The organism is Bradyrhizobium sp. SZCCHNR1098, assembly GCF_032489375.1.
Taxonomy (GTDB): Bacteria; Pseudomonadota; Alphaproteobacteria; order Rhizobiales; family Xanthobacteraceae; genus Bradyrhizobium.
The window spans coordinates 285,437-342,455 of sequence record NZ_JAUEXY010000001.1; the positions used below are offsets into that span (position 1 = coordinate 285,437).

A 57,019-nucleotide genomic window follows, 5' to 3' on the forward strand; every position below is an offset into this window, starting at 1 on the left:
TCCGACATGCGCCACGCGGTCGAGAAGCGCGAAGAGATGCGCTACGACGGCGGCGTGGAGGAGTTCGTCAAATATCTCGACCGCAACAAGAAAGCGATCGTCCCGGCACCGATCATGGTGCGCTCGGAGGTCAACGGCATCACGGTGGAAGCTGCGCTGTGGTGGAACGACAGCTATCATGAGAACGTGCTGTGCTTCACCAACAACATTCCGCAGCGCGACGGCGGCACGCATCTCGCCGGTTTCCGCGGCGCGCTGACGCGCCAGGTCAACGGCTACGCCGAGGCCAATGCGAAGAAGGAAAAGATCGCGCTGACCGGCGACGACTGTCGCGAGGGTCTCACCGCCGTTCTTTCCGTGAAGGTGCCGGATCCGAAATTCTCGTCGCAGACCAAGGACAAGCTGGTGTCCTCGGAAGTGCGGCCCGTGGTGGAGAACGTTCTGAACGAGGCGCTCGCCGCCTGGTTCGAGGAGCATCCGGGCGAGGCCAAGACGATCGTCGGTAAGGTGATCCAGGCCGCGGCGGCACGCGAAGCCGCGCGCAAGGCGCGCGAGCTGACCCGCAAGAGCCCGCTCAGCGTCTCCTCGCTGCCCGGCAAGCTCGCCGACTGCCAGGAGAAGGATCCGGCCAAGTCGGAGCTGTTCATCGTCGAGGGCGACTCGGCCGGCGGCAGCGCCAAGCAGGGCCGCAACCGCGAGTTCCAGGCGGTGCTGCCGCTGCGCGGCAAGATCCTCAATGTCGAGCGCGTGCGCCCGGACAAGATGCTGTCGAGCGAGCAGATCGGCACCCTGATCACCGCGCTCGGCACCGGCATCAGCGACGAGTTCTCGATCGACAAGCTGCGCTATCACAAGATCATCGTGATGACGGACGCCGACGTCGACGGCGCCCACATCCGCACGCTGCTGCTGACCTTCTTCTACCGCCAGATGCGCGAGATCATCGATCGCGGCCACCTCTACATCGCCCAGCCGCCGCTCTACAAAGTGACGCGCGGCAAGTCCGAGCAGTACCTGAAGGACGAGCGCGCGCTGGAAGACTATTTGATCGGTACCGGCCTTGACGATTGCGTGTTCAAGACGGCGGAAGGCGAGGAGCGCAAGGGCCGCGACCTCCTGGCGCTGGTCGAGGAAGCGCGTCTCGTCCGCAACATCCTGCGCAACCTGCACACGCGCTACGACCGCAAGGTCGTCGAGCAGGCCGCGATCGCCGGCGTCCTGCGCCCCGACATCACCCGCGATATCCCGACGGCGGACGCCGCGGCCGCCTACATCGCAAAACGGCTCGACGTGCTGGCCGACGAGGTCGAGCGCGGCTGGATCGGCCACTTCGTCGAGGGCCAGGGCTTCACCTTCGAGCGCACCGTGCGGGGCGTTAAGGACGTCGCAGTCATCGACGACGCATTGCTCGCGTCCGTCGATGCCCGCAAGCTGGACGAATATGCGGCCCGCCTGCAGGAGGCCTATGCGAAGCCCGGCGCCTTGCGCCGTGGCGACGTCCAGACCGTGATCCATGGCCCGGTCGATTTGTTCGAGGCGGTCACCGATGCCGGCCGCAAGGGCATCAACATGCAGCGTTACAAAGGCCTCGGCGAGATGAACCCGCAACAGCTCTGGGAGACCACGCTCGACACCGACGCGCGCACCCTGCTGCAGGTGAAGGTCAAGGAGGTCGACGAGGCCGACGACATCTTCACCAAGCTGATGGGCGACGTGGTCGAGCCGCGCCGCGAGTTCATCCAGGACAACTCGCTTTCGGCGAACGTGGACGTGTAGTCGCGACGTCCAGCCCGAGGATACCGCGCACTGGCGCGATAGACGACCAGGCGTACCCTGAGTCTGCGGAGCAGTGGCCTGCCCGTCCCTTCCGTGTTAATTCCGTTGAAGATCGATGTTCCGCTTTCGCCGGTCCCCGGGCGAATCACCATCTCAGAACGGACTTTTCGCGCATGGCGCCCATTCAATACATCGTCGAGGGGGGTCACCGGCTCAAGGGCGCGATCGAGCCGTCCGGCAACAAGAACGCCGCCCTGCCTATCATCGCCGCCGCGCTGCTGACCGAGCATCCGGTCACGCTCGACAACGTGCCGCGCATCCGCGACACCGAGACGCTGGTCGAGCTGGTGCGCTCGGTCGGCGCCTCCGCCGAATGGCGCGGCCGGAACAGGCTCACGATCCATGCCAAGGAGATCCGCGCCGCGGACCTCGATCCGGACCTCTGTGCGCGCATCCGCGCCTCGATCCTGCTGGCAGGGCCCCTGCTCGCCCGCTGCGGCGAAGTGGCGCTGCCGCCGCCAGGCGGCGACGTCATCGGCCGGCGCCGCCTCGACACCCATTTCCTCGCCTTCGAGCAGCTCGGCGCCACCGTCACCGCGACCGACAAGATCGAGCTGCGCGCCGCCGGCCTGAAGGGCGCCGACGTCTTCCTCGACGAGCCCAGTGTCACCGCGACCGAGAACGCGCTGGTGGCCGCGGTGGCCGCCCACGGCACGACTTACTTGCGCAACGCCGCCTCCGAGCCGCACGTGCAGGACCTTGCGCATTTTTTGGTGACGCTCGGGGCCAACATCGAGGGCATCGGCACCAACACGATGGTGATTCATGGCGCCAGCACGCTCGGCCAGGCGAGCTACTCGATCCAGCCCGATCACATCGAGGTCGGCTCGCTGATCGGCCTTGCCGCCGTGACGCGCTCTCCCTTACGCATCGTGCGCGCCGGCACCGAGCATCTGCGCTCGATCCGCATGGGTTTCGAACGGCTCGGCATCGTCTGCGAGGTTGCCGGCGACGATCTCATCGTGCCCTCGGAGCAGACGCTGCGGATCAAGGACGATTTCGGCGGCCACGTGCCGAAGCTGGAGGACCAGCCCTGGCCGGCCTTTCCCGCCGACCTGATGTCGATCGCACTCGTCACCGCCACGCAATGCGAGGGCGTGATCCTGATGTTCGAGAAGATGTTCGAGTCGCGGATGTTCTTCGTCGACAAGCTGATCTCGATGGGCGCGCGCATCGTGCTGTGCGACCCGCACCGCGCCATCGTCGCCGGCCCGAGCCGCCTGCGCGGCGCCCGCGTCGTCTCCCCCGACATCCGCGCCGGCATGGCCATGCTGCTGGCCGCGCTGTGCGCCGAGGGGACCTCGTATATCGACAATGCCGACCAGATCGAGCGCGGCTACGAGCGCATCGACGAGCGGCTGAACGCGCTCGGCGCCAAGATCACGCGCGTGCCGGAACGCGGGCGGTAGCGCCATTCACGCAGCATTTCTCCGACGTCGTTGCGAGCGAGGCGCGAAGCGAAGCAATGACGAATGACCGGCCGTAGCGCTATGCCATTCGCGCGCTGGCTTCGCGAACATGAGCGTGCGATGATGCTCCGCATCGCGCACAGCGCGGGCACAACCGTGACATGTGAGGCTCACTGCACATGGCCATCAGCGAGATCACTCCCAACATCGACCGTACCAGATGGCTCGCGGGCGCGGAGTTCGCCGATGCCTTTCGCATCACGATTGACGAGCCGGACATCGATGCCCGCACGGCGGCCGAGCGCATGCTCGGCCACGCGCCCTGGTGGATGGCGGCGCTCCTGAAGCTCCGCAACCTGCTGGTCAGGCCCTTCGGTCTGAAGACCTCGGGCGCGGACCCAGACAACCCACGTCCTCTGATCGGGATGTTTCCGGTCGTCGCCGAAACGCCGGCACGGCTCGTGCTCGGCTTCGACGACAAGCATCTGGACTTTCGCGTCCTGGTCGACGTCTCCTCTCATCGCGCAACGTCGCAGGTGACAGCGACCACTTTGGTGCAGACCCACAACGTTCTCGGCCGCGTCTATCTCACCGTCATCAAGCCGTTTCACCGCCTCGTCGTGAAAGCGATGCTCCGGCAGGTCGCAACGGCCGCCTGATTCCGCGCAAGCGTTTCACTCACTTCCCGCCGCCATTGCGAGGGCACAGCGAAGCAATCCGGAGCTCCGCGGAGGCAATCTGACTGGCCTCGCTGCGCTCGCAATGACGGTGAACACATCGAACTGCGGAGCTATCAGCCAAGCCGCGATTTCACTATTCACGCCTTTCCGAATTTTACGCTTGCTTTTATTCCGAAAGTCAGAAATACTGCGGCCATCCCGTCCTCATGAGAGGGGCGCTTCGCGATCGTCACGGACGTTGAGGGTGGGACGCGATGGATGCGGCGGCTCACAGCGCGCACTTGAGGTTTCCTCGAGGCTGGCGCGTGGACGAAGGAGCGGCCGTGTACGGCGAAATCGTATGGTCCTGGCCTCCCGATGCTGAGGTCAAGCCGGCGGGCGATCCGCAAGGTGACGGGGGCAAACAAGCTCGGTCCCCGGGGAGAGTACGTATAAGCCGTTCCAACCATGGCGCAGGGAAGGCCGGATGTGCGGCCCACCTGTGGTGACTGCCGCCTGCTACTTCTTTTGCAGGCGGGCCATGGGTGTGGTCAAGCACCCGGCCTTCCCTGCCCCTCTTCCTGTTCGAGGGGAGCAAATCGAGCATCACCCGGGCATGCCGTGCCGCGGGAACGTGTGTGGCCGTCCGATCCGATCTGGTTCGGCACGAGAGCAGTCCGCGATGGCCGACGTCGCGAACCCAAGCTCTAACGATGATGTTGCCGCGACGCTCGCATCTCGCACCGCCCATGACGACGACGGCGTGATGTGCACGATACTGCGGGGACTGCTATAGCCTCGATCATGACCTCCACAGCCGGAACCGACCACGCGCCGCCGCCGGCGGCGCCGACACCTTCTCTCGCGCTCGAACTCTGGGAGACGGTCCGCCTCGCCGCGCCGATGGCGCTGACGCAGCTGTCGCAGATCGCGATGATGTCGACCGACCTCGCCTTCATCGGCCGTCTCGGCGGCGATGCCGTTGCAGCGGCCGCGTTAGCGGGCACCGTCTACTTCGTCGGCTCCACCTTCGGCATGGGTCTGATGTCCGCGGTGGCGCCGCTCGCCGCGCAGGCGTTCGGCGCGGCCGATGCCGGGCTGGTCCGGCGGGCGCTGCGCGTCGGGCTGTGGGCCGGGCTGTTCATCGCGTTGCCGATCATGCTGATCGCGCTGAACGGCGAGGTCATCCTGCTCGCACTCGGACAGGCGCCGGTCGTGGCGCATCTCGCGCAGGACTATCTGGCCGGTCTCGCCTGGGGCATTGCGCCGATGCTGTGGTTCCTGGCGCTGCGCAGCTTCATGGGCGCCGTCAACCGCCCTGAGCCCGTGCTTTGGATCACCTTGGCCGCGATCCCGCTCAACGCGCTGCTGGTCTATCCGCTGCTCTACGGCCACTGGGGTTTTCCGCAGCTCGGCCTGACCGGCGTCGGCCTCGCCACCTCGACCGTCAACCTGGGAACGTTTCTTGCCGGTCTGTGGTTCGCCGCGTTGCGCCCGCCGTTCCGCGACTATCATGTCCTGGCCCGGCTCGGGCGCATCGACTGGCGGCTGATGCGGCAGCTCCTGATCATCGGCGCTCCGATCTCGCTGTCGTTCCTGCTCGAATATGGCTTGTTCTCGGCGGCGGCGATCCTGATGGGACTGATCAGCACGGCCGCTCTCGCCGCGCATCAGATTGCACTGCAGATCACGGCGATCCTGTTCATGGTGCCGTTCGGCATCAGCATGGCCGCGACGGTGCGCGTCGGTCATGCGGCCGGCCGCAACGATGCGCACGGTGTGCGCCGCGCCGGCCTGATGGCGATGCTGCTCGGCCTCGTCCTTGCCATGCTGTTCACGCTCGGCATCATCCTTGCGCGGTTCGAGATCGTGCAGCTGTTTCTTGGCGCCGGCCTCGCCGATGCCGCGGCGACTGCGGCACTCGCCGCCACGCTGCTCCTGGTCGGCACGACCTTCTTCATCACCGATGCGCTGCAAACCATCGCGGTCGGCGCGCTGCGCGGCATCAAGGATACGCGCGTGCCGCTGCTGCTCGCCGTGCTCGGCTATTGGCTGATCGGCTTTCCTGCATCCTACGTGCTTGGCCTGCACACCAAGCTCGGCGCGATCGGAATCTGGATCGGGCTGTCGATCGGCACCGCCATCTATGCGGCCCTGCTGGTGCTGCGCTTCCTGCGGTTGTCGCGATGAGGAGATCAGGCCCCCGCTGTATCCGGCGTCTCGTCGCGCTCCGGTCGATGCGGCTTCCCGGTCGACGCGCCCGCCCATTCGGCAACGACGCGCTCGAGGTCGATCAGGTTCTGACGCATCTGCTCCAGCGAGAAGCCGAGCGCGAAGAAGCGCTCGGCGGCGTCACCCGGCAGGCCCCGCGTGAGACCGTCGCTGCGGACGGTGGCGACCTCTTCCGCATAGGCCTTCACCGCGACGTGGATCGGCCAGATCGCCGGCGGACCGGAGCCGTTGCGGATTGCCGCGGCACAGCCGCGCAGATAGCTCGCGATAGCATCGCTGACGCGCGCCACTGGTCCCGACAAGCGCGCCTGCAGCTCGGATGGCAGCGGCACCACGCTGGCACGGCCGATCATCACGACGTCGTGGCGCAGGCGCAGGATCGTCCGCAGCAGCGGGCCGGTATCGGCGCCGGAGGACAGCCGCGCCGAGCGCTCGCGCTCGGCCTCGGCGCCGGTCGCGTTCAACTCGGTCAGGGCGGTGCCGATGCCGTCCTGAATCCGATGCAGCGCGTCGTTGTCGCGGCCGCGCGACAGGCCGGCCAGCAGCTCGGTGAAGGCGGCTGCAATCAGTTCGAGCAGACGCCCCGCCGCGGCACGTATCTGCACATGCGCGCGCGACGGCAACACGATGAACGATACGGCGAGGCCGGTCAGCGCGCCGACCGCGACCTCGAACACGCGGTCGATCGCGGAGCCGAGCGGATCGAGATGGCCCATCGTCGGCACCAGCAGCACGATGACCGCCGTCACGGTGGCGGCGTTGAGGCTGGGATTGATCGCGGCGACGAAAGCGAGCGGCGTCACCGCCAGGATCAGCATGCCGAGCAGTTGCAGCTCGCCCGAATGCGGGATGAAGACCGTGATGGCGCCGCCATAGATGGCACCGCCGATGGTACCGAACATGTAGTCGCGCGTTGCCTTCAGCGAGCGCCCCACGCTGCCTTGCGTCACGATCAGCGACGTCAGCACCGCCCACAGCGGCAGCTTCAATTGAAAAGCCGTGGCGATGGCGAAGGCAAGCGTCGCCGCCACCGTGCCGCGGACCGCCAGCGACATCGGCGCCTTGCGGGCGCGCAACCGGCCAAACAGCCGCTTCAAGGACATCATCAGTCGCTCACCTCGAACAGCACCAGCGCGATCCCGGCATGGCAGCTCCCCACCCGGCCGAACCGGCTTGAAAGGCGGAATCGGCTTGCCTACGGTCATTGCAACGATGCGAGGAAACACGATGGCCCAGGAAACCGCAACGCTCGCCGCCTATGTCGCGGAGCTGAAATATGACGATATCCCGCCTGAGGTGCTCGACCGCGCCAAGGTGCTGACGCTCGACTTCCTCGGCAGCGCCATCCGGGCCCGGCGCGAGGCGGAATCGACGCCGTCCATCGTCAAGATGCTGGCGGCGCTGAAGCTCGATGCGGCGGGCGAGGCGACCGTATTCGGCGACGACAGAACCTGGACGCCGGCGGTGGCGGCGCTGCTCAACGGAACGATGGGCCATTCGCTCGATTTCGACGATACCCACGCCGATTCCTCGCTGCATCCGAGCGCGCCGGTGGTGCCGGCCGCGTTCGCCGTCGGCGAGCTGGTCGGCGCGTCCGGCCGCGAGGTGCTGACCGCCATCGTCGCCGGCTACGAGGTGTGCTGCCGGCTCGGCAACGCGCTCGATCCGACCTCGCATTATGCCCGCGGCTTCCACCCGACGGCGACCGCCGGCACCTATGGCGCGGCCGCCGCGGCCGGCAAGCTGTTCGGCCTGTCGGAGCAGCAGTTGATCTACGCCTTCGGCGTGTCCGGCAGCCAGGCCGCGGGCTCGCTGCAGTTTCTCGTCAACGGCGCCTGGAACAAGCGCTATCAGGTCGGCGCGTCGGCGATGAACGGCGTGATCGCGGCGACGCTCGCCAAGAACGACTTCGTCGGCGCGATCGAATCCGTCGAGGGCAAGCACGGTCTTCTGGTCGGCTACACCGACGCGCCGCATCACGACAAGGCCGTCGCCGGGCTCGGCTCCACCTATGAGACGATGAAGATCGGCGTGAAGCCGTATCCGAGCTGCCGCTATACTCATGCAGCGATCGACGCCATCATCGCGCTGCGCCGCGAGCACAATCTGACGCCGGACCAGGTCAAGCGCATCGAGATCGGCCTGCATCGCAACGGCATCACGCTGACGGGCGATGCCGCGACCAAACGTCATCCGACCTCGATCGTCGGCGGCCAGTTCTCGATGTTCTTCACCGGCGCGCTGGCGCTCGACCAGGGCCGCTTCGGCTGGGACGACTACGTCAGGCTGGGTGACACCGCGATCAATGCGCTCGCCGACAAGTTCGATGTCGTGCAGGACGACAGGCTGGAGGTCGGCCGCAGCCATCCGTTCGGCGCGCGCGTCACCATCACCACGGAAGACGGCGTGCACGAGCGGCTGCACGACGATCCCTCGGGCGAGCCGACCTCGTTCCCCTCCGCGCAAGCGATGAGCGACAAGTTTCTGACGCTCGCGCGGCCAGTGCTGAGCAGCCGCGCGCAGAGCTTCGCCGATGCGATCCTGTCGCTGGAGCGGTTCGACCGTGTCGCGCAGGCCACCGCGCTGGGGAGAGCGTAGCGCATGCGTCATTCCCCATGGGTCGCCGCGATCACGTCGCTCACGAGCTGCGCCACGCCGTCGGCCTCCGGCGGCCAGTTCACGGTGCGCCCGAAGCGCGCAATGACGAGACGCTCGGAGGGGATGACGATGACATATTGGCCAAGCGTGCCCTTGGCGAAGACCGCGTCGCGCGGCCAGGCGTGGGAGATGCGGTAGTTGGCACCAAAGCTGTCGTCGCGATTGGTCCAGAAGCCGGCGCCGATGCCGACGAAGGCGTTCGGTGTGGGCGTGCCGACATAGTCGACCCAGCCCGCAGGCAGGATACGGCGGCCGGCGACGACGCCGTCGTCGAGATAGAGCTGGCCGAGCCGCGCCCAGTCGCGCGCCGACGCCAGCATCTGGCTCGATCCGTCCGGCGTGCCGGCGGCGTCGAACTCGAGCGTGACGCTGGTCATGCCGAGCGGATCGAGCAGCTCGCGATGCGCAAAACCCAGCACATCCGCAGCGCTGCCGCCGACGGCGTCGCGGATGAGATGAGAGAGGATGACGGTGTTGCCGTCGTGATAATTGCTGACCGCGCCCGGCGTGGCTTCGAGCGGCATGGTTTCGGCGAAGGCGGCGCGGTCCGTTTCGACGAACTTCATGCGGTTGACCGGCTCGAGCGCCGAGAACAGCGAGGCCTGCAGCGAGCTGCCGAGCGCGAGGCCTGCGGTGTGGCGCAAGAGGTGATCGACGGTGATGGCGTGGCGCGGATCTTTGTCGTCGCGCCACGCCGCGATGGGCGCGGGCGCATGCAGCGCGAGCTTGCCCTGGCGGACGAGAATGCCGATCAAGGTCGCGGTCATCGACTTGGTCGCGGAGAAGCCGAGCAGCGGCGTGTCGACCGCAAAGCCCGGCGCGTAGCGTTCGGCGATGACCTTGCCGTCCTTCATCACCACGACGGCATGGGTATGCCGGAACGGCGGCGAGTCCGGCTCGGCAAAGGCGCGATCGAGCGCCGCGGTCAGCGCTGGTGTCGCCGGCGCCACGCCGTGCGGCGGAGCGGTGCCGGGCAGCAAGGCCGGCTGGGACGGCCGGATGGCCGGCCAGTCCGGGCTCTCGCCATGATCCATATGGCAGCCGAGCCCGTCGCGAAACACCGCATGGCTGCGGCCGAACCCGAGCAGCGTCACGGTGACGTCCTTGGCGGCGCGATCGACGCGGACATCCATCGCCCAGCTCAGCAGGCCGGCGCCGGGCATCGCGGCCCGTGTCTCGGAGAGCGTGCGGTCCGGGTCGAGACCGGAGACGAAGGTCTCCGAGCACAGCACGCTGGCGATGAAGCCTGTCGCCACCTGGGGCACGTCGCGCGCCCGGGCGGCGCCCAAAGCGAGGGCGGTCAGGGCGACGGTCGAAACGAGGACGGGCAGCAGGCGGCGGCGGGTCATGGAAAGCTCCGGCAAGTGGACCGGCGGGACGACACCGCAAGCGCAGCCCCGCCGCTCGCCGATTTCGAAACGCCCACTTGCCGAAACCCACAACAACCTCGCCGATTTCGGAATTCCTCCGCGATTTCAATGCCGAAAACATCACGCTGCGGCCAGCCTCATGCGCCGGTATTCGGTCGGCGTCACCCCGGTCACCGCCTTGAAGGCGCGGTTGAATGGCCCAAGCGACTGGAACCCGGCGTCCATCGCGATGGTGATCACGGGCACCTCGGCCTGGGCGGGATCGGCCAGCGCGGCCTTGGCCTCCTCGATGCGGTGGGCGTTGAGGAAGGTATTGAAATTGCGGTAGCCGAGCTCGCCATTGATCAGCCGCCGCAGCCGGTATTCAGGAATGGAGAGCCGCGTCGCCAGCATGCCGATGGTGACGTTCTCCTGGCGGTAGATCCGCTCGTTCGCCATCAGCCGCATCAGTGCGTCGACCAGCTTGCGGTTGGCCGCCGTCTCCGCCCCTGGGACGACCACGGTAGCCGCTGCCACGCTCGGCGTCTCGACCTGCGGGGTCTCCGGCGCGAGCACGTCGCCGGCACCGACCTTGAGCAGCATCAACGCAACGGCGCCGACCACGCCCAAGAACATCGCCGCATTGATGACATTGGCGAGCTCCGACGGCCCGCTGCCGGCGGACGCGATCTGCAGCAGCGCGTTGACGCCGCCGTAGGCCATCGCCGCGATGACGACGAAGGCGCGGATGCGCCGCCGCCCCTCGACGAGATCCGCCGCCCAGGAACGGATGGTCTGCGCCAAGGTCAGGCCAAGGAAGCCGAGAGCCAGCACATTATTGGCGACGATCACGAGCCGTCCATGTCCGGCAGGCCCCAGCACGAGACAGCTCAGCAGGCTGAAGCCGAACACCGCGAGCCAGATCAGGCCGTGCAGCCAACGCAACGCAAAGCCGTCGTCGAACAGCGCGCGGCAGAACAGCCAGAGCACGACGATATCGGCGGTCGCCAGCGCAATCAGCGGCGCGGAAGCGAGCGATGGCGCAGCCGTGCCGCCGATGTTGAAGGTCGCGGCATGCGCGGCCGAGCCCAGCGCCAGCGCGATCGCGAGCCGGCCGCGCCATTGCCTGCCGAGATCGCGTCCCAGCGAGACGGCGAGCACGGCCAGCAGCGCGATGGCGGCGGCGCGAAGCGCGAGATCGAGGCTTTCGAGCGTCATCGTCACAAGTCCATTGTCAGCGGCGGAACTCTAGGCCGCAGCTTCGCTCCGTTCAAATCAAGCAAACGCGGCGACCTCCTGCCCTGCCGTCGCCTCAGCAAAGCTGCTAAGCTGGCGCGACCACATTGCAGGAGCGCCCCATGAGCTGGCAGCCATCGATCGATCCCGAGTTCGGCGATCCCACCTCGTGCGATGCGCTGGAGCACGTCATCGTGCCGCGCACCCGCGATCTCGGCGACGGCTTTGCGGTGCGTCGCGCGCTGCCGCATGGCCGCCGGCAGATGGTCGGGCCGTTCATCTTCTTCGATCATTTCGGCCCGGTGCAGTTCATGTCCGGTAAGGGCATGGACGTGCGGCCGCATCCGCATATCGGGCTTGCCACCGTCACCTATCTGTTCGACGGCGCCATCATGCATCGCGACAGCGAGGGCAACGTGCGGGAGATCCAGCCCGGCGCGATGAACCTGATGACGGCGGGCCGCGGCATCGCGCATTCCGAGCGCACGCCCGACCTGCAGCGGCAGAACGGGCAGAAGATGCTGGGCCTGCAGAGCTGGATCGCGCTGCCGGTCGAATCCGAAGAGATCGCGCCGAGCTTCCAGCATTATGCGGCCGACGCGCTGCCGACGGTCAGCGACACCGGCTTCTCCGCGCGCATCATCGCCGGCCGCGCGTTCGGCGCGGTCTCGCCGGTGACGATGGTCTCGCCCTGGTTCTATGTCGAGGTCACCGCGCAGGCCGGCACGGTCGTGCCGCTCGATCCCGACCACGAGGAGCGCGCGATCTATATCGTCGACGGCGAGGTCGAGATCGCGCGCGAACGCCACGAAGGACCGCGGCTGCTGGTCTTCCGCCCTGGAGACGCCATCAGCGTGCGCACGGTCAAGCCGACCCGGATGATGTTCCTCGGCGGCGACGCGCTGGAAGGGCCGCGCCACGTGTGGTGGAATTTCGTCTCCTCCAGCAAGGAGCGCATCGAGCAGGCCAAGCAGGACTGGAAAACCGGCCGCTTCGCCGCCGTTCCCCAGGAGCACGAGTTCATTCCGCTGCCGGAATAGGCTATTGAGAGCGCAACGCTCCCGTTTCGAAAGCCCCGCACGATGACCACGCTCCTCACCAGCAATCTGCCGCTCCCGAAAATCGGCCGCGGCAAGGTCCGCGACATCTATGCCGTCGGTGACGACCGCGTGCTGCTGCTCACCACCGACCGCATCTCCGCCTTCGACGTGGTGATGAACGAAACCATCCCGATGAAGGGCGCGGTGCTGACGCAGATCTCGGCGTACTGGTTCAATGCGCTCGAAGGCGTCGTGCATCACCACATGATCTCGGCCGATACCGATGAGATCATCGACCAAGTGCCTGAGCTCAAGCCGCACCGGCAGGAGATTCTCGGGCGGGCGATGCTGTGCAAGCGCACCAATGTGTTCCCGATCGAATGCGTGATCCGCGGCTATCTCTCCGGCTCGGCGTGGAAGGAATACGCGGCGAGCGGCACGCTCGCCGGCGAGCAGCTGCCTGCGGGCCTGGTCGAGAGTCAGAAGCTGGAGCCCGCGATCTTCAGCCCGGCGACCAAGGCCGAGACCGGCCATGACGAGAACATCACGATCGCGCGGATGCGCGAGGCGGTCGGCGACGAGACGGCCTACACGCTGGAGAGCATGACGCGCGCGGTCTATACGCTCGGCGAGGCGCTGGCCCGCGAACAGGGCATCATCATCGCCGACACAAAATTCGAGTTCGGCCGCGACAAGGACGGCCACATCATCCTGATCGACGAGGTGATGACGCCTGATAGTTCGCGCTTCTGGGCGGTCGATGCCTATCAGCCGGGCCGGCCGCAGCCGAGCTTCGACAAGCAGCCGCTGCGCGACTATCTCGACGGCGAACGCAAGGCCGGCCGCTGGAATGGCGAGGCTCCGCCGCCGCCTTTGCCGCAGAGCGTGGTGGATGCCACCAGCCAGCGCTATCTCGAAGCGTTCCGTCGGGTGACGGGAAGCGAGCTGAAGATCTGAGGATCGCAGGTTCACGCGTCGACGTTCGCGCTTGGGTTTGAGCTATCTCGTAGGAGCTCAGAACTAACAGAGTGCTTCGGGGACCCCCGACCCCTCCCCGCAAGGGGGAGGGGCCAATCCGCGGCCGCGTTCTTCGCTGACACGATACTTCTCCGCTCTTCTGCGAGTGAATTTGGCGAGAGGCTCGCTCTCCTTCTCCCCTCCCCCTTGCGGGGAGGGGTCGGGGGTGGGGGGATCACTCGACGAGACCATCATGATGCGCACAGACGCATCAACACGTCCCGCGGCGCCATCGCGCCCGAGGTGATCGCATCAAGACCCTCGAAAATGCCGAGGGCGCAGGGAAGGCCGGGAGCTGGCTGCTCGCATGGCCCGCCTGCTCAAAAAAATGCAGGCGGCAGGTACCACAGGTTCAGCCGAGACATCCCGGCCCTCCCTGCGCGATGGGTTTAACGGCTGCTCCGCGCTCTCCCCGGGGACCGGCTTGTTTGCCCCCGTCGCCCGCCACGACGCACGAACGTCATCGCGAGCTTGGCGCCAGCATCGGGGCGCCAGGACCACACGGCTTGACCGTCCGCGCGCTGCCATTCGTCAGCGCAAGAGCACCTGACAGGCACGCGGCCACCGCTCCCGCCTCTACGTATCGTGACGACGCGTACGTCCCTCTGCATGAGGACGGGATGCGCGGATAAGAGCACGACTTCGGAAAAATAGCAACAACAAAATCCTGCAAGAGGAATTCGACGTCAAATTTTCGATAGCTGACGCAAGACGTGTGCTCCTCGCCTCGATCGGCAGCGCCGAATGACGCCCTGACTAGGTTCGTTTTTTGGCCGGAGTTTCTTCTGCTAGATCTCTTTGACGCGGAGCGGCACGACCATATCGGCCGAATGACCTCGTCCGGGCCAGTTTCCCCAGACGACTTCCGCGCGGAACGTCCGCCCGCGACAGTGCACGGTCAGAACCTCTCCGACGATCGGCGCGATACCTTCGCAATAATTTTCATCGCGGCGGAGCTCCTTCTCGGTAACGAGCTCTCCAGACTTGAGAAGTATCCGTCTGATCCAATAAGGCATCTGTGATTTTTCGAGCTATCGAAGCCACGGCGTCTGTTGTCCCCTGCGGTCCCCGAAATGCCCGTCTAGTCCTCGAACCCTACGAACACCGTCGCGTCCTTCACCGACTTCCGCTCCGACACGACGGCATTGGCCGGGAAATCATGATCGGGCCAGCCGAGCGCGACGCTCTTCATGATGACCTGATCGTCGGCGATGCCGGCGTGCTCGCGGACCACGGGCGATTGCATGATGCCCTGGCTGTTGATGACGGCGCCGAGGCCGCGCGACCAGGCGGCGTTGACCAGCGCATTGGTGACGGCGCCGCAGTCGAACGGCGTGTCGTCGCTGCCATCGAGCGCACGATCATAGGTGACGATGATGCAGACCGGTGCGTCGAACTGGCGGAAGCCGCGCAGCACCCAGTCCTGTCGCTTGTCCTTGTCGTCGCGCGCGATGCCCATGGCGGAGAACAACTGCTTGGCGACCTGCACCTGGCGCTCGCGATGCGCGCCCGCGAAGGGTTGGCCGATACGGAATTCACGCGACTGCGGCACGCCGGCGACCATCCGCTCGGTGTTGCCGGCGCGGATGCGGTTCAGCGGCTCGCCGGTGATGACGTAGAAATTCCACGGCTGGCTGTTCATCGACGACGGCGCGCGCATCGCCAGCCCGATGATCTCCTCGATCAGCGCCCGCGGCACCGGATCGGGCTTGTAGCCGCGGATGCTGCGGCGGCCGAGGATGACGTCGTCGAACTGCATGTGTGTGATAGTCCCGTGATGACAACTGATCTGCCGCGAATATTCGCGGCTTTCCGGTTCCGGTGCAAGGTTGACGCGCGAACCGATCGGGGTGTCGCGAACACAGGAGGTTGTGATCGAACTATCCCTTCAGTATCGCCAGAACCACGCGCGCGAGATCGGCGGGACTTTCCACGAGGCGGTCGGCGCCGGCCGTCTCGAGCTCGTCGCGACTGCCATAGCCCCAGAGCACACCCAGGCTGCGCATCCTGACAGCGTGGGCGCCAGCAATGTCATGGCGGCGGTCGCCGACCATGATCCCCTGGGACGGCGCGATATTCCGCTCAGTGAGAATATGCGTGAGCAGCTCCGGCTTGTGGTCCAGCATGCCTGACGGCACCGAGCCGTGGATGGCGTCGAACAGCGACGCAAGATCGAGATGCTCGAGGATGCGGCGCGCAAACACCTCCCGTTTGGATGTCGCGAGATAGAGCCGCAAGCCCGCGCCATGCATCTCGTGCAGCGCGTCGCGAATGCCGGGATAGAGTTCGCTGCCGAACAGCCCGCTCTCGCCGTAATGCTGGCGATAGGCGGTCACCGCTTCGTCGACCCGGTTGTCGTCATAGGCCAGCAGCAGCGTCCGCAACATGTCCTGCAGCGGCGGCCCGATGACACTGCGGATATCGAGCGTCTCGTCCGGCGCATGCCCGAGCGTGCGCAACGCGGCCAGGGTGCTCGCGGCGATGCCGGGCTGGGAGTCGATGAGGGTGCCGTCGAGGTCGAGCAGGACAGAGTGAACCGAAGACATGTCCAATCATAGCGGCGGCCGCGAGAAGCGTAAACGACCGCTCCGCCCCGCGCTCACGCAGGCATCGGCTCCGCCGCTCGAACGGATGCATCAGGCCGATGGCATGAACAACTGCCCGCGGTCCGCCGCAGGCCTACCCTGTCAGGTAACTCCAGGGAAGGACCCACGCCGATGGCGCAGATCGCGACGATCGAAACCGGGCTCTAACGCATTCCGCTCGGCGTGACGCTGTCCGACAGCACGCATGGCGAGATGACGGAATTCGAGCTGAACACCTGCCGTGTGCGCGATGCCGACGGCGCGGAGGGCGTGGGCTACACCTACACGGTCGGCCGCAATGGCGGCGCCGTCGCCGATATCCTCGGACGGGAGATTCCCGAATCTGATCACGCGTCACGAGGCCGACGACACCGAGGCGATCTGGCACCGGGTGTGGTGGGGCCTGCATTTTGGCGGACGCGGCGGACCGACCGTGCTGGCGCTGTCGGCGCTCGACATCGCGCTGTGGAACCTCAAGGCCCGGCGCGCGAACCTGCCGCTGCGGTCTCGCGCGCCGCACAGCCGGCCTAAGCCTTTGCGCTCGGACGGCTCGACACCTCGCCGTACCATCGCTTGAGATGGCGGAGATGATCCGGCGGGTCGAGCTTAGCGCGGGCCGCGAAATCGACCGTCACCATGGCGCTGATGTCGGCAATGGTGAAGTCCGGCCCGCAGACGAAGGCGTGATCGGCCAGCCGCGCGTCGAGCCAGGCGAAGTAGTGCGCGACGCGCAGACGCCCCCGCTCGGCGAGCGCCGGGATCTGCTCGAGCGGCAGCGCGCCGGGCAGTGCGCGGCTCTCCAGCCCCGGCGCACTGTTTCGGAACGCTTCCTGAATGGCATAGATGCCGTCCCACTCGATCCGCCGGACCCAGCATTCGATCACGGCGCGCTCCTCCGCATTGCGTCCCATCAGAGCCGGCTTGGGATGCTGCTCCTCGATGTAGCGGCAAATCGCGATGATGTCGGTGATCGCAGCGCCGCTGTCGAGCTTCAAGACCGGAACCGTGCATTGCGGGTTCAGCGCGCGAAATTCCGGCCGAAACTGCTCCCCGGCGCGCAGGTCGAGCTGGACGGTGGGAATCGTGAGGCCCTTCTCCGCAAGGAAGATGCGCACGCGGCGCGGGCTTGGCGCGGTGGCGGAATCGTAGAGCCTCATGAGCGTCCTCTCTGCGGGATTTTGGCTGGAAGCAGCGGGATGGTGCCGCTACTCGGCGCCGAAGATCTCGTCCTGATCCATGCGCACCGCACGCAAGGCGCGGGTCCGGCGCCACTCGTCCAGCTGCACCCATGTGGCGTAGGTGATCAGCAGTGAGCGGCGGCGCGCGCCGCTGCGGTTGCGCGTCGCACCGTGCAGCATGTTGACGTCGAACAGCAGGATGTCGCCGGCCTCGCCCGCCGTGACGAACGCCGAGGACGCGGCCTGCGCATCGTCCGTGTCGGGGCGATGCGAGCCTGGCGCCACTTGCGTGGCACCATTGTCGGGGCCGAAGGAATCGAGAAAGGCCAGCGCGGAGACGGAATCGGTGCGCCGGCGCTCGACGCTGTCGCGATGCAGCGGCTGCGCGCCGCCATCGGCACACGGCTCGCGCCCTTCGACCTGGCCGAGGAAGAACGGCGCCTTCAGGACATGATGCACGGCGGCAAGCATCACCGGCAGGCGGCAGACCTGTTGCACCGTCGCATCGAGATCGACCATGGCGTGCCGCCAGTCGCGGCCGCGCGGCACCGGCCATTGCTCCGAGGGCAGCGTGCCGGACTCGAACGCATCGCGCAGTGGCGCGATCCAGTCCGCCGGGATCGCACCGCGCAGCAGCAGATAGCCGTCCTCCTCCAGCCGATGCGCATCGGCTTCAGAAAGCCGGCCGACGCCGGTGCGCGCGGGTGCCGCGGTCATGGTTGAGCTCGCAATCTCGAGGTCAGTGGAAACATTCGGCATCGTCGATGATCAGACGGCTCTCGGCAAGCGGCTGTCCTGGATGGGCACGGCGCGTGGCGGCGCGCGCTTGCGTTCATCCGGATACGGCCGTGACATGACGGCGCGACGGCTGAGCCTGAAGGAGATCCCGCACTGAGGCGATAGGTCGCGCGCGGCGCATCGGCCCGGCAAGGCGCCATTAATCACCCGTTAACCTCATCGACCTACGTCTTCTTGCAACAGACGGCAACGATCAGAAACATAGAGAAGAGAGCGTTCAGACTTTTCGGAAGAGCACATGGCGATCGTCCAAAGCACCAGCCAGATCTCTCCCGCGATGGAGCGGGTCTATCACCAGAGCAACCTGCTCGGCGAATGGAAAGGCAGCTGGACGGCCAGTGGCCAGGCGGTGAGCTTCAAGGTCGTCAACATTCGCGGCGCCGCGGCGACGGTGGAATACACCCACAATGGACGGACCGAGCGCGGCATCGGCCAGGTCAACGGCTCGACCATCGACTTCGGGTCCGTCACGCTCGGCACCAAGAACGGCAAGAACGCGGTACTGCTGTTCTCGGCCGGCGGCGGCAAGGCCACGGCGATGCTGGAAAAGCAGGCGCCTCCCGCCGAACAGAGCAACCTGACCGGAAGCTGGGCCGGCTATTCCGGCGAGAACGGCATGAGCGCGAGCTTTCGCGTGCTGTCCGTCAACGGCAAGGAGGCGCAGGTCAGCGTCACCGCCAATGGCGTGACGCGCCAGGGCACCGGCATCGTCTACAAGAACGTCATCATGTTCGGCCAGACGCAGATCTCGACCGACGACGGCAAGACCGGCAAGGTCATCTACCAGGTCGGCAACAAGTCCTACATGGTGCCGGTGGACAAGCTGCCCAAGACGGCCTGAGCGCAGGCGTCCAAAGTTCACACCCCCGCCATCATCACATACTTGATCTCGAGATATTCCTCGATGCCGTGGTGCGAGCCCTCGCGTCCGAGGCCGCTCTCCTTGACGCCGCCGAACGGCGCCACCTCTGTCGTGATCAGGCCGGTGTTGACGCCGACCATGCCGGACTCCAGCGCCTCCGCGACACGCCAGACCCGGCCGAGATCGCGGGCGTAGAAGTACGACGCCAAACCAAATGGCGAGGCGTTGCACATCGCGATGACGTCGGCCTCGTCCTTGAACCGGATCACCGGCGCGAGCGGGCCGAACGTCTCCTCCTGCGCGACCAGCGCGTCCGACTTCACGTCCGACAACACGGTAGGCTCGAAGAAGGTGCGGCCGAGCGCATGGCGTTTGCCACCAGTGACGATCCTGGCACCGCCCTTGACCGCATCGGCGATGTGGCGCTCGACCTTCTCGACCGCTTCCTCGTTGATCAGCGGGCCCTGCGTCACGCCGGCCTCGGTGCCGTCGCCGATCTTCATCGCCGCGACCTTGGCGGCGAGCCTCTCGACGAACTGGTCGTAGATGCCGTCCTGCGCATAGAGGCGGTTGGCGCAGACGCAGGTCTGACCCATGTTGCGGTATTTCGAGACCATGGCGCCTTCGACCGCCGCATCGATATCGGCATCGTCGAACACCACGAACGGCGCGTTGCCGCCGAGCTCGAGACCGAGCTTCTTCACCGTGCCGGCGGACTGGCGATACAGGATCTTGCCGACCTCGGTCGAGCCGGTGAAGCCTATGAAGCGCACGGACGGATGCTCGCACAGCACCTTGCCGATGTCAGGTGCATCGCCGGTGATGATGTTGAGCGCGCCCTTCGGCAAGCCGGCGCGTTCGGCCAGCACGGCGAGCGCCAGCGCTGACAGCGGCGTCTCGTTGGCCGGCTTCAGCACCACGGTGCAGCCGGCGGCGAGCGCGGGAGACACCTTGCGGGTGATCATCGAGTTCGGGAAATTCCACGGCGTGATGGCGCCGCAGACGCCGATCGGCTGCTTCAGCGCCAACAGGCGCGCATCCGGCTTCTGGGTTGGGATGGTCTCACCATAGACGCGGCGCGCCTCCTCGGCGAAGAACTCGATATAGGCGGCGCCGATGTCGACCTCGCCGAGCGCCTCCGTCAGCGGCTTGCCCTGCTCGGAGGTGAGGATCAGCGCGAGGTCCTCGCGGTTGGCCGTGATCAGCTCGAACCATTTGCGCAAGGTATTGGAGCGCTGCTTGGCGGTCAGCCGGGCCCAGGCCGGGAACGCGCGTGCCGCAGCCTCGACGGCTTGCGTGGTCTCCGCCGCACCGAGCTGCGCGACCTTGGCGAGCTCGGCGCCGGTGGCTGGGTTGACGACGGGGAACACCGGCGAGCCGACCCAGGCACCGTTGATGTAGCATTGCTCGCGCAGCAGCGACGGATCCTTCAGGCGGTCACGCAGGCTCGGAGCGCCAGTGGAGGCGCGGGCAGCGGCGGGCGGTGTCATCGGGTCCCTCCTCGAAAGCGAGCGATCTTTCCCCGAATATAGCCCCGCACCAGCCGAGGCGCACGGCTCGTGCGCCTCCTCAACGGTACATTCGATCCGGCGATCCGTGCCTGTACGGCACCAAATGCTGAATGACGAGGAGTCGACCAGGATCAGGCCGCGCCGCTCAAATAAGTCTCGCGGCGGCCGATCATGCGCTCGGCCGCCGCCTTGGCGTCGGCCTTGGTCGAGGTCGCGCAGGTGCGGTATTCGAGATCGGGCAAGGAGGCGGGATCGCGGCGCCCGAACCACGATTTGTGGCCGACGGGCAAGAGCGCCAGCGCCTGCGCCACATTGTCGACCGCTCCGAACGAATACAGCGCACCGGTCGCAGCGATGCGCACCTCATAGATGCCGGGCGTGATCGGTGCCTCGATATTGTCACCGCGCCCCGGGCGGGGATACCGCTTCCACTCGCTCCACGTCGAAATCATATCGCCCCCAACGGCGGACATTGCCGCCAAAAACACGTCATCGGCTCGAAAAAGCCGATCCTTCAACCCTTTAATGCAAAAATGGTTGCAACTCACAACAGTCGCAAGCCCATGGTGGGAACATGGCCCCCATGTGTCGGCCTCGCGGCTGGGTGGAACTAATCATGATTCTGGCGAAAAATTGAAGCGCTGTGGCCTTGCCGTGGCGCTGTTGTCCCCGCCTGCTTCGTCCGCGCCGCATCATCACGAGATCGCGACCGGCCGTTCGACCGACGGTCCTTGCTGGCCGGGCCGGCCCGAGGAACAATCGCCTACCGTCGTCAAGAACGGAACGGAGGAGACCATGCAGAACAAGACCGACATCGACGGCGTGCTGCGGCAGAAGGCGGAGGCGGGAGAGATTCCCGGCGTCGTCGCCGTCGCCGCTGACAGCAACGACATCATCTATGAAGGCGCCTTCGGCAAGCGCGACCTCGGCCGCGACGATCCGATGACCGCCGACAGCGTGTTCTGGATCGCCTCGATGACCAAGGCCATCACCTGCGCGGCCGGGATGCAGCTGGTCGAGCAGGGCCGGTTGTCGCTGGATGCCCCGATCGGCGCGGTGCTGCCCGACCTCGCCGCGCCCAAGGTGCTCGACGGTTTCGACGCCAATGGCGAGCCGATCCTGCGGCCGGCCAAGACCGCGATCACGCTGCGCCATCTGATGACCCACACCGCCGGCTTCTGCTACGACATGTGGAACGGCGACATGGCCACCTATGTGCAGAAGGCCGGCACGCCCGGCATCATCACCTGCAAGAACGACGCTCTCAAATTGCCGCTCGCCTCCGATCCCGGCACGCGCTGGGAATACGGCATCAACATCGATTTCGTCGGCAAGGCGATCGAGGCCGCGAGCGGCCAGACGCTCGACGCCTATCTGCGCGACCATCTGTTCGCGCCGCTCGGCATGGACGATACCGGCTTCAAGCTCGGTCCATCGCAGCGCGCCCGCCTGGTCGGCATGCATGCCCGCGGTGAGGACGGCACCCTGGCGCCGATCCCGTTCGAGCTCGAGCAGGAGCCGGAATTCCACATGGGTGGCGGCGGGCTCTACGGCACCGCCGGCGACTACGTCCGCTTCACCCGGATGATCCTCAACAACGGCCGCGGCAACGGCAACCAGGTGCTCAAGCCTGAGACGGTCGCGGCGATGCGCGACAACCATATCGGCGAGCTGGAGATGACGAAGATGGCCGCGGCGGTGCCCGGCGTGACCAACGACGTCGATCTCTATCCCGACATCGTCAAGAAATGGGGCTTGAGCTTCATGATCACGACGGCGCAGACGCCGGAAGGCCGCAGTGCCGGCAGCCTCGCCTGGGCCGGCCTCGCCAACACCTACTACTGGATCGATCCGGCGCGCGACGTCACCGGCGTGATCCTGATGCAGCTCCTGCCGTTCGCAGACCGGCTGTGCCTGGAGACGTTTGCAGGCTTCGAGCGCGGGGTCTATGCCGGACTCGATGCCGCGGGCGGACAGAAGGCGGCGTGAGCAGACGGCCAACTGACCGGAGTGAGCTCGTAATGAGTTAGTTGGCGTCATGCCCGGGCCTGGCCCGGGCATCCACGTCTTCGGTCCCGCAGCTCAATAAAACGTGGATGGCCGGGTCAAGCCCGGCCATGACGGTGGAGAGAGTTGTGTCTCCGGTGAAAAATAACGCGTGACCACAGCTTCGACCTACACCTTCAGTCCGTTCTGGGCCGCCAATTCCTTCAGCGACACCTGCGGCCTTGCGCCGATGTGCTGGATCACCTCGGCCGCGGCGAGGCCGCCGAGGCGGCCGGCCATCTCGTAGCCGGTCTTGCGCACCAGCCCGAACAGGAAGCCGGCGGCGAACAGGTCGCCCGCGCCGGTGGTATCGACCAGGCTCTCGATCGGATGCGCCGGCACCGAGATCACGCCGTCGTTCGACACCACGACGCAGCCCTTTTCGCTGCGGGTGACGATGCCGAGCGTGGCGTCCTCACGCAGCTGCTTCAGGGCGCCGTCGAAATCCGAGGTCTGGTACAGCGAATGCAGCTCGGCCTCGTTGGCGAAGACGAGATCGACGGTGCCGCCGCGCATCAGGTCGAGAAACTCCTCGCGATAGCGATCGACGCAGAACGAATCCGACAAGGTCAGCGCGACCTCGCGTCCGGCGTCATGCGCGATCGCCGCCGCCTTCACGAACGCATCCTTGGCGTCCTTCGGGTCCCACAGATAACCTTCGAGATAGATGAAGCGCGCCGCCGCAATCTGCGCGGGATCGATGTCCGCGGCGGTGAGATTTTGCGCGGCGCCCAGATAGGTGTTCATGGTGCGCTCGCCGTCGGGGGTCACCAGGATGTAGCAGCAGCCGGTCGCCGGGCCGTCGGCAGCGGGCGCGGTATCGAAGGTCACGCCAGCGGCGCGGATATCATGCCTGTACATCCTGCCGATCTGGTCGTCCTTGACCTTGCCCACGTAAGCGGCACGCGCGCCCAGGCTGGCGAGGCCAGCGATGGTGTTGGCCCCCGAACCGCCGGACATCTCGGTGGCCGGGCCCATATCGGCATAGATCGCGGCCGCGCGGGCCTCGTCGATCAGCGCCATGCTGCCCTTGGTCATGCCGTGCCGGGCGAGAAAGGCTTCATCGGCATGCACCAGCACGTCGAAGATCGCGTTGCCGATCCCGAGAACATCGTATTTCGCGTCAGTCATCCACTGGCCCCGTTTACGGCGTTTTGCAAACGCTGGGGCCTATCACAAGCAGCGCTGCTATAGAAGCCTGATGATCCGCTCATTCGTGACTGTGTTGTCAGGAACACTGGCCTCGCGCCTGCTCGGCTTCGTCCGGGATGCGCTGATGGCCGCGCTGCTCGGCGCAGGTCCGGTCGCGGACGCATTTCTCGCGGCGTTTCAGCTCGTCAACGTCATCAGGCGATTGCTGACGGAGGGCGCGCTCAATGCAGCTTTGGTGCCGGCCTGGCTGCGAATATACCAGCACGGTGGCACAATGCAGGCGGCAGCCTTTGCCGGGCGCGTGCTCGGCACGGTCAGCGCCGGCCTGCTCGCGGCAACGCTCGTGCTGGCGCTGCTGATGCCGTTCGCGATGACCGTGCTCGCACCAGGCTTCGCCGGTGAAGAGACGCTCACCCTGGCCGTCAATGATGCCAGGCTGATGCTGCCCTATCTCGCCTTCGCCGGCCCCGCAACCGTGCTGCTCGCACTCTCCAGTGCACGAGGCCGCTTCGCGCTGGCCGCGTTTGCGCCGCTGCTCTTCAACGTCGCGCTGATCGTCGTGACCATCGTGCTGCTGACGCAACATCCGGATCCTGCGAACGCCGCACTGCTGCTCGCCGCCACGATCGGCGTCGCCGGGCTGCTGCAGCTCGCCGTCCTCGCGCGGCGAGGCCGCGATGGCCCCCTCGCCTCACCGGTGCGCGTCACCTTCCGTGCGGAAATGCGCGGCTTCTTCGCCAAAGCGCTGCCCGGCATGGTCGCCAGCGCCGGCCCGCAACTGATCGCGGTCGGCGGCGCGATCATCGCCTCCGCCTCGCCTTCCGCGGTCTCGTGGCTGTATTTCGCCAACCGCCTCATCGAGCTACCACTCGGGCTCGTCGGCGTTGCCATGGGCACGGTGCTGGTGCCGGAGCTGACGCGCGCGCTGCACGAGGGCAACAAGCAGGCGCTGGCGGAAGTGCAATCGCGCGGCCTCGAGCTCACGATCGGGCTCGCGCTGCCTGCGGCGCTCGGACTGATGATCCTGAACGAGCCGATCATTCGTTTGCTGTTCGAACATGGCGCGTTCAGCTCGGACGATGCCGCCGCGACGGCGCAGGTGCTCACATGGCTCGCGGCGGCATTGCCGGCGCAAGTACTGACCAAGGCGCTGCAGCCTGCCTTCTTCGCGCGCGAGGACACGCAGACACCGCTGCGCGCGACGCTGATCGGATGCGGTGTCGCGATCGCGCTGGCGTTCCTGCTCGCACAATTGTTTGCGGCAAGTGGCATCGCGGCAGGGCTCGCGCTCGGTGCCTGGGCCAATGCGGCGGTCCTGATCCGGCGTGGCGCCACGAGCTTCGGCTTCGCGCTTCCTCCCGCCTCGCGGCGCCGGCTGCCGCGCATCACCCTGGCCGCCGCGATCATGGGCACCGTCCTCTGGACCGTCGCCGGACGCTTCGCCGGCACGTGGAGCAGCAGCCATCTCGGCGCGGCCGCGTTGCTCGCCGCCCTGATCAGCGGCGCCATCATCCTCTACGGAGTGCTTCTATTGTCCCTGGGCGCCGTAAGCTGGCGCGAAACCGTCCGGGCGATCCGGCAAAAGCCCGCCGGCGACTTGCACCTTTGAGGCGCTCGTGCCAAACGACCCCCAAAATCATCATCCGGAACAGTGACCATGGCTTTCGTGGAACGGGTTTTCTCGGGCGTCCAGCCGACCGGCAACCTGCATCTCGGCAACTACCTCGGCGCGATCGTCAACTTCGTGAAGATGCAGGAGACGCACAACTGCATCTATTGCGTCGTCGACATGCACGCGATCACCATGCCGATCGATGTCTGGGGCGGCCCGGCCGAGCTGGCGCGCAACACCCGCGAGGTCACCGCGGCGTTCATCGCGGCCGGCATCGATCCGAAGAAGCACATCGTGTTCAACCAGAGCCAGGTCTCCGGGCATGCCGAGCTCGCCTGGATCTTCAACTGCGTCGCGCGCATCGGCTGGCTGAACCGCATGACGCAGTTCAAGGAGAAGGCCGGCAAGGATCGCGAGAACGCATCGGTCGGCCTCTACGACTATCCGGTGCTGATGGCCGCCGACATCCTGCTCTACCGCGCCACCCATGTTCCGGTCGGCGAGGACCAGAAGCAGCATCTCGAGCTCTCGCGCGACATCGCGCAGAAGTTCAACAATGACTACGGCGACTCGATCCGCAGCCACGGCTTCGGCGACGGCCTGTTCTTCCCGCTTCCGGAACCCTTCATCACCGGTCCCGCGACGCGCGTGATGTCGCTGCGCGACGGTACCAAGAAGATGTCGAAGTCCGATGCCTCGGACTATTCGCGCATCAACCTGACCGACGATGCCGATACGATCGCGCAGAAGGTCCGCAAGGCCAAGACCGATCCGGAGCCGCTGCCGACCGAGGAAAAGGGGCTGGACGCACGTCCCGAGGCCGACAACCTCGTCGGCATCTACGCCGCGCTATCGGACCGCAGCAAGGCCGACGTGCTCAGGGATTTCGGCGGCGGCCAGTTCTCCAGCTTCAAGAACGCGCTGGTCGAGCTGTGCGTCACCAAGCTCGGGCCGATCGCCGCCGAGATGAAGCGCCTGACCGCCGATCCCGGCTACGTCGAGTCCGTCCTGGTCGACGGCGCCGACCGCGCCCAGGCCATCGCCGCGGAGACCATGAAGACGGCCAAGGACATCGTCGGCTTCATCCGCAAGCCCTGAGCAGCACGGCGCGCGCTCCGGAGTCGGCCTTGCGGCCGTAGCCAGGATGAGCGAAGCGACATCCGGGCTACTAGGAGCCGCACCACCGCTGTCATTGCGGGCGCAATGGAACCCGCAGCCCTCTCCCCAACGGAGGCGGGCTGTGGCAGCATCGCAGCCGGATCGACTTGCAGCAGCAGGCGGGAACGCGATGGCGGCGCAGCGGCAGAGCTACCAGACCGGCCATGCGCCGAAATGCCTGGTCGTGGTCGACGACAGCGAGGAATGGGACCGCGCGGTCCGCTATGCCGGCCGCTGGGCCGTCCGTTCCGGCGGCCGTATCGTCATGCTGCACGTCATCGAGACGGAGGACCAGAACCAGCAATGGCTGGGGGTCGCCGATCTGATGCGGGCCGAGGCGCAGGAGCAGGCGCATGCCGAGCTCGACCAGGCCGCGGCGCTGCTGTCGGCGATCGGCGTGACCGCGCCGGAACGGGTGATCCGCGAGGGTGAGCCGACGGCGCAGATCCTGGAGACGATCGAGCACGACAGCGACATCGCGCTGCTGGTGCTCGCCGCCCATTCCGGCCCCGAGGGCCCCGGCCCGCTGGTCACCCATGTCACCAAGACGAGCGGTGCCTTCCCGATCCCGCTGGTGATCGTGCCGGGCGATCTCGGTGACGCCGATCTCGACGCTCTTTCATAGGCTTAGATCGGAAACGCCGGCCATGCCCCCTTGATCGTGCGCGCGCTCGCGCCATCTGCTATGAGGACACCACAGGCCGGCCTTGAACCGGCGCTGCCGGAGAAAACCATGTTCATCCAGACCGAAGCCACCCCCAATCCCGCCACCTTGAAGTTCATCCCGGGCCGCGTCGTGCTGCCTGCTGGCACGATGGAGTTCGGTAGCCGCGACGCCGCCGCGCGCTCCCCGCTGGCCGAGCGCCTGTTCGCCGTCGACGGCGTCACCGGCGTGTTCTACGGCGCCGATTTCATCACCGTCACCAAGAGCGACGGTGAATGGCAGCACCTCAAGCCGGCGATCCTCGGCGCGATCATGGAGCACTACATGTCGGGCGCGCCACTGCTCGCCGATGGCAGCGCCGCCAATGATGAATCCGCCGACGAGGACGACGAGTTCTACGACGAGGCCGACACCGAGACGGTCGGCATGATCAAGGACCTGATCGAGAGCCGGGTGCGTCCGGCGGTGGCCAATGACGGCGGCGACATCACCTTCCGCGGCTTCAAGGACGGCATCGTCTATCTCAACATGAAGGGCGCCTGCTCCGGCTGCCCGTCATCGACCGCGACCCTGCAGCACGGCATCCAGAACCTGCTGAAGCACTTCGTGCCCGAGGTGGTCGAAGTCCGGCCGATGTAGCAAGCCAACGGCGAACGGGGTTGGCGAATAGATCTGCGCGCCAATCGCCATCTGCCTCTGCTCACGCTGCGTTGCCGACGGTGGCGGCCACGGCCGCCGCCCGCCGAATGCTCCACGATACCTCGCTGGTTGCCGCGCTCTGCGCGCCATGCCGTCGGTGCCGATCCCGAGCACGGGCTTGCGAGCGATTGATCGCCTCGACCTGGACCGTCGGGCATGGCCTTTGCGACCGGATGGCGCGGCGGCCTGAACGTCGAACGGGACGATCATTCCAATGGCCCGGAAAGATTTGCTTAAATGAGCGCCAATTCAGTAGTTTGCGTTCTCGGTCGTGCGTCTTGATGCGTTTTTCCCGATCAGGATGTAAGAAAGCGGCAACCGACTTTATCAAAGCCCCAAAAAGGTATTAGGCGCTCCCTTCAATGCGAATCTGACCGGATGTTGATCCTCGCCATCGATACTGCCCTCGACCATTGCGCGGCTGCCGTTCTGGACACTGATTCGGCCGCGATGCGCGCCGAGGAAACGCTGCCGATGAAGCGCGGCCACGCCGAGGCGCTGATGCCGCTGATCGCGCGCGTGATGCGCCAGTCGGGCGTCGGCTTCCAAGAGCTCGACCGCATCGCGGTAACGACGGGTCCTGGTAGTTTCACCGGGCTGCGCGTCGGCCTCTCCGCCGCGCGCGGCATTGCATTGGCGGCGCACAAGCCGGTCGTCGGCGTCACCACGCTCTCGGCCTACGCCGCACCCATCGTCAGCGAAGACCGTACCAACCCGGTGATCTCGGCGATCGATGCCCGGCACGACCATGTCTACTACCAAGTCGTGAGCGGCAGCGGCGAAGAGCTGGTCGCGCCTCAGGTCGCTGCGATCGACGACGTCTTGGCGGTCGCGCGGCTCGGCGCCCCGCACCTCGTCGGCAACGCCGCAGCGCTGCTGGCCGAACGGTGGCCTCCGGAAGCCGCCGCGCCAGTTGCGGTCGATTCGCAAAACGGACCCGACATATCCTGGGTTGCCTGGCTCGGCGCGGCCGCGGACCCGGCGCACGCGCCGGCGCGGCCGTTCTATCTGCGCGCGCCCGACGTCAAGCCGCCTGCCGGCGCGGCGCGCGCGCCGGCGCAGACGGCCGCCTCGTCATGAACATGTTCTTCCGCTGGCTCGGCAGCCCCAAACCGTTGATCGAAGCGGCCGCGCCGCGCGACGCCGCCAGGCTCGCCCAGATCCACGCCGCCTCGTTTCACCGCGGCTGGGGCGAAGGCGAGTTCGAGGCCATGCTGGCCGAGCGCAACACCATGATCCATCGGCTGCGGCTCGGGCGGAAACTCGTCGGCCTCATCGTCTCGCGAATCGGCGCGGACGAAGCGGAAATATTGTCGGTTGCACTTGACCCAAATCAGCGCGGCCGCGGATTTTCTCGTGATCTGTTGCTGCAGCATCTCGGGCACCTCGCGGGGCGCGGGGTCCGGACGGTCTTTCTCGAAGTGGAGGAAAACAACCAGCCGGCCCGCCGACTCTATGAACGCGCCGGATTTGCGACCGTGGGCCGTCGGGAACGCTATTACCTTCAGCCCGGCGGGGAACAGTTGAATGCGCTTCTGATGCGCCGGGACTTGTCGTAACCTGCGCTTGGTGGCAGAAAGCGCATCCTTGAGGCGAGACACGATGACCTCCTTGAAAACCACGCCAGCGCTCAATTCCACCGGAATCGAGGCCCGCTGTGCCGCCACCGGCATGCGCATGACCGAGCAGCGCCGCGTCATTGCCCGCGTGCTCGCGGAAGCCTGCGACCATCCCGACGTCGAGGAGTTGTACCGGCGCTGCGTCGCCGTCGACGACAAGATCTCGATCTCCACGGTCTATCGCACCGTGAAGCTGTTCGAGGATGCCGGCATCATCGAGCGCCACGATTTCCGCGAGGGTCGCGCCCGCTACGAGCAGATGCGCGACAGCCATCATGATCATCTGATCAATCTGCGCGACGGCAAGGTGATCGAGTTCACGTCCGAGGAGATCGAGAAGCTGCAGGCCGAGATCGCCCGCAAGCTCGGCTACAAGCTGGTCGACCACCGGCTGGAGCTGTATTGCGTGCCCCTCGACGAAGAGACGAATGGCTGACGCAGCGCCGGCTTCCAGCTTCGATCTCGTCATTTTCGATTGCGATGGCGTGCTGGTCGACAGCGAGGTGATCTCCTGTCAGACCCACGCCGACGTGCTCAGCCTGTGCGGCTATCCGATCACGACCGAGCAGGTGTTCGCGCGGTTCTTGGGCCGCTCCCTGAAACAGGCGAAGCTCGAGGTCGAGGCCGAGCTCGGCCACAGCCTGCCCGACGATTTCAACCCGAAACTGCAGGACCGCCTGTTCCGCGCCTTCGAGCAGGACCTCGCGGCGATCGACGGGATCACGGAGGCGCTCGACACCATCGACGTGCCGGTCTGCGTCGCCTCCTCCGGATCGCACCAACGCATGCGCGTCAGCCTTGGCGCCACCCGGCTCTACGATCGCCTCGCCCCGCACATCTTCTCGTCCTCCCAGGTCGAGAACGGCAAGCCCGCGCCCGATCTGTTCCTGTTCGCCGCAGCGCAGATGAGGGCGCGTCCCGGGGCCTGCGTGGTGGTCGAGGACAGCCTGGCCGGCATCCGGGGCGGTGTCGCCGCCGGCATGACGGTGCTCGGGTTCCATGGCGGCAGCCACTGCCGGCCTGGGCACGCCGACAATCTGCGCGCGGCCGGCGCCACCCTGGTTTTCGACGACATGCGGCAGCTGCCGGCGATTCTGGGCCGGCTGTCCGAGAAAAAGCCAGCGGTCGCTGGATTTTCGGCCCCCTAGCCTATATTTGAGCGCGGCGCCGCATTGGCGCGCCTCCGACTGCATGCAAGGGTTCATGACGCCGCCGCGCAAGCTGCACATCAAGTCCTATGGCTGCCAGATGAATGTCTACGATGCCCAGCGCATGGTGGACACGCTGGGCTCCGAGGGCTTCGTCGAGACCGCCGAGGCCGGCGACGCCGATCTCGTGATCCTCAACACCTGCCACATCCGCGAGAAGGCCTCCGAGAAGGTCTATTCGGAGCTCGGGCGGCTGCGGGTCGCGAAGCAGGACGCCGCGCGGGCCGGCCGGACGATGCAGATCGCCGTGGCCGGCTGCGTGGCGCAAGCGGAAGGCGAGGAGATCATCGCCCGCGCCCCCACCGTCGACGTCGTGGTCGGCCCACAGAGCTACCACCATCTGCCGCAGCTCCTGGCCCAGGCCCGCCGCGGCGAGCGGGCGATCGAGACCGAATTCCCGGCCCAGGACAAGTTCGACTTCCTGGCGAAACCCAGCCGCGCGGCGATCCGCGCCCGCGGCGTCTCGGCCTTCGTGACCGTGCAGGAAGGCTGCGACAAGTTCTGCACCTTCTGCGTGGTGCCGTATACGCGCGGCAGCGAGATGTCGCGTGCGGTGACACGCATCGTCGACGACGTGACGCAGCTCGCCGAGAACGGCGTTCGCGAGATCACCCTGATCGGCCAGAACGTCAACGCCTATCACGGCGAAGGCCCTGACGGCCGGCCCTGGACGCTGGGGCGGCTGCTCTACAGGATCGCCGAGATTCCGGGCGTGGCGCGGCTTCGCTACTCGACCAGCCATCCCAACGACGTCGACGACAGCCTGATCGCGGCGCATCGCGATCTCGGAGCGGTGATGCCGTTCGTGCATCTTCCGGTTCAGTCGGGATCCGACCGAATCCTGAATGCCATGAACCGCAAACACACTGCGTCCGATTACCGGGATGTCGTCGACCGTTTTCGCGCCGCCCGTCACGACATTGCATTCTCTTCGGATTTCATCGTCGGGTTCCCGGGTGAGACCGAGGAAGATTTTCGCGCCACCCTCGCGCTGATCGATCAAATCGGATACGCTGCAGCCTATTCGTTCAAGTATTCGCCGCGTCCGGGAACCCCGGCAGCGGACATGCAGGAGATGGTGTCAGCGACCGAGATGGACGAGCGATTGGAGCGCCTCCAGAGCTTGATCGACAGCCAGCAAGCAGCCTTCAACAAGGCCGCGATCGGCCAGGTCGTCGACGTGCTGTTCGAGCGCGCGGCGCGCAAGCCCGGACAGCTGGTCGGACGGACCGCGTATCTGCAGCCGGCCCACGTCATGGCCTCCGACGACATCATCGGTCAGGTTCTGCCGGTGCGGATCGACAGCCTCGAACGCTACAGCCTGCTCGGCGAGCTCATCACGGCCGCGCCGGCAGCGATCTCCCCCACGCCCCTTGTATCCATCGGAGGCTGAGCACTTGCCCAAGAGCGCATCGGATTCGTCTTCCCTCGCTCCCAGCCGCAAGTTCGATCGCGACATGTCCATGCCTCCCGAGACCCAGGTCGTCATCGATTTCGACGACAACCGCGCCGCTTCCGCCCTGGTCGGCCCCTACGGCCAGAATCTGGCCCTGGTCGAGCGTAGGCTCGGCGTCGTCGTCGATTCCCGCGGCAACCACATCACCATCGGCGGCAGCCGCGACGGCTGCGATGCCGCGCGGCGCGTGCTCGAATCGCTCTATGCGCAGGCCGTCAAGGGCCAGGATCTGGCGCAGGGCGACGTCGAGGGCGCGATCCGCGCTGTGGTGGCGCAAGGCTCGCTGTTCGAGTTCGACGCCAAGAACGCCAAGAACGCGTTCGAGAGCATCAACCTGCGCAAGCGCCCGGTGCGCGCCCGCACCGCCGCGCAGGATTCCTACATCCGCGCGCTGAAGCGCCACGAGCTCGTGTTCGGCATCGGCCCGGCCGGCACCGGCAAGACCTGGCTTGCGGTCGCGCATGCGGCGCAGCTGTTCGAGCGCAAGGAAGTCGACCGCATCATCCTCTCGCGCCCGGCGGTCGAAGCTGGCGAGCGGCTCGGCTTCCTGCCTGGTGACCTCCGCGAGAAGGTCGATCCCTATCTGCGTCCGATCTACGACGCGCTGTACGATCTGATGGATGCGCGCATCGTCGAACGCGCGCTGCAGGCCGGCGAGATCGAGATCGCGCCGCTCGCCTTCATGCGCGGGCGCACCTTGACCAATGCCGCGATCATTCTCGACGAGGCGCAGAACACGACGTCGATGCAGATGAAGATGTTCCTCACGCGTCTGGGGGAGAACAGCCGCATGATCATCACCGGCGATCCGTCCCAGATCGATCTGCCCAACGGCCAGACGTCGGGCCTTGCCGAGGCCGCGCGGCTGCTCGACGGCGTCGAAGGGATCGCACAGGTCAGGTTCACCGGCGAGGATGTCATTCGCCACGAATTGGTGGCGCGTATCGTCGCCGCCTATGAGAGCCCAAAGGCGCGCTGACCCCCGGAGCAAGCTCGCCGATCGGCGCATGATCCGAGCGCCATCCGCACAGAACGACCAGGATGCCACAAAGTCCCATTCCAACCACCGAGGTGATCGTCGCAGCCGACTGCTGGCAGGACCAGCCCGACGCCGAGGAGGTCATACATCGCGCCATCGTCGCCGCCGCTGAGACGGTCGACGCGGACGTCGGAGACGCCGAGATCGCGGTGATGCTGACGGACGACGACGGCATCCGCACCCTGAACAGCAATTGGCGCGGCATCGACAAGCCGACCAACGTGCTGTCGTTTCCGGCGCTGCAGCCGACCGGGCCGCGCGGCGAGGACGACGCACCGCGCATGCTCGGCGACATCGCCATCGCCTACGAGACGATGCGGCGCGAGGCCGACGAGGAGCAGAAGCCGTTCGCGCACCATTTGAGCCATCTGACCGTACACGGATTCCTGCATCTCGTCGGCTACGATCACGAGACCGATGACGAGGCCGAGGAGATGGAAGCGCTCGAGCGCGAGATCCTCGCCCATCTCGGCATCCCCGATCCCTATGCCGACCGGGAGCGGACGAATTGATCATGGCCGACTCCGAACCCATTCACGACAATCCGCGCAACACGCGCAATCTTCCGGCCGTGGTGCCGGCATCCGAGCTCGGCCGCTCGCCGAGCGAGAATTGGCTCCTGCGCGCGCTGCGTAATCTGTTCGGATGGAAGGGCGGCGGATCGGTGCGCGACGATCTGCAGGTCGTGCTCGACGCCTCGACACCCGACGACATCGGCTTCTCCGCGGTCGAGCGCACGCTCCTGCGCAACATCCTCGATCTGCACGAGCGGCGGATCGCCGACGTCATGGTGCATCGGGCCGACATCGTCGCGGTCAGGCGCGACATCACGCTCGGCGAGCTGATGAGCCTGTTCGAGAGCGCCTCGCATTCACGGCTCGTGGTCTACAACGACACGCTCGATGATCCCGAGGGCATGGTGCACATCCGCGACCTGCTCGCCTTCACCACCGCGCAGGCGCGCGTCTCGGACGAGGTGAAGGCGCGGCGCAAGAAGCCGCTGCCGGCCGGTCTCGACCTGAAGGCCGTCGACCTGTCGATGCCGCTGTTCGAGGCCAACATCATCCGCAAGCTGCTCTATGTGCCGCCGTCGATGCGCGCGATCGACCTGCTCGCGCAGATGCAGGCCTCGCGCATCCATCTGGCGCTGGTCGTCGACGAATATGGCGGCACCGACGGGCTGGTCTCGATCGAGGACATCGTCGAGCAGATCGTCGGCGAGATCGACGACGAGCACGACAGCGACGAGCCGCCGGCGATCGTGCGGCAGGCCGACAACGCCTTCATCGCGGACGCCCGCGCCAGCCTCGACGACGTGCGCCGGGTGATCGGCGAGGAGTTCGTGACCGGGGAAGCCGGCGAGGGCGTCGAGACCCTTGGCGGATATCTCGTCAATCATGTCGGCCGGCTGCCGGTGCGCGGCGAGTTGATCTCCGGTCCCGGCAATTTCGAGGTCGAGGTGCTCGATGCCGATCCGCGCCGGGTCAAGCGGCTGCGCATCGCGCCGCGCAAGGAGCGTCCCACACCCCGCCCGCCGCGCGAGAGCCGGCGCCGCGAAATGGCGCCGGAAGCGGCCCCGCCGGACACGGACGTCCCGGCCGAGCCGCCGCCGGCGGAGGCCGGCCCGGCGCCGGGCCATGACGATAGCAGCCCGCCACGCGGCGACGGAGCCAGCTCACAGTGATCCGCCCATCGACGATTCGCGGCCTCGCCATCGGCGTTGTCCTGGCCTGGGGCTGGAAACGCGCGGGGATCGCGCTCGCCGCCGGCGCGCTCTCCTCGCTTGCGATGGCCCCGTTCAACGCCTGGCCGGTGCTTGCGATCACCTTCCCGGTGCTGGTCTGGCTGATCGATGGTGCGGCGGCGGGACGGCGGCGCGGCATCCCGGCTGCCGCCTTCAGCGGCTTCTGTTTCGGCATGGGCTATTTCGTGCCCGGCCTGTACTGGATCGGCAACGCGTTCCTGGTCGATGCCGACACCTTCGCCTGGCTGATGCCGTTCGCCGTGCTGGGCCTACCGGCCTATCTCGCGCTGTTTCCGGCACTGGGCTTCGCATTGGCGCGGTTGATCTGGACGCGTGGTTCAACCCGTATCCTGGCGCTCGCCGTCTGCCTGACCGCGAGCGAATGGCTCCGCGGCCACGCGCTGACCGGCTTCCCCTGGAACACGTTCGGCTATGCCCTGTCGCAGCCGCTCGCGCTGGCGCAGGCGACGTCGCTGATCGGGATCTGGGGCATGACGTTCCTGGCGATCGCGATCTTTGCCAGCCCTGCGGTGCTGATCGACGGCAAGACCTGGCGCGAGCGCTGGCGGGCGCCGGCCGCGGCGGCCGCCTTGCTGGTGGTGATGGGCGTGTTTGGCGTCATCCGGATCGGCCTGCATCCGACCGCCTTCGTCGCCGATCTCAAGCTGCGGATCATGCAGCCGAACCTGCAGCAGGACGTCAAATTCAACTATGGCGCCAAGGCCGACGTCATGCGCCGCTATCTGGCGCTGTCGGATCGCGCCTCCGGTCCGACAGCCACCGGTGTCCGCGACACCAATATCCTGATCTGGCCGGAATCGGCGTTCCCGTTCTTCCTGACCCGCGAGGCGGACGCGATGGGCCAGATCGCCGACCTGCTGTCGCCGGGCGCGGTGCTGATCACCGGTTCGGTCCGCGCCCCCGACGTGCCTCGGAACGTTCCCATCACCCGGGCCTACAATTCGATCTACGTGATCGACCACGACGGCACCGTGCTGTCGGTCTACGACAAGCTCCATCTGGTCCCGTTCGGCGAGTTCCTGCCGTTCCAGACTCTGCTGGAGCGGATCGGGCTCGAGCAGCTGACGCGGGTGCAGGGCGGTTTCATCCCGGGCACGGCGCGACGCAATCTGGACGTGCCACACGCTCCGCGCGTTCTTCCTTTGATCTGCTACGAGGCGATCTTTCCGAGTGACAGCGTGCCGAGCGAAGAACGCCCGGGCTGGATCGTCAACTTGACCAACGACGGCTGGTTCGGCATTTCGACCGGTCCTCATCAGCATCTGCAGCAGGCGCAGTGGCGCGCGATCGAGCAAGGACTTCCATTAGTTCGATCTGCGAACACCGGCATCTCTGCAGTGATCGATCCTGTCGGCCGTATCGTTAAGCAATTGCCCCTCGGTGCAGAGGGCGTGCTGGATTCCGCGCTGCCTGTTGCGTTGCAGCCGACAGTCTATGCAAAGCTCGGCGACATTCCGGTTGCGATTCTGTTAGTGATCGCCCTGAGCACCGTCGTTCGCAGACGTGTTGCTCAAAAGCTTCCCTGACGACAGCAAGATCTCGATTCTTTCCGGGTCCGTAAGATTTTTTTTGACAAGCAAAACCCCAAGTGTTGACAGATAGCTGCTGCAATTCGCATTCTCGCGCGGCAGCATGAGCCGTCCAGATCGTTGCTCGGCCGTCTTCGTTAGTACGCATGCGAACAGAAATTGACGGTGTGAGCGCCTGAGGCATACTGCGACCGCCTCGTTCCGAGGCCCATTCTAAGGAGTTGAGAGATGTCGACGAAAGCGCCCAACCCTGTTGACAAGCATGTCGGCAGCCGGGTGCGGATGCGCCGTATCATGTTGGGCATGAGCCAGGAAAAACTTGGTGAGGCTCTCGGACTCACGTTCCAGCAGATACAGAAGTACGAAAAAGGCACCAATCGAGTCGGCGCCAGCCGGATTCAGCAGATCTCGGAGGTTCTGCAGGTCCCGGTCTCCTTCCTGTTCGAAGGGGTCCCGAGTGGCGGGACCAACGGTGAAGCTTTCGGCGAAGGCGCTTCGCCCGCCTATGTGTCTGATTTCCTGGCAACCTCAGAAGGACTGGCGTTGACCCGCGCATTCACGCGGATCCACGATTCAAAGCTTCGTCGCAGCATCGTCGACCTGGTCGAGCAGATCGCTGATCGCGAAGCTCCGGAAGAAGGCTAGCTGATGCGCCGGCGCTGACATTCCTATCGCGATTTCCTCTCATATGAATGTCAGCGCCTCGGGGGGCCATTAGCAGAACGCGTTTTGCGAGCGTCGCGCTGGGCATGCAACGCTTCGCAGGACGAATGGGCCGATAGACAACTTCGATTGCGACCAATAGAGCGCGATGGCTCCCCTTCGGGAAACGCTATCGCGCTCTAAATCGTTTTATGCACATGTGGCCTGGAACTCCGGCGTCCCAGCCGCCAACCCGCCCCGCGACGCGCCAACGCGTCCACCGCCTGCTACCACTTCGTAACCATCGAGAACGATTTACAAAGCTATGACCACCAGCATCAGCCCGTTCGATAGTCGCACAATTCTCGAAGGCATCCGCCAATGGGTCGAGATCGAGACCCCAACCGAGGCGCCTGATCAGGTCAACAAGCTGGCTTCCCTTGTCGCGGATGGCTATCGGGGGCTCGATGCCACGATCGAACGGATCGCCGGACGCGACGGCTGCGGCGACCATCTCATCGCGCGCTCGTCATGGGGACAGGCCGAGCCCGGAATTCTGGTCCTCAGCCATCTCGATACGGTGCACCCGATCGGGTTCATCGCGCGGCTGCCGTTTTCGGTCGACGGTGACGTCGCGTACGGTCCGGGGATCTACGACATGAAGGGTGGCGCTTATCTCGCCTTTCACGCCTTTCGTCAGCTCTGCGCAGGCGGTGAAAAATCGCCGCTCGGCATTACTCATTTGTTCGTCTCGGATGAAGAGATCGGCAGCCCGACCTCGCGCGCGCTGATCGAGGATGAGGGCCGCAAGGCCAAATACGTCCTCGTCACCGAGCCGGCGCGTGACGGCGGCAAGATCGTGACCGGACGCAAGGGCGTGGCGCGGTTCGACGTGGCCATCCGCGGCGTGCCCGCGCATGCCGGCGCGCGTCCACAGGATGGACGCAGTGCGATCCGCGAACTCGCCAACGTCATCCATGCGCTCGAAGCGCTCAACGACCCCGCGCGCGGCATTACCGTGAATGTCGGCGTGGTGCGCGGCGGCACACGTCCCAACGTCATCGCAGAGGAAGCCCATGCGGAGGTGGATGCGCGGCTACCGACGCCAGCCGATGCAGAGGAAATCCTGCCCAAGATCCTGGGGCTGACCTCGCGCAGCGATGGCGTCACGGTTGAAGTCAGCGGCGAGGTGAACCGGCCGCCTTACGTCAAGGGCAACGCCGGCGCGGCCTTGTTCGAGCATGCGAAATCACTGGCCGAAGAGATCGGATTCGAGCTCGTCGACACCCACACGGGCGGCGGTTCCGACGGCAATTTCACCGCACCGTTCACGGCGACGCTCGATGGGCTCGGCGTCGACGGCAAGGGCGCGCATACGCATTACGAGCAGATGTACATCTCCTCGATCGAGCCGCGGACAAGGCTGCTCTACCGTCTCTATCAAACCCTGCGATGAGCACCGCGATCAACATGCCTGTCGACGACGATCACGCCAGCACCGAGGCCTTGCATGGTCAGGGCTCGTTCTTCGGCCGGCGCAAGGGCCACAAGCTGCGGGCGCATCAGGCCGGCCTGGTCGACAACCTGCTGCCGCACCTCGCGCTCGATCTCGCCGCGCCCGCGGAAGCCGTGCTGCCCACGCTGTACCATCCGCCGGTCGACGCGCTGCGGCTGGAGATCGGGTTTGGCGGCGGCGAGCATCTTGCCGCCGAAGCAAAGGCGTTTCCGACCACCGGCTTCATCGGCTGCGAGCCCTATGTCAACGGCATGGCCAAGATCCTGTCGGCCATCGAGGCCGACAACATCGGCAATATCAGGCTGCTGGCGGGCGATGCCGCCGAGCTGCTGGCCTGGCTGCCGCCGCAGTCGCTGCAGCGGATCGACCTGATCCATCCCGATCCCTGGCCGAAGCGGCGGCACTGGAAGCGGCGTTTCGTGCAGAATGCAACGGTCGCCGCGATGGCGCGCGTCCTGAAGCCCGGCGGCGAGTTCCGCTTCGTCAGCGACATCGCCGACTATTGCGCCTGGACGCTGTGGCATCTGCTGCGTTCGCCCGACTTCGCCTGGACGGCCGAACGCGCCGACGACTGGCGCCTGCCCTGGCCGGGCTACACCATGACGCGCTACGGACGGAAGGCGACGCGCGAAGGCCGCGTCGCCAACTATCTGATCTTCCGCCGGCGCTGACCGCTATGCCGGCGACGTCGTTCAATGTCGTGTCTTCCAGAACGCGACGATACGCTCGGCGGTCGATGGCAGCAGGCGCGCGTAGTTGACCCTGATCGCATCGATGTCGCGCTGCGCTGGCACGCGTTTCGGTCCGAGGCGCAGCAGGATCAGTGCATGCACGGTGCGCCAGTCGAGCCCGATCGTGCGCCCCAGGATCAGAAGCGGATCGTGACGATCGCCCGACACCAGCCGGTCGAGCGTCGCGATCTTAAGTCCGGTCATTGCGGCGAGCGCCGCGATGACCTCTTCGTATTCGTGCTCGGATGCGAAGCGGAACAGCGCCGACTGGTCCAAGGCGTCGGCTTCATACAGCGACAGGATGGTCCGCTGCGCGGGCACGAAATTGCGCGTGCTGTTCGTTGCGTGCGCCGCATTGGCAAGCTCGGCGAGAGCCTGCTTGATCCTCGCCTGCTTGTCCGGCCGCACGACATCGAACAGCCGCCGCCTGACGACATCGAGCGAGCCGGCCAGCAGTTGTTTCAGATGATCGTCGGAAACATCGTCGCGCCGACCGACCGTGAGGGTCAGCACGCCGTCGGAACTTGCGCGGTGGATCAGCGCGGCATAGCCGCGCGGGGAAAACGCTGCGCCATCATTGGCAGCGATCCGCCGCACCACGTCGCGATCACCACGGCGCACCAGCACGTCCGTCATATCAGCCGACAGGCGCGGCCGCTCCGCCATCGCGAGCAGATGACCCTGGCTCTTGTCGCGCGCAATAGTGATGAGCGCGGGATCGTCGAGCACGAGCGAGCGGCGCAACAGCGGACCCGCCACCGCAACCTCGTCGTCGCGCGCGAGCCGGCCGACGACGGCACGTGGCGCCCTGAGGAGCCGCGACAACCGCTCCGCCAGATCGATCCGCGTCGGCAGATCCGCGAACGGGACCAGATCGATCAGGAGACCGTCGAACAGATTGATGTGCTCGGGACGCAGCTTCGTCGCATCCTCGAAGAACAGGTCGGCGATGCGGCGCGTGGCCTCGAGGCCGCGTTCAGCATTGCCATGCCTGACGATCCCGCCGAGGCCGGGGATCAGCGCGGTAGCGGGGGTCATGACGTCTACTCGATACGCAACACGACACGTTTCCGTCCGCTCCGCTCCTTGCGGCATGACGACGGGGCGAAAAGCGCGAACTCAGCTCATTTTTAAGCGATCTTGGTGAATGAAGGGTTAGACCCTGCGGCATTCACCCGTTGCCGGTCGGGGAAAACGATCCGATCCGCGGTCTCGGCGCGGAGTGAATTCCCGGTTCCAGGCCCCGTTTGAGCCGACACGACCCTTGCCGTCAGGCGGCAAAGCGGCTATATGAGCGCCATCAAACATCATCTCATATACGATCGCGTAGTGAGGGTGGGCCCTTCCGGACCCGCTCTTTTTTGTTACCTGGATCGCTCCGCCGCGGGCGGGATCGGTCCGGTGAGCGCGATCGAACAGGCCCCACGGCCCAACCAAGCAAGACACGCGATCGACGCCTCGATGACGGAACCTACGTTCGCAGCCGCTGACACCGACCTCCTGACCGAGCCCCGTCTCGTCGTCGAGCCGGGCGTTGCGGCGCGCGTGGCGGCGGTGGCCGACCCGGTGCTGCAGGGAATGGGGTACCGCCTGGTGCGGATCCGCATTTCGGGCGAAGGTGGTTGCACGGTCCAGGTGATGGCCGAGCGTCCCGACGGCACGATGCAGATCGAGGATTGCGAGGCGGTGTCGCGGGCGCTGTCGCCGGTGCTCGACATCGCCGACCCGATCGACCGCGCCTACCGGCTCGAGATCTCCTCGCCGGGCATCGACCGGCCGCTGGTCCGCCGTTCCGATTTCGCCCGCCACGCCGGTCATCTGGTCAAGATCGAGATGGCGGCGGCACATCAGAACCGCAAACGCTTCCGCGGCATCATTGCCGGGGTCGAAGGCGACGGCGTGCGCATCATCCGCGACGACGTGGCCAAGGACCAGGAGCCGGACGTCGTGCTGCCGATGGCCGACATCGGCGACGCCAAGCTGGTGCTGACCGACGAGCTGATCGCCGAATCCATGCGCCGCGGCAAGGCCGCCGAGCGCGAGAAGAAGCGCGACCTCGGGCTGGCGCCACCGTTGGCGCCGCACGCCAAGCCGGCGGCCCAGGCCAAGCCAAAACCGAAATCGAAGGACAAGCAGCCGGTCAAGAAGCCGCTGCCGACCAACACCAAGAAACATCGCCTCGCCGCCGACCGCGCGCGCAGAGGCGAGATCGATCCTGATTAGAGGAGATTTGAGCCATGGCCGTCAGCGCCAACCGGTTGGAACTGCTGCAGATCGCCGACGCCGTCGCACGCGAGAAGTCGATCGACCGCGGCATCGTGATCGCTGCCATGGAAGACGCGATCGCCAAGGCCGCCCGCGCTCGTTATGGCAGCGAGACCGACGTTCACGCCGAGATCGATCCGAAGAAGGGTGAGCTGCGGCTGTCGCGCCACATGCTGGTGGTCGAGAAGGTCGAGAACCCCTCCAACCAGATCTCGCTGGATGATGCCCGCCGCGCCAATCCGGGCGCGCAGATCGGCGACACCATCGCCGACACCCTGCCGCCGCTGGAATATGGCCGCATCGCCGCACAGTCGGCCAAGCAGGTCATCGTGCAGAAGGTGCGCGAGGCCGAGCGCGACCGGCAGTATCAGGAGTTCAAGGACCGCATCGGCGACATCGTCAACGGCGTCGTCAAGCGCGTCGAATATGGCAGCGTGATCCTCGACCTCGGCCGCGGCGAGGCCATCATCCGCCGCGACGAGATGTTGCCGCGCGAGGTGTTCCGCAACGGCGACCGCGTCCGCGCCTATGTGTTCGACGTCCGCCGCGAGACCCGCGGCCCGCAGATCTTCCTGTCGCGCACCCATCCGCAGTTCATGGCCAAGCTGTTCGCGCAGGAAGTGCCGGAAATCTATGACGGCATCGTCGAGATCAAGGCGGTCGCTCGCGACCCCGGCTCGCGCGCCAAGATCGGCGTCGTGTCGCGCGATTCCTCGGTCGATCCGGTCGGCGCCTGCGTCGGCATGCGCGGCTCGCGCGTGCAGGCCGTGGTGAACGAGCTGCAGGGCGAGAAGATCGACATCATCCCGTGGTCGCCCGACATCGCGACCTTCGTGGTCAACGCGCTGGCGCCGGCTGAAGTCGCCAAGGTCGTCATCGACGAGGACCGCGAGCGCATCGAGGTCGTGGTGCCCGACACCAACAACCAGCTCTCGCTCGCCATCGGCCGCCGCGGCCAGAACGTCCGCCTCGCCTCGCAGCTGACCGGCTGGGACATCGACATCCTGACCGAGCAGGAGGAATCGGAGCGCCGTCAGGCCGACTTCGAGAATTCCACCCGCGTATTCATGGAATCGCTGAACGTCGACGAGGTCGTCGGCCAGCTGCTGGCGTCCGAAGGCTTCACCTCGGTCGAGGAGCTCGCTTTGGTCGACCTCAAGGATCTCGCCGGCATCGAGGGCTTCGACGAGGAGACCGCGACCGAGCTACAGACCCGCGCCCGCGAATTCCTCGAGCAGCAGGAAGCCGAGCTCGAGGCCAAGCGCAAGGAGCTCGGCGTCGAGGACGCGGTGAAGGACGTGCCCGGTGTCACCACCAAGATGCTGGTCAAGTTCGGCGAGAACGACATCAAGACGGTCGAGGATCTCGCGGGCTGCGCCACCGACGATCTGGTCGGCTGGACGGAGCGCAAGGAGGGCGGCGAAGCCACCAAATTCCCCGGCATTCTCGACGGTCTCGATGTCTCCCGCGACGACGCCGAAGCCATGGTGATGCAGGCCCGCGTCAAGGCCGGCTGGATCAGTGAGGCCGACCTCGCCAAGACCGAAGCGGAAGCCGAGAATGAGGACGAAGCGACCGAAGGACAGCCCGCCTGACCCGTTTGGCTCGCCCCATGGACGGCACGATGACCCCCACCCTGACCCAGCTCGCTTGAGATGAGGAGCCGCATCACCGCATGCTCGCTTTGGCCGACCCCGAGCTCGACAATGGACCGCGGACCGAGAAGTCCGCGACCATGCGCATGTGCGCGGTCAGCCGCGACGTGCGGCCGATCGGCGAGCTGATCCGCTTCGTCGTCGGACCGTCGGGCGAGGTCGTGCCCGACATCAAGCGCAAGCTGCCCGGTCGGGGATTGTGGATCACCGCCTCGCGCCAGGCGGTTGCGGAGGCGGTGCGGCGTCACCATTTCAGCCGAGGCTTCAAGACCAACGTCCGCGTCCCGCCGACCCTTGCCGAAGACCTGGAAGCCTTGCTGGCCCGCAGCGCGATCGAAGCGCTGGGGATTGCCGCCAAGGCCGGCCAGGTCGTCTCCGGTTTCTCCAAGGTGGAAGCGGCGCTGTCGCAGCGGCAATCGCGGTCGACATTGGCTGCCCTCGTCCATGCCGCGGATGGCGCAGCCGACGGGATCCGCAAGCTCGACGCGCTGGTGCGGCCGAACGACGGGGACCAGGGCCAAGCCCCGACAATTCCGATCATCTGCTGTCTCACTTCGGCAGAATTGGATTTGGCACTTGGGCGCTCAAATGTGATACATGCTGCCGTGCTCGCAGGCCCGGCGAGCAGGACATTCCTGTCGCGCAGCCAGACACTGGTCCGATACCGGTCGGCCGACGCTGACAAGATTGCCGGAACCGCGGCCACGAAATCTGCTTCGACTTCGAAGACATAGCACTTTGAAGCCATAGCTACGAAGACATCGCGACGATTGCACGAATGAGACGGTGCGGTAGCCCGCACGCTGGTAACGAGATTAGGACGACTGAATGGCCGACAACAACACTCCGGGCGACAAGAAACTGAGTGTCCCGAGCAAGACCTTGACGCTGAAGCCGCGCGTCGAGACCGGCACGGTACGCCAGAGCTTCCCACATGGCCGGAGCAAGCAGGTGGTGGTCGAGAAGCGCGGCAAGCGCCGCGTCGGCGATGGGGGGCCCGATGCTCCGCATGCGCCGGAGCCGACCGTCGCCAAGGCGCCGCCGCCCCCGCCATCGCCGCGCTCATCCGGACCGCGCCCATCCGGCTCGTCGCAGCGCGGTGGGTCCGGGGTCGTGTTGCGCACCCTGACGGAGGACGAGCGGTCGGCCCGCGCCAGCGCGTTGGCCGATGCCCGCGTGCGCGACATCGAGGAACGCCGCCAGGCCGAAGAGGAAGCGCGCCGCCGTGCCGAGCGCGAAGCCGCCGAACGCGCCGAGCGCGAGGCTGCCGAGGCGCGCCGCAAGGCCGAGGAAGAGCGGCACCGCCACGAAGAGGAAGCCAAGCGCAAGGCCGAGCTCGAGGCCAAGAAGCGGTTCGGCGAAGGCGAGGCGCCCCGTCCGGCGACATCCGCGCCGCAGCCCGCGGCGACCGCACCGGCCCGCTCGACGCCCGCCCCCGGCAGGCCCGTCGGCGCACCGGGCAGCCGGCCGCAGCAGATTGGTGGTCCGAGCTCGCGGCCCGGCGGCGCTCAGCCGGCGGGCGCACGCCCGGCCGGCGCCCGTCCTGCCGCCGGCGGTCCGCTCGGCCGCGCGCCAGCGGCGGTTGCCGCCGGTCCGGACGAGGATGAGGGTCCGCGCCAGATCCGCAGGGGTCCCGGCGGAGCCGCACGTCCTGCACCGCCGCCGAAGACCACGCACAAGCCGGGTCCGCAGAAGCAGCGCGGCCGCCTGACGGTGGTCACGGCACTGACGGCCGACGATGTGCGCGAGCGCTCGATCGCCTCGTTCCGCCGCCGCACGCAGCGCCTGAAGGGCCATGCCGCCAACGAGCAGAAGGAGAAGCTCGTCCGCGAGGTGACGATTCCGGAAGCCATCACCATCCAGGAGCTGGCGAACCGCATGTCGGAGCGCGCGGTCGACGTGATCCGTCTGCTGATGCGCCAGGGCGCGATGCACAAGATCACCGACGTGATCGATGCCGACACCGCGCAGCTGATCGCCGAGGAGCTCGGCCACAGCGTCAAGCGCGTCGCGGCGTCCGACGTCGAAGAGGGTTTGTTCGACGTCGTCGACGATTCGACCGACACCGAGCCGCGCTCGCCGGTCGTGACCGTGATGGGCCACGTCGACCACGGCAAGACCTCGCTGCTCGACGCGCTGCGTCACGCCAACGTGGTCTCGGGCGAAGCCGGCGGCATCACCCAGCACATCGGCGCCTATCAGGTGACCGCGCCGGATTCCGGCAAGAAGATCACCTTCATCGACACGCCCGGCCACGCCGCGTTCACCGCGATGCGCGCCCGCGGCGCCAAGGTCACCGACATCGTGGTGCTGGTGGTCGCGGCCGATGACGGCGTGATGCCGCAGACGATCGAGGCCATCAACCACGCCAAGGCGGCGAAGGTGCCGATGATCGTCGCGATCAACAAGATCGACAAGCCCGACGCCCGTCCCGAGCGCGTCCGCACCGAGCTGCTCCAGCACGAGGTGCAGGTCGAATCGCTCGGCGGCGAGGTCGTCGACGTCGAGGTGTCCGCCAAGAACAAGACCAACCTCGATCGTCTGCTCGAAATGATCGCGCTGCAGGCCGACATTCTCGACCTCAAGACCAATTCGGATCGCCCGGCCGAAGGCACCGTGATCGAAGCCAAGCTCGATCGTGGCCGCGGCCCGGTCGCCACCGTGCTGGTCCAGCGCGGCACGTTGCGGGTCGGCGACATCATCGTCGCCGGCGCCGAGATGGGCCGCGTCCGCGCGCTGATCTCGGATCAGGGTGAGACATTGCAGGAGGCAGGCCCGTCGGTGCCAGTCGAGGTGCTCGGCTTCAACGGTCCGCCGGAAGCCGGCGATCGTCTCGCCGTCGTCGAGAACGAAGCCCGTGCCCGCCAGGTCACCAGCTATCGCGCGCACCAGAAGCGCGAGAACGCGGCAGCCTCGATCTCCGGCATGCGCGGTTCGCTCGAACAGATGATGTCGCAATTGAAGACTGCGGGCCGCAAGGAATTCCCGCTGGTCATCAAGGCCGACGTGCAGGGCTCGCTGGAAGCCATTCTCGGCTCGCTGGAGAAGCTCGGCACCGAGGAGGTCGCCGCCCGCATCCTGCATGCCGGCGTCGGCGGCATCAGCGAGTCCGACGTGACGCTGGCGGAAGGCTTCAACGCCGCGATCATCGGCTTCTCGGTACGAGCCAACAAGGAAGCGGCCGCGCTCGCCAAGCGCAACGGCATCGAGATCCGTTACTACAACATCATCTACGACCTCGTGGATGACGTGAAGAAGGCGATGAGCGGTCTCCTCGCCCCCACGCTTCGGGAAACCATGCTCGGCAATGCGCAGATCCTGGAGGTGTTCAACATCTCCAAGGTCGGCAAGGTCGCCGGCTGCCGCGTCACCGACGGCACCGTGGAGCGCGGCGCCAATGTCCGCCTGATCCGCGACAACGTCGTGGTTCACGAGGGCAAGCTGTCGACCCTGAAGCGCTTCAAGGACGAAGTGAAGGAAGTGCAGGCCGGCCAGGAATGCGGCATGGCCTTCGAGAGCTACGGCGACATGCGTGTCGGCGACGTCATCGAGTGTTATCGCGTGGAGACCATCCAGCGCTCGTTGTAAGTCCGAATCCTACAGAGCGCGCTGCAATTCGAGTGAGCAGCGATTCCGTGCGCATGCGGAATCGCTGCGTCCCTTGAACTTAACGAAGCGTCGTTGAACTCAATCAGAATGATCCTCTCGCCCGTGCTCACGCCGGGCGACGATCCATTGGATTTTTGAAAAATGCCTCGCCATCACCAGAGGGGAAGCGCCGCTTCCGGCGGCTCGCAGCGTCAGTTGCGCGTGGCCGAGACCGTGCGTCACGCTGTCGCCGACATTCTCAGCCACGGTGACGTGCATGACCCGGACCTGGAGGGACACATCATTACGGTGCCCGAAGTCCGCATGTCGCCCGACCTGAAGCTCGCCACGATCTACATCATGCCGCTCGGCGGACAGGATACGGACGTCGTGCTCGCTGCGCTGGAGCGCAACAAGAAGTTCCTGCGCGGCGACATCGCGCGGCGCGTTAACCTGAAATTTGCACCTGACATCCGCTTCCGCGTCGACGAGCGATTCGACGAAGCGGAACGGATCGAGAAATTACTGCGAACACCCGCGGTGCAGAGAGACCTCAATTCGGATTCGGAAGAGAGCTGATGACCATTCCCCCCGAAACCGGCACTGTCGACGCGCCGAGCGCCGAACCGACCGCCGCCAAGACGATCCATTCTGCCGACGGACGCCCGCCGCGCGACAACAACGATCCGCGCAACAAGCAGCGACAAGGAAACGGTCAGGGCAACCAGCCACGCCGCGATCGCCGCGACGTCCATGGCTGGGTCGTGCTCGACAAGCCGATCGGCATGACCTCGACCCAGGCCGTGGCGGTGGTGAAGCGCCTGTTCCAGGCCAAGCGCGCCGGCCATGCCGGCACGCTCGATCCGCTCGCCTCCGGCGGCCTGCCGATCGCGCTCGGCGAAGCCACCAAGACCGTCCCGTTCGTGATGGACGGCCGCAAGCGCTACCGCTTCACCGTGACCTGGGGCGAGGAGCGCGATACCGACGACACCGAAGGACGGGTCGTCGAGACCAGCCACAGCCGGCCGGATGCCGCGGCGATCCGGGCGCTGCTGCCGCAATTTACCGGCCGGATCGAGCAGACGCCGCCGCGCTATTCCGCGATCAAGGTCCAGGGCGAGCGCGCCTATGATCTCGCCCGCGACGGCGAGGTCGTCGAGCTCCAGCCGCGCCCGGTCGAGATCCATGAACTGACCCTCGTCGACCAGCCCGACCCGGACCATTCGGTGTTCGAGGCGGAATGCGGCAAGGGAACCTATGTCCGGGCGCTGGCCCGCGACATGGGCCGAATCCTCGGCTGTTACGGCCATATCAGCGCGCTCCGGCGGACCCTGGTGGGTCCGTTTACCGAGAACGACATGATTCCGCTGGAACAGTTGGAGGCTTTGTGCAATAGAGCCGCGTCCGGTGAGGGAAGCCTCGCCGACGCACTCTTGCCCGTTGAGACCGCGCTGGACGACATCCCGGCACTGGCCGTCACTCGGGCTGATGCGGCAAGGCTCCACAGGGGCCAGGCCGTCTTGTTGCGCGGACGGGATGCGCCCAATAGTAGCGGCACAGTCTATGTCACGGTCGCAGGCCGCCTTCTGGCGCTTGCCGAAATTGGCAATGGCGAACTCATCCCCAAGCGCGTGTTCAACCTGACCGGACTGACTGCCAGCTCCGGTCGCAACGAAAGAGACTGACGATGTCGGTGACCGCAGAGCGCAAGGCGGAAATCATCAAGGCGAATGCCACCAAGGCCGGTGATACCGGTTCTCCCGAGGTGCAGGTTGCGATCCTCTCGGAACGCATCAACAACCTGACCAGCCACTTCAAGACCCATGGCAAGGACAACCACTCCCGCCGCGGCCTCCTGAAGCTGGTCTCGACCCGCCGTTCGCTGCTGGACTATCTGAAGAAGAACGACGAGGCGCGCTACAAGGCGCTGCTCGAGAAGCACAACATTCGCCGTTGAGCTTCGACTGGGAATGAGCGCGCGCGGTGTTGCGCGCGTTGATGGCATGATGCCGAGGACGCCGCTTCGATCGCGGCGTTCGCGAATCCGGGATCATGCGGTCTGGCTGGATCTGGAAAGAGGCAGATACGCCCTTCGACTGATCCTGCCCGGACCGTGCAGTACGCCTCAGCAGCAATCCGGCCGCTGGGCGTGACGGGCAAGGTGCCCGTTACTTACGAGAAGGATGGACGCCATCCGAAATAAGAAAACCATGGCAGGATCGCAGGGCGCTGATCGCAATCCAGCGCCCTGCAATCTTGCGCATGGTTTTTTTGTTTCTGCGGGGTCCGCCTTCGATCATCTCATGAAAGAAGATACCCATGTTTACCAAGCATTCCGTCGAGATCGACTGGGGCGGGCGTCCGCTCAAGCTTGAAACCGGCAAGATCGCCCGCCAGGCGGACGGCGCCGTCGTCGCCACCTATGGCGAGACCGTCGTGCTCGCCACCGTCGTCGCCGCCAAGGCGCCGCGCGAAGGCGTCGACTTCCTGCCGCTGACGGTCGACTACCAGGAAAAGACCTACGCTGCGGGGCGCATTCCCGGCGGCTATTTCAAGCGCGAGGGCCGTCCGACCGAGAAGGAGACGCTGGTCTCCCGCCTGATCGACCGCCCGATCCGCCCGCTGTTCGTCGACGCCTGGCGCAACGAGACCCAGGTCATCGTGACCGTGCTGTCGCACGACATGGAGAACGATCCGGACATCGTGGCGCTGGTCGGCGCGTCGGCCGCGCTGACCTTGTCGGGCGTGCCGTTCAAGGGCCCGATCGGCGCGGCTCGCGTCGGCTTCGCCAATGACGAATACATCCTCAATCCCACCCTCGACGAGATGGCCGACACCCAGCTCGACCTGGTCGTCGCCGGCACCTCTGACGCCGTGCTGATGGTGGAATCGGAGGCCAAGGAGCTCAACGAGGACATCATGCTCGGCGCGGTGATGTTCGGTCACCGTCACTTCCAGCCGGTGATCAATGCGATCATCGAGCTCGCCGAGAAGGCCGCCAAGGAGCCGCGCGACGTCGCGATCATCGACAACGGCGCGATCGAGAAGGAGATGCTTGGGATCGCCGAGCAGGACCTGCGCAAGGCCTATGCGATTCCCGTGAAGCAGGAGCGCTACGCCGCCGTCGGCGCCGTCAAGGAAAAGGTGATGGCGCACTTCTTCCCCGAAGGGCAGGAGCCGAAATACGACAAGCTCCGCCTCTCCGGCGTGTTCAAGGAGCTGGAAGCCAAGATCGTTCGCTGGAACATCCTGGACACCGGCAAGCGCATCGACGGCCGCGACGCCAAGACCGTGCGCAACATCGTCTGTGAGGTCGGCGTGCTGCCGCGCGCCCACGGCTCGGCGCTGTTCACCCGCGGTGAGACCCAGGCACTGGTCGTAACCACGCTCGGCACCGGCGAGGACGAGCAGTACATCGACGCGCTGTCGGGAACGTACAAAGAGACGTTCCTGCTGCACTACAACTTCCCTCCCTACTCCGTTGGTGAGACCGGCCGTCTCGGCGGCACCAAGCGTCGCGAGATCGGCCACGGCAAGCTCGCCTGGCGCGCCATCCACCCGGTGCTGCCGCCGCACCACGAGTTCCCCTACACCACGCGCGTGGTGTCGGAGGTGACGGAGTCGAATGGCTCGTCGTCGATGGCCACCGTCTGCGGCTCGTCGCTGGCGCTGATGGATGCCGGTGTGCCGCTGAAGCGGCCGACCGCGGGCATCGCGATGGGCCTGATCCTCGAAGGCAGCCGCTATGCGGTTCTCTCCGACATCCTCGGCGACGAGGACCATCTCGGCGACATGGACTTCAAGGTCGCGGGCACCGAGAGCGGCATCACCTCGCTGCAGATGGATATCAAGATCGAGGGCATCACCGAGGAGATCATGCGGGTTGCGCTGGGCCAGGCCCGCGACGGCCGCATCCACATCCTGGGCGAGATGTCCAAGGCGCTGACCGCCGCGCGCGCCGAGCTCGGCGAATACGCGCCGCGCATCGAGACCTTCAAGATCCCGACCGACAAGATCCGCGAAGTGATCGGCACCGGCGGCAAGGTGATCCGCGAGATCGTCGAGAAGACCGGCGCCAAGGTCAACATCGAGGACGACGGCACCGTCAAGGTCGCCTCCAACGACGGCGAGGCGATGAAGGCCGCCATCAAGTGGATCAAGTCGATCGCCTCCGATCCGGAGGTCGGCCAGGTCTATGACGGCACCGTCGTCAAGGTGATGGAGTTCGGTGCCTTCGTGAACTTCTTCGGCACCCGCGACGGCCTCGTGCACATCTCGCAGCTCGCCGACAAGCGCGTGCAGAAGACCTCCGACGTCGTCAAGGAAGGCGACAAGGTCAAGGTCAAGCTGCTCGGCTTCGACGACCGCGGCAAGACCAGGCTGTCGATGAAGGCGGTCGACCAGACCACCGGCGAGGATCTCGAGGCCAAGCAGAAGGACGCGCCCGCCGAGGCGCGCGAAGCCGCCGGCGAGTAAAGCCGGCGCACCCTTCGAATGAAATACAAAGGGCGGCTTTCGGGCCGCCCTTTTTTGTTGTCCTATTGGTCGCGCACCCTCACGCGTCCCAGGTCACGGCTGCGGATGCAGAGGCCAAGCCGTCACCTCGCTTCAGGTCACCACACATGCTCCATCCTATCATCCGCCCTGCCCGCCCGGACGAATACGACGCCGTCGCCAGGCTCTGGATGGAGAGCTGGTGCTCGACCGGATTGGAGACCCCGAGCGAGAGGCTGCTCGCGCTCCTCAGGGAGCGCGTGCCGCGTGAAGTCGCTGGCGGCTGGAGCCTGTTTGTCGTCGACGACGGCGGCCGCCTCGCAGCGATGCTCGCGATCAACGTCCCCACGCTCTATCTCGACCAGCTGATGATCGCCCCGTCCCATCAGGGCCGCTCGCTCGGCCGCCGGCTGCTCACCTTCACCCGCGAGCTGCTGCCGGACGAAGTGTGGCTGCGCTGCGCAAAGGGCAATGACAAGGCTTGGCGCTGGTATGAGCGCGAGGGCTTCGTGCTGGAAAAGGAGGAAGCTGACCCGCTGCACGGCCGGATCATGAAATATTATCGCTGGAAGCGTGACGGTCAGGCGGCAGGCTCCTGATCGCAGGGCGTGCAAGCGCAAATCTTACGCGTGGCGACCGGAAACCATTGCGTGCGCCTTCGCAGGCGAACTAAGTTCGAGTTCGCGACGACCTCGCATTCTCGAACCGTACCCATGTCCGTTCCGCTCCTGTCGATCCGCCGCCTTGCGCTCGTCGCCCTCGCCGCTGCCTTCGCAACCGGGGCTTGGGCCCAGGCTCCGTCAACAACGGCGCCCAAGGCCGCGCCCGCGGCCAAGAAACCCTCCGGAAAGGCAAAGCCGATGGCGAAACCAGGCGCCATCGAAAGCGGTCCGTGCCGTCTTGGCGTCATTTCCGCACTCGGCGACCAGCTCGCCGTCAGCAAGTTCGGTCTCACCGTGTTTGAAACCGAAGAGGACGAAGTCACGTTGCCGGGATGGGGACTGGACGACCTCGCCATGGCGCGCGTGCGCGCGGCTACCGGCGGCGATCCGACCGTGCGCAGGATCGGCTATCCGAAAGGCGCGTTCGAGGTCTACTACCACCCGACATCGCGCTTCCTGCCCGATCCGAAGGAGAGCCTGACCGCGATCGTGCGCAACATCACGACGAATGCGAGCTGCGCGCGCTATCTCGTCGTCACCAGGTTCGAGACGACCATTCCCAACACCACCCTGAGGCTCAGAGGCATCGGCGCCTACAATCAGGGGGTCGGATCGATCCTCAGGCACTCGCATCTGTTTGCGAACGTCAACATCACGCTCGTCGACGGCCAGTCCTACGAGAAGATCAGCTCGTTCTCGGCCGACACCGGCGCCAGGCTTGCCGAGACCATGAGGCTCACCGAAGACCCTCTCAACAAGCTCGACAATGCCGACTTCCCCGAGCCTCTCGCGGCTGCGGCCTCCAGCACCGTCCTGCGCGAGCGGCTGCGCACCTTGGTCGCGGCGAAGCTCGATCGCGACCTGCCGAGCTATCTGAAGATCGAATGATGCGGGCGCAGACTTCGGACGACTCGAACGAGCTCCCTTCGAGCTCCCTTGGCTTGATCCTTTTCCTCCCTGCGACGAGCTCTCCCAGTGACCATCTCTCGCCGATTTGCTGCGCTCATCATTGCCATGCTCTGGTCCTCCACCAATGCCCTGGCGCAATCGGCCCCGGCGCCGCTGAATGCCAAGCCCGCGAAGCCAGCAGGCAGCAATGCCAAGGCCGCCAAGCCGGCGACGGCCCTCCGCGAGGGCGGACCGTGCGACATCGGGGTGATCGCCGCGCTCGGCGATGTCTTCACGGTGCAGAAGAACGGCATGACCCGCCTGGGCAACGAGTACGCCGAAGTGCCGGTGCCCTGGGGCTTCGACGACATCGTCTACGCGCGTGTGAAGGCAGCCGCGGGTGATGCCGGAATCCGCCGCATCGGCGTCCCCAAGGGAGCATTCGATCCGTTCTATCAATCGCCCCCGATCAAGGCTGAGAACGGGAAGCTCACGCCCATCGTCAGGAAGGCGGCCGGCTCGGCGGGGTGTGCTCGTTACCTCGTGATCACGCGCCGGACCGACAGCGAACCGTCGACAAACGACGAGGTTACCGGCGTCGGTGTCATCAACAGGGGCGAGGGATTTGGCCGGATCAGCCACGTCTTCATCATGCTCGATATCCAGCTCTACGACGGGGCGACATTCGAGACGCGCGAGCCTGCCATGAGCTCGAAGTCGCTGCTCTCACGGCTGACCTCCGGCGTCGGCCCGCCGTCTCACGCCGGAGACGTCGACAACTCTGCATTCCCCGCCTCGCCGCCAGAGGCTGCGAACAACAATGTGCTGCGTGACATGGCGCGTTCGATGCTCAAGTTCCGGCTCGACCAGCGCTTGCCGGCCTATTTCGGGCGCGAATAGAACGACGAGCTCAGGCGCGTCACAGCCTGATCTTCAGCACCGCGTGGCCCGACTGCTGGACGAGACCGGACGATGTCGCGTTGATGCCGTAGCGGATGCTGAGGTCGAGCCGGTCGTTGCCGGCGGCCACAAGACCAAGGCCCGCCGAATAGATCCATGGCGACAGGCCGAGGCCATGGGTGACAAAGCTCTCGCCGCCGCCCGAGAACGCCGCGCTGATCTGCAGCGGCTGATTCAGCGCGTTGTAGCCGACGCCGATATCGCTGGTCAGACGAATCTGCCTGGTGGGCGCGTAGACAGCTTTCAGCTGCGCCGTCGTCACGAGCTCCTGATAGATCTGAGGATCGACGTTGAGGCTGAAACCGCCGGCACCGTTCTCGCCGTAGGAATTGCTGCGAACCGTGCCGTAGTCCAGGCGCAGTGCTGGAACGAGGGCGAAGCCATCTTGCAGCGGAATGCGCGTCTTGATGCCTGCGCCGGCATGGCCGCTGTAGGAACGATAGCTGCCGCCGGCGGATGCACCCATGAAGCTCAGCGACCGGTTTTCGCCGTTATCGGTCGATCCGCCATCGAGCTGATAGTCGAAGGTGACATCACGGGTGATCGCGTAGGCCCCATAGAGCCCGAGCTGATAGGAAGCGAGAGCGAGACGGTTCGGCACGGCGGCGTCGCTTCCGGTGATCGTGTGATGAGAATAACCGAGAACGCCGCCAATGATGGCGCGGGACGAGACTGCGACGTCGGCGCCGAACGCCAGACCGCCGCCGGAGGCGTCATAGCCGGGAACGCCATCGCGCCCCGCCTGCTGCGCGGTGCCGCCGAGAGGCTGCATCCAGACATTGCGACCAGCGGCCCAGCCGACGCTGCTGACATCATCGAGCCTGTTGGTCATCGTCTGCCGGAACACCTGCTGGCTGACATGGGTCGCCTGCGAGGCCGCCCCGGTCAGCACCGGCAACGTCTGCTTCACGGCAGCGCTGAGAGATGGACCGCTGAGATTATCGAGCGCGGCAAAGCCCGAGACCATCGATCCAGTCCAGCCGGCCGAGGTCATCGACAGCCGGTACAACACGTCAGCCGCTTCCAGGCCGACGCGGCCGCCTGCAGACCGCAGCGTTTCCGCGTAAGGCTGGATCAGCGACATCGTCGCCAGTCCTCCCGTCAAATTCCCGGTAAGGTCGTAGGTCGACACCAGCATCTGCGCGCCCGCGGCGTTGCCGCTCGCCGTGCCATAGAGGCTGGTCAGGGTGCCGCGCCAGAGGGTGTTGAACAGCACGCTGCCCTCGGGAGTCACCGAGCCGAGCAGCGTGAAGCCCGCCGCGGCGCTGCCGGGCGGTGCGACGCCCGCACCCCAGAAATAGCCGTTCTGATAGCTCGTGATGACGAAACGGCCCGGCGCCTGCGTGCCGAACAATGTCGGACTGACGATCCGCCAGGGCGTGCCGGCGGTCCACGCCCATTGCGGCACGGAATTGGCCGGCACCGGCGCCGACGGCGGCGGCGTGAAGGTCGCGGGATCATAGGGCAGCATGTAGGCCCAATGCGTCACCAGCAGGCTGTCGCCGGTGATCATCTGCATTTCCATGCAGGTCACGCCGTTGACGTTGCGCATATAGCCGAGTCCGACCGTCACGGTGCCGCCGCCGGTCGGCGTGAACAGCATGGTGATCTGGCCGCTGGTGGTGACGAAGCCCTGGATGGTCGAGGTGTCCGTCAGCAGCGCCAGGCCGATCCTGAGCTGCGCGACGCTGGTGCCGGTGAAGGCGCCGTTGGTCGCGGTGCCCAAGGTCCACAACGTCTGGTCACCGATCGGGATCGGATTGGAGAAGCCCGTCTTCGGCGACATGTAGGCGAGCAGTTGCGCCGTCGGCACATACCAATTCGTGTTGGAGATCGTGGAGTCCCAGACGCTCGATTGCGCCTGCGCCGGCCCGGCGTTCCCCGCCGCAAGCACAATGCCGGTCATCGCGCAGAGAGCGATGACGCGGGCCTTCGAACGCAGCATCAATCGCCCCCACGACTTGTCTTGCTGCCGGCGCGAGCGGCTGGCTGACGGCCGCGGCCGATGCACCGGTCATGATGCATCGCAGCGTCGTCGCAACAACCAACAAGAGTTGCGCCAATGCTTCCTGATTAGCCGTTCAGGAACATTGTCTTCAACTGGGAAAATTTGGGTCGATCGGGGGACGGAGTCTCGCGTTCCCCTGATACCGCCGATGCGCGCGGAGGTCAGTCCGCCTTGAGATCCTCGGGGCGCGGCATCGAGATCACGTTGTAGCCGGAATCGACGTAGTGGATCTCGCCGGTGACGCCACCGGACAGCTCCGACAGCAGATAGAGCGCCGAGCCGCCAAGCTCCTCCAGGGTCACGCCGCGGCCGAGCGGCGAGTGCTTCTGCTGGAAGGCGAACATGAAGCGGGCATCGCCGATGCCCGAGCCCGCCAGCGTGCGCACCGGTCCGGCCGAGATCGCGTTGACACGGATGCTGCGGCGGCCGTAGTCGGCGGCGAGATAGCGCACCGAGGCTTCCAACGCGGCCTTGGCAACGCCCATCACGTTGTAGTTCGGCATCACCCGGTTGGAGCCGTCGAAGGTCAAGGTGATCATGCTGCCGCCGCTCTCCGGCATCAGCTCGGCGGCGCGCTTGGCGATCTCGGTGAAGGAGAAGCAGGAAATCAGCATCGTGCGCGCAAAATTCTCGCGCGAGGTGTCGGCGTAGCGGCCCTTGAGCTCGTTCTTGTCGGAGAAGGCGACGGCGTGGACGACGAAGTCGAGCCCGCCCCAGGCCTCCCGGAGCGCCGTGAATACACTGTCGACGCTGGCGATGTCCTCGACGTCGCAGGACAGCACGTGCTTGACGCCGAGTTCGTCGGCCAGCGGACGGACGCGCTTGCCGAGCGCGTCGCCCTGATAGGTGAAGGCCATCTCGGCGCCATGCGCCGCCAGCGTCTTGGCGATGCCCCAGGCGATCGAATGGTCGTTGGCGATGCCCATGACCAGGCCGCGCTTGCCTGCCATCAGACCCTGCATGATGTCTCTCCTTCGTCATGCCGGGATCGGCCCAGCCAGGATGATCGTTCCGCCTTCGAGACGCCGATGGCCGGACATCGGTGCGAAGAATGAGCTTCGCGCTGCTGCCCGGCCATGATGCCGACGAAACCAGTGCTGTTGGAAATCTTAAGCGTCGAGCTGCTTGAACACCAGTGTCGCGTTGGTGCCGCCGAAGCCGAACGAGTTCGACAGCACGGTGCCGAGCTTGGCGTTATCGATGCGCTTGCGCACGATCGGCATGTCGGCAAAGGCGGGATCGAGCTCGGTGATGTTGGCGCTCTCGCAGATGAAGCCGTTCTTCATCATCAGC

At 66.2% G+C, this 57,019-nt stretch carries 51 protein-coding genes and 1 pseudogene (2 of these 52 cut by a window edge); 38 read left to right on the top strand and 14 right to left on the bottom strand.

All coding sequences use genetic code 11. The features are described 5' to 3' along the window. From gyrB to QX135_RS01295, 4 genes are all read left to right on the top strand, one after another. A protein-coding gene (gene gyrB, locus QX135_RS01280) for a DNA topoisomerase (ATP-hydrolyzing) subunit B (RefSeq protein ID WP_315735528.1) crosses the window boundary here: on the top strand, positions 1 to 1,776 show its 3' portion. The gene continues 660 nt to the left of window position 1, outside the view; only the last 1,776 of its 2,436 coding nucleotides appear in the window; its start codon lies beyond the left edge, outside the window; its stop codon occupies positions 1,774 to 1,776. 173 nt (positions 1,777 to 1,949) lie between these two features. Continuing rightward, entirely contained in the window at positions 1,950 to 3,245 is a 1,296-nt protein-coding gene (murA, locus tag QX135_RS01285) for a UDP-N-acetylglucosamine 1-carboxyvinyltransferase (protein WP_316233910.1), read from the top strand. 179 nt (positions 3,246 to 3,424) lie between these two features. After that, on the top strand, positions 3,425 to 3,904 hold the full coding sequence (locus tag QX135_RS01290; RefSeq protein WP_316177802.1) for a DUF2867 domain-containing protein: 480 nt from the start codon (positions 3,425 to 3,427) through the stop codon (positions 3,902 to 3,904). Between the two features lie 804 nt (positions 3,905 to 4,708). Continuing rightward, positions 4,709 to 6,094 (top strand): MATE family efflux transporter, encoded by a 1,386-nt coding sequence (locus QX135_RS01295; protein WP_315735532.1) that lies wholly within the window; start codon positions 4,709 to 4,711, stop codon positions 6,092 to 6,094. A gap of 5 nt (positions 6,095 to 6,099) precedes the next feature. Here QX135_RS01295 and QX135_RS01300 read toward each other — a convergent pair whose 3' ends face one another. Next, positions 6,100 to 7,242, bottom strand: coding sequence for an FUSC family protein (locus tag QX135_RS01300; RefSeq protein WP_316177805.1), 1,143 nt, complete (start codon positions 7,240 to 7,242; stop codon positions 6,100 to 6,102). A gap of 121 nt (positions 7,243 to 7,363) precedes the next feature. On the opposite strand from QX135_RS01300, the gene QX135_RS01305 reads away from it, so the two are divergent. After that, positions 7,364 to 8,734, top strand: a complete 1,371-nt coding sequence (locus tag QX135_RS01305) for an MmgE/PrpD family protein (protein ID WP_316177807.1) — start codon at positions 7,364 to 7,366, stop codon at positions 8,732 to 8,734. Between the two features lie 8 nt (positions 8,735 to 8,742). Here the strand turns inward: QX135_RS01305 and QX135_RS01310 are convergent, their stop codons facing one another. Together QX135_RS01310 and QX135_RS01315 are read right to left on the bottom strand one after the other, a co-directional pair. Next, positions 8,743 to 10,143, bottom strand: coding sequence for a serine hydrolase (locus tag QX135_RS01310; protein WP_316177809.1), 1,401 nt, complete (start codon positions 10,141 to 10,143; stop codon positions 8,743 to 8,745). A gap of 141 nt (positions 10,144 to 10,284) precedes the next feature. Further along, positions 10,285 to 11,361 (bottom strand): helix-turn-helix domain-containing protein, encoded by a 1,077-nt coding sequence (locus QX135_RS01315; protein WP_316177811.1) that lies wholly within the window; start codon positions 11,359 to 11,361, stop codon positions 10,285 to 10,287. A 140-nt stretch (positions 11,362 to 11,501) separates the two neighbouring features. Between QX135_RS01315 and QX135_RS01320 the strand changes: the two genes are divergently transcribed. Both QX135_RS01320 and QX135_RS01325 read left to right on the top strand, forming a co-directional pair. Then, positions 11,502 to 12,419 (top strand): pirin family protein, encoded by a 918-nt coding sequence (locus QX135_RS01320; protein ID WP_315735540.1) that lies wholly within the window; start codon positions 11,502 to 11,504, stop codon positions 12,417 to 12,419. Positions 12,420 to 12,461: 42 nt separating this feature from the next. After that, entirely contained in the window at positions 12,462 to 13,376 is a 915-nt protein-coding gene (locus tag QX135_RS01325) for a phosphoribosylaminoimidazolesuccinocarboxamide synthase (protein ID WP_315735541.1), read from the top strand. 1,141 nt (positions 13,377 to 14,517) lie between these two features. Here QX135_RS01325 and QX135_RS01330 read toward each other — a convergent pair. Next, the gene (locus QX135_RS01330; protein ID WP_316177813.1) at positions 14,518 to 15,195 is read right to left on the bottom strand and encodes a nitroreductase; all 678 of its coding nucleotides are present in this window, start codon (positions 15,193 to 15,195) and stop codon (positions 14,518 to 14,520) included. A gap of 121 nt (positions 15,196 to 15,316) precedes the next feature. Then, complete coding sequence (locus QX135_RS01335) at positions 15,317 to 15,982, bottom strand: HAD hydrolase-like protein (protein WP_315797196.1); 666 nt, start codon at positions 15,980 to 15,982, stop codon at positions 15,317 to 15,319. Between the two features lie 210 nt (positions 15,983 to 16,192). Between QX135_RS01335 and QX135_RS01340 the strand changes: the two are divergent. Next, positions 16,193 to 16,523, top strand: a pseudogene (locus tag QX135_RS01340) (uroporphyrinogen decarboxylase); the annotation flags it as partial. 25 nt (positions 16,524 to 16,548) lie between these two features. Here QX135_RS01340 and QX135_RS01345 read toward each other — a convergent pair. Together QX135_RS01345 and QX135_RS01350 are read right to left on the bottom strand one after the other, a co-directional pair. After that, the gene (locus QX135_RS01345) at positions 16,549 to 17,178 is read right to left on the bottom strand and encodes a glutathione S-transferase (protein ID WP_315797195.1); all 630 of its coding nucleotides are present in this window, start codon (positions 17,176 to 17,178) and stop codon (positions 16,549 to 16,551) included. A gap of 48 nt (positions 17,179 to 17,226) precedes the next feature. Continuing rightward, complete coding sequence (locus tag QX135_RS01350) at positions 17,227 to 17,916, bottom strand: phytanoyl-CoA dioxygenase family protein (protein WP_315775800.1); 690 nt, start codon at positions 17,914 to 17,916, stop codon at positions 17,227 to 17,229. Here QX135_RS01350 and QX135_RS01355 point away from each other — a divergent pair. Together QX135_RS01355 and QX135_RS01360 are read left to right on the top strand one after the other, a co-directional pair. Then, entirely contained in the window at positions 17,915 to 18,094 is a 180-nt protein-coding gene (locus tag QX135_RS01355; protein ID WP_315775801.1) for a hypothetical protein, read from the top strand. The genes QX135_RS01350 and QX135_RS01355 overlap by 2 nt on opposite strands. Positions 18,095 to 18,235: 141 nt before the next feature. Beyond that, a complete protein-coding gene (locus QX135_RS01360) occupies positions 18,236 to 18,838 on the top strand; it encodes a hypothetical protein (RefSeq protein WP_315735555.1) in 603 nt (200 codons plus the stop codon). Positions 18,839 to 18,855: 17 nt separating this feature from the next. Here QX135_RS01360 and QX135_RS01365 read toward each other — a convergent pair whose 3' ends face one another. Both QX135_RS01365 and QX135_RS01370 read right to left on the bottom strand, forming a co-directional pair. Continuing rightward, positions 18,856 to 20,349 (bottom strand): NAD-dependent succinate-semialdehyde dehydrogenase, encoded by a 1,494-nt coding sequence (locus QX135_RS01365; RefSeq protein ID WP_316177816.1) that lies wholly within the window; start codon positions 20,347 to 20,349, stop codon positions 18,856 to 18,858. A gap of 152 nt (positions 20,350 to 20,501) precedes the next feature. Continuing rightward, on the bottom strand, positions 20,502 to 20,822 hold the full coding sequence (locus tag QX135_RS01370; protein ID WP_315758115.1) for a hypothetical protein: 321 nt from the start codon (positions 20,820 to 20,822) through the stop codon (positions 20,502 to 20,504). A gap of 343 nt (positions 20,823 to 21,165) precedes the next feature. Between QX135_RS01370 and QX135_RS01375 the strand changes: the two genes are divergently transcribed. Next, positions 21,166 to 22,359: a serine hydrolase domain-containing protein gene (locus tag QX135_RS01375; protein ID WP_316177817.1), complete on the top strand. Its 1,194-nt coding sequence runs from the start codon at positions 21,166 to 21,168 to the stop codon at positions 22,357 to 22,359. A 186-nt stretch (positions 22,360 to 22,545) separates the two neighbouring features. Here QX135_RS01375 and QX135_RS01380 read toward each other — a convergent pair whose 3' ends face one another. Beyond that, a complete protein-coding gene (locus QX135_RS01380) occupies positions 22,546 to 23,547 on the bottom strand; it encodes an adenosine kinase (protein WP_315735562.1) in 1,002 nt (333 codons plus the stop codon). 70 nt (positions 23,548 to 23,617) lie between these two features. Between QX135_RS01380 and murJ the strand changes: the two genes are divergently transcribed. From murJ to trmB, 16 genes are all read left to right on the top strand, one after another. After that, entirely contained in the window at positions 23,618 to 25,177 is a 1,560-nt protein-coding gene (gene murJ / locus QX135_RS01385) for a murein biosynthesis integral membrane protein MurJ (RefSeq protein ID WP_316177819.1), read from the top strand. A gap of 48 nt (positions 25,178 to 25,225) precedes the next feature. Then, positions 25,226 to 26,278: a tryptophan--tRNA ligase gene (trpS, locus tag QX135_RS01390; protein WP_015663202.1), complete on the top strand. Its 1,053-nt coding sequence runs from the start codon at positions 25,226 to 25,228 to the stop codon at positions 26,276 to 26,278. A 190-nt stretch (positions 26,279 to 26,468) separates the two neighbouring features. Further along, positions 26,469 to 26,963 carry a universal stress protein gene (locus QX135_RS01395; protein ID WP_315716941.1) on the top strand — a complete coding sequence of 165 codons (495 nt, stop codon included), beginning with the start codon at positions 26,469 to 26,471 and terminating at the stop codon, positions 26,961 to 26,963. 108 nt (positions 26,964 to 27,071) lie between these two features. Further along, positions 27,072 to 27,641 carry a NifU family protein gene (locus tag QX135_RS01400; protein ID WP_315784395.1) on the top strand — a complete coding sequence of 190 codons (570 nt, stop codon included), beginning with the start codon at positions 27,072 to 27,074 and terminating at the stop codon, positions 27,639 to 27,641. 438 nt (positions 27,642 to 28,079) lie between these two features. Next, positions 28,080 to 28,781: a tRNA (adenosine(37)-N6)-threonylcarbamoyltransferase complex dimerization subunit type 1 TsaB gene (tsaB, locus tag QX135_RS01405; protein ID WP_316177821.1), complete on the top strand. Its 702-nt coding sequence runs from the start codon at positions 28,080 to 28,082 to the stop codon at positions 28,779 to 28,781. Then, positions 28,778 to 29,260, top strand: coding sequence for a ribosomal protein S18-alanine N-acetyltransferase (gene rimI, locus QX135_RS01410; protein WP_315735571.1), 483 nt, complete (start codon positions 28,778 to 28,780; stop codon positions 29,258 to 29,260). Before tsaB ends, rimI begins: the two co-directional genes overlap by 4 nt. A gap of 43 nt (positions 29,261 to 29,303) precedes the next feature. After that, a complete protein-coding gene (locus QX135_RS01415; protein WP_315716937.1) occupies positions 29,304 to 29,756 on the top strand; it encodes a Fur family transcriptional regulator in 453 nt (150 codons plus the stop codon). Beyond that, a complete protein-coding gene (locus QX135_RS01420) occupies positions 29,749 to 30,468 on the top strand; it encodes an HAD family hydrolase (protein ID WP_315775809.1) in 720 nt (239 codons plus the stop codon). The genes QX135_RS01415 and QX135_RS01420 overlap by 8 nt, the downstream gene beginning before the upstream one ends. A gap of 55 nt (positions 30,469 to 30,523) precedes the next feature. Then, positions 30,524 to 31,921, top strand: coding sequence for a tRNA (N6-isopentenyl adenosine(37)-C2)-methylthiotransferase MiaB (gene miaB, locus QX135_RS01425; RefSeq protein WP_316177823.1), 1,398 nt, complete (start codon positions 30,524 to 30,526; stop codon positions 31,919 to 31,921). Positions 31,922 to 31,985: 64 nt separating this feature from the next. Then, complete coding sequence (locus QX135_RS01430) at positions 31,986 to 32,963, top strand: PhoH family protein (protein ID WP_315735578.1); 978 nt, start codon at positions 31,986 to 31,988, stop codon at positions 32,961 to 32,963. Positions 32,964 to 33,025: 62 nt separating this feature from the next. Continuing rightward, positions 33,026 to 33,535, top strand: coding sequence for an rRNA maturation RNase YbeY (gene ybeY / locus QX135_RS01435; RefSeq protein ID WP_315735580.1), 510 nt, complete (start codon positions 33,026 to 33,028; stop codon positions 33,533 to 33,535). A gap of 2 nt (positions 33,536 to 33,537) precedes the next feature. Further along, entirely contained in the window at positions 33,538 to 34,707 is a 1,170-nt protein-coding gene (locus QX135_RS01440) for a hemolysin family protein (RefSeq protein ID WP_315775812.1), read from the top strand. Further along, positions 34,704 to 36,314 carry an apolipoprotein N-acyltransferase gene (gene lnt, locus QX135_RS01445; RefSeq protein ID WP_316177824.1) on the top strand — a complete coding sequence of 537 codons (1,611 nt, stop codon included), beginning with the start codon at positions 34,704 to 34,706 and terminating at the stop codon, positions 36,312 to 36,314. Before QX135_RS01440 ends, lnt begins: the two co-directional genes overlap by 4 nt. Before the next feature lie 231 nt (positions 36,315 to 36,545). Continuing rightward, on the top strand, positions 36,546 to 36,962 hold the full coding sequence (locus QX135_RS01450; RefSeq protein WP_006615449.1) for a helix-turn-helix domain-containing protein: 417 nt from the start codon (positions 36,546 to 36,548) through the stop codon (positions 36,960 to 36,962). A gap of 322 nt (positions 36,963 to 37,284) precedes the next feature. After that, positions 37,285 to 38,415, top strand: coding sequence for a M20 family metallopeptidase (locus QX135_RS01455; protein WP_315784403.1), 1,131 nt, complete (start codon positions 37,285 to 37,287; stop codon positions 38,413 to 38,415). Continuing rightward, entirely contained in the window at positions 38,412 to 39,146 is a 735-nt protein-coding gene (gene trmB / locus QX135_RS01460) for a tRNA (guanosine(46)-N7)-methyltransferase TrmB (RefSeq protein ID WP_316177826.1), read from the top strand. Before QX135_RS01455 ends, trmB begins: the two co-directional genes overlap by 4 nt. A 21-nt stretch (positions 39,147 to 39,167) precedes the next feature. Here the strand turns inward: trmB and QX135_RS01465 are convergent, their stop codons facing one another. Continuing rightward, positions 39,168 to 40,244, bottom strand: coding sequence for a DUF2336 domain-containing protein (locus tag QX135_RS01465; RefSeq protein WP_316177829.1), 1,077 nt, complete (start codon positions 40,242 to 40,244; stop codon positions 39,168 to 39,170). Between the two features lie 423 nt (positions 40,245 to 40,667). Here QX135_RS01465 and rimP point away from each other — a divergent pair, with 423 nt between their 5' ends. From rimP to QX135_RS01520, 11 genes are all read left to right on the top strand, one after another. Beyond that, positions 40,668 to 41,429 (top strand): ribosome maturation factor RimP, encoded by a 762-nt coding sequence (gene rimP, locus QX135_RS01470; RefSeq protein ID WP_315784409.1) that lies wholly within the window; start codon positions 40,668 to 40,670, stop codon positions 41,427 to 41,429. A gap of 14 nt (positions 41,430 to 41,443) precedes the next feature. Then, positions 41,444 to 43,066: a transcription termination factor NusA gene (nusA, locus tag QX135_RS01475; protein ID WP_316177831.1), complete on the top strand. Its 1,623-nt coding sequence runs from the start codon at positions 41,444 to 41,446 to the stop codon at positions 43,064 to 43,066. A gap of 80 nt (positions 43,067 to 43,146) precedes the next feature. After that, a complete protein-coding gene (locus QX135_RS01480; protein ID WP_315735596.1) occupies positions 43,147 to 43,860 on the top strand; it encodes an RNA-binding protein in 714 nt (237 codons plus the stop codon). Positions 43,861 to 43,954: 94 nt separating this feature from the next. Further along, the gene (gene infB, locus QX135_RS01485) at positions 43,955 to 46,714 is read left to right on the top strand and encodes a translation initiation factor IF-2 (protein WP_315735598.1); all 2,760 of its coding nucleotides are present in this window, start codon (positions 43,955 to 43,957) and stop codon (positions 46,712 to 46,714) included. 162 nt (positions 46,715 to 46,876) lie between these two features. Next, positions 46,877 to 47,293, top strand: coding sequence for a 30S ribosome-binding factor RbfA (gene rbfA, locus QX135_RS01490; protein WP_315735600.1), 417 nt, complete (start codon positions 46,877 to 46,879; stop codon positions 47,291 to 47,293). Next, positions 47,293 to 48,399, top strand: coding sequence for a tRNA pseudouridine(55) synthase TruB (gene truB / locus QX135_RS01495; RefSeq protein WP_315812176.1), 1,107 nt, complete (start codon positions 47,293 to 47,295; stop codon positions 48,397 to 48,399). Before rbfA ends, truB begins: the two co-directional genes overlap by 1 nt. Before the next feature lie 2 nt (positions 48,400 to 48,401). Next, complete coding sequence (gene rpsO / locus QX135_RS01500; RefSeq protein ID WP_009025947.1) at positions 48,402 to 48,671, top strand: 30S ribosomal protein S15; 270 nt, start codon at positions 48,402 to 48,404, stop codon at positions 48,669 to 48,671. A 362-nt stretch (positions 48,672 to 49,033) separates the two neighbouring features. Next, positions 49,034 to 51,190, top strand: a complete 2,157-nt coding sequence (gene pnp / locus QX135_RS01505; RefSeq protein WP_315758130.1) for a polyribonucleotide nucleotidyltransferase — start codon at positions 49,034 to 49,036, stop codon at positions 51,188 to 51,190. Between the two features lie 146 nt (positions 51,191 to 51,336). Beyond that, positions 51,337 to 51,807 carry a GNAT family N-acetyltransferase gene (locus QX135_RS01510; protein WP_316177834.1) on the top strand — a complete coding sequence of 157 codons (471 nt, stop codon included), beginning with the start codon at positions 51,337 to 51,339 and terminating at the stop codon, positions 51,805 to 51,807. 114 nt (positions 51,808 to 51,921) lie between these two features. Then, entirely contained in the window at positions 51,922 to 52,758 is an 837-nt protein-coding gene (locus QX135_RS01515; protein ID WP_316177836.1) for a hypothetical protein, read from the top strand. 267 nt (positions 52,759 to 53,025) lie between these two features. Next, positions 53,026 to 53,658, top strand: coding sequence for a hypothetical protein (locus tag QX135_RS01520; RefSeq protein ID WP_316177838.1), 633 nt, complete (start codon positions 53,026 to 53,028; stop codon positions 53,656 to 53,658). A gap of 19 nt (positions 53,659 to 53,677) precedes the next feature. Here the strand turns inward: QX135_RS01520 and QX135_RS01525 are convergent, their stop codons facing one another. The 3 genes from QX135_RS01525 to fabB form a co-directional block, all read right to left on the bottom strand. Continuing rightward, entirely contained in the window at positions 53,678 to 55,663 is a 1,986-nt protein-coding gene (locus tag QX135_RS01525) for an autotransporter outer membrane beta-barrel domain-containing protein (RefSeq protein ID WP_316177839.1), read from the bottom strand. A gap of 224 nt (positions 55,664 to 55,887) precedes the next feature. Further along, positions 55,888 to 56,688: an enoyl-ACP reductase FabI gene (gene fabI, locus QX135_RS01530; protein ID WP_315735608.1), complete on the bottom strand. Its 801-nt coding sequence runs from the start codon at positions 56,686 to 56,688 to the stop codon at positions 55,888 to 55,890. Positions 56,689 to 56,835: 147 nt separating this feature from the next. After that, positions 56,836 to 57,019: the end of a beta-ketoacyl-ACP synthase I gene (gene fabB / locus QX135_RS01535; RefSeq protein ID WP_315735610.1), read on the bottom strand. 1,040 nt of this gene lie beyond the right edge of the window; only the last 184 of its 1,224 coding nucleotides appear in the window; its start codon lies off the right edge, out of view; the stop codon is at positions 56,836 to 56,838.

What these genes read in the sequence shown, in the direction of transcription:
- truB (WP_315812176.1), top strand. Translation starts at nt 47,293, where the DNA reads ATGACCATTCCCCCCGAAACCGGCACTGTCGACGCGCCGAGCGCCGAA.
- QX135_RS01350 (WP_315775800.1), bottom strand. Translation starts at nt 17,916, where the DNA reads ATGACCGCGGCACCCGCGCGCACCGGCGTCGGCCGGCTTTCTGAAGCC.
- rimI (WP_315735571.1), top strand. Translation starts at nt 28,778, where the DNA reads ATGAACATGTTCTTCCGCTGGCTCGGCAGCCCCAAACCGTTGATCGAA.
- QX135_RS01355 (WP_315775801.1), top strand. Translation starts at nt 17,915, where the DNA reads ATGGTTGAGCTCGCAATCTCGAGGTCAGTGGAAACATTCGGCATCGTC.
- QX135_RS01510 (WP_316177834.1), top strand. Translation starts at nt 51,337, where the DNA reads ATGCTCCATCCTATCATCCGCCCTGCCCGCCCGGACGAATACGACGCC.
- rpsO (WP_009025947.1), top strand. Translation starts at nt 48,402, where the DNA reads ATGTCGGTGACCGCAGAGCGCAAGGCGGAAATCATCAAGGCGAATGCC.
- QX135_RS01335 (WP_315797196.1), bottom strand. Translation starts at nt 15,982, where the DNA reads ATGTCTTCGGTTCACTCTGTCCTGCTCGACCTCGACGGCACCCTCATC.
- QX135_RS01310 (WP_316177809.1), bottom strand. Translation starts at nt 10,143, where the DNA reads ATGACCCGCCGCCGCCTGCTGCCCGTCCTCGTTTCGACCGTCGCCCTG.
- murA (WP_316233910.1), top strand. Translation starts at nt 1,950, where the DNA reads ATGGCGCCCATTCAATACATCGTCGAGGGGGGTCACCGGCTCAAGGGC.
- QX135_RS01525 (WP_316177839.1), bottom strand. Translation starts at nt 55,663, where the DNA reads ATGCTGCGTTCGAAGGCCCGCGTCATCGCTCTCTGCGCGATGACCGGC.
- QX135_RS01345 (WP_315797195.1), bottom strand. Translation starts at nt 17,178, where the DNA reads ATGAGGCTCTACGATTCCGCCACCGCGCCAAGCCCGCGCCGCGTGCGC.
- QX135_RS01370 (WP_315758115.1), bottom strand. Translation starts at nt 20,822, where the DNA reads ATGATTTCGACGTGGAGCGAGTGGAAGCGGTATCCCCGCCCGGGGCGC.
- QX135_RS01465 (WP_316177829.1), bottom strand. Translation starts at nt 40,244, where the DNA reads ATGACCCCCGCTACCGCGCTGATCCCCGGCCTCGGCGGGATCGTCAGG.
- QX135_RS01375 (WP_316177817.1), top strand. Translation starts at nt 21,166, where the DNA reads ATGCAGAACAAGACCGACATCGACGGCGTGCTGCGGCAGAAGGCGGAG.
- QX135_RS01290 (WP_316177802.1), top strand. Translation starts at nt 3,425, where the DNA reads ATGGCCATCAGCGAGATCACTCCCAACATCGACCGTACCAGATGGCTC.
- QX135_RS01295 (WP_315735532.1), top strand. Translation starts at nt 4,709, where the DNA reads ATGACCTCCACAGCCGGAACCGACCACGCGCCGCCGCCGGCGGCGCCG.
- QX135_RS01455 (WP_315784403.1), top strand. Translation starts at nt 37,285, where the DNA reads ATGACCACCAGCATCAGCCCGTTCGATAGTCGCACAATTCTCGAAGGC.
- ybeY (WP_315735580.1), top strand. Translation starts at nt 33,026, where the DNA reads ATGCCACAAAGTCCCATTCCAACCACCGAGGTGATCGTCGCAGCCGAC.
- QX135_RS01515 (WP_316177836.1), top strand. Translation starts at nt 51,922, where the DNA reads ATGTCCGTTCCGCTCCTGTCGATCCGCCGCCTTGCGCTCGTCGCCCTC.
- murJ (WP_316177819.1), top strand. Translation starts at nt 23,618, where the DNA reads ATGATCCGCTCATTCGTGACTGTGTTGTCAGGAACACTGGCCTCGCGC.
- fabI (WP_315735608.1), bottom strand. Translation starts at nt 56,688, where the DNA reads ATGCAGGGTCTGATGGCAGGCAAGCGCGGCCTGGTCATGGGCATCGCC.
- QX135_RS01395 (WP_315716941.1), top strand. Translation starts at nt 26,469, where the DNA reads ATGGCGGCGCAGCGGCAGAGCTACCAGACCGGCCATGCGCCGAAATGC.
- nusA (WP_316177831.1), top strand. Translation starts at nt 41,444, where the DNA reads ATGGCCGTCAGCGCCAACCGGTTGGAACTGCTGCAGATCGCCGACGCC.
- QX135_RS01300 (WP_316177805.1), bottom strand. Translation starts at nt 7,242, where the DNA reads ATGATGTCCTTGAAGCGGCTGTTTGGCCGGTTGCGCGCCCGCAAGGCG.
- QX135_RS01400 (WP_315784395.1), top strand. Translation starts at nt 27,072, where the DNA reads ATGTTCATCCAGACCGAAGCCACCCCCAATCCCGCCACCTTGAAGTTC.
- QX135_RS01415 (WP_315716937.1), top strand. Translation starts at nt 29,304, where the DNA reads ATGACCTCCTTGAAAACCACGCCAGCGCTCAATTCCACCGGAATCGAG.
- QX135_RS01440 (WP_315775812.1), top strand. Translation starts at nt 33,538, where the DNA reads ATGGCCGACTCCGAACCCATTCACGACAATCCGCGCAACACGCGCAAT.
- rbfA (WP_315735600.1), top strand. Translation starts at nt 46,877, where the DNA reads ATGCCTCGCCATCACCAGAGGGGAAGCGCCGCTTCCGGCGGCTCGCAG.
- infB (WP_315735598.1), top strand. Translation starts at nt 43,955, where the DNA reads ATGGCCGACAACAACACTCCGGGCGACAAGAAACTGAGTGTCCCGAGC.
- QX135_RS01305 (WP_316177807.1), top strand. Translation starts at nt 7,364, where the DNA reads ATGGCCCAGGAAACCGCAACGCTCGCCGCCTATGTCGCGGAGCTGAAA.
- QX135_RS01365 (WP_316177816.1), bottom strand. Translation starts at nt 20,349, where the DNA reads ATGACACCGCCCGCCGCTGCCCGCGCCTCCACTGGCGCTCCGAGCCTG.
- QX135_RS01330 (WP_316177813.1), bottom strand. Translation starts at nt 15,195, where the DNA reads ATGCAGTTCGACGACGTCATCCTCGGCCGCCGCAGCATCCGCGGCTAC.
- QX135_RS01325 (WP_315735541.1), top strand. Translation starts at nt 12,462, where the DNA reads ATGACCACGCTCCTCACCAGCAATCTGCCGCTCCCGAAAATCGGCCGC.
- QX135_RS01480 (WP_315735596.1), top strand. Translation starts at nt 43,147, where the DNA reads ATGCTCGCTTTGGCCGACCCCGAGCTCGACAATGGACCGCGGACCGAG.
- trmB (WP_316177826.1), top strand. Translation starts at nt 38,412, where the DNA reads ATGAGCACCGCGATCAACATGCCTGTCGACGACGATCACGCCAGCACC.
- QX135_RS01380 (WP_315735562.1), bottom strand. Translation starts at nt 23,547, where the DNA reads ATGACTGACGCGAAATACGATGTTCTCGGGATCGGCAACGCGATCTTC.
- QX135_RS01450 (WP_006615449.1), top strand. Translation starts at nt 36,546, where the DNA reads ATGTCGACGAAAGCGCCCAACCCTGTTGACAAGCATGTCGGCAGCCGG.
- tsaB (WP_316177821.1), top strand. Translation starts at nt 28,080, where the DNA reads ATGTTGATCCTCGCCATCGATACTGCCCTCGACCATTGCGCGGCTGCC.
- QX135_RS01315 (WP_316177811.1), bottom strand. Translation starts at nt 11,361, where the DNA reads ATGACGCTCGAAAGCCTCGATCTCGCGCTTCGCGCCGCCGCCATCGCG.
- QX135_RS01420 (WP_315775809.1), top strand. Translation starts at nt 29,749, where the DNA reads ATGGCTGACGCAGCGCCGGCTTCCAGCTTCGATCTCGTCATTTTCGAT.
- trpS (WP_015663202.1), top strand. Translation starts at nt 25,226, where the DNA reads ATGGCTTTCGTGGAACGGGTTTTCTCGGGCGTCCAGCCGACCGGCAAC.
- QX135_RS01430 (WP_315735578.1), top strand. Translation starts at nt 31,986, where the DNA reads ATGTCCATGCCTCCCGAGACCCAGGTCGTCATCGATTTCGACGACAAC.
- miaB (WP_316177823.1), top strand. Translation starts at nt 30,524, where the DNA reads ATGACGCCGCCGCGCAAGCTGCACATCAAGTCCTATGGCTGCCAGATG.
- QX135_RS01360 (WP_315735555.1), top strand. Translation starts at nt 18,236, where the DNA reads ATGGCGATCGTCCAAAGCACCAGCCAGATCTCTCCCGCGATGGAGCGG.
- rimP (WP_315784409.1), top strand. Translation starts at nt 40,668, where the DNA reads ATGACGGAACCTACGTTCGCAGCCGCTGACACCGACCTCCTGACCGAG.
- pnp (WP_315758130.1), top strand. Translation starts at nt 49,034, where the DNA reads ATGTTTACCAAGCATTCCGTCGAGATCGACTGGGGCGGGCGTCCGCTC.
- QX135_RS01320 (WP_315735540.1), top strand. Translation starts at nt 11,502, where the DNA reads ATGAGCTGGCAGCCATCGATCGATCCCGAGTTCGGCGATCCCACCTCG.